The 43038-nt window shown below is 48.6% G+C and carries 42 protein-coding genes and 13 tRNA genes; 36 read left to right on the top strand and 19 right to left on the bottom strand.

The genetic code is table 11. The annotated features are described in order from the left end of the window. Positions 1–127 precede the first annotated feature (127 nt). From AB3N00_RS30795 to AB3N00_RS30685, 23 genes are all read left to right on the top strand, one after another. Positions 128–204, top strand: a tRNA-Met gene (locus AB3N00_RS30795). A gap of 9 nt (positions 205–213) precedes the next feature. Further along, a tRNA-Val gene (locus AB3N00_RS30790) sits at positions 214–289 on the top strand. Positions 290–294: 5 nt separating this feature from the next. After that, positions 295–370: transfer RNA gene (locus AB3N00_RS30785), tRNA-Thr, on the top strand. 9 nt (positions 371–379) lie between these two features. Then, a tRNA-Asp gene (locus tag AB3N00_RS30780) sits at positions 380–457 on the top strand. Between the two features lie 21 nt (positions 458–478). Next, positions 479–551, top strand: a tRNA-Phe gene (locus tag AB3N00_RS30775). Positions 552–563: 12 nt separating this feature from the next. After that, a tRNA-Tyr gene (locus AB3N00_RS30770) sits at positions 564–649 on the top strand. Positions 650–659: 10 nt separating this feature from the next. Next, positions 660–732 (top strand) — tRNA-Lys (locus AB3N00_RS30765). Positions 733–743: 11 nt separating this feature from the next. Continuing rightward, positions 744–824, top strand: a tRNA-Leu gene (locus tag AB3N00_RS30760). 10 nt (positions 825–834) lie between these two features. Continuing rightward, positions 835–909, top strand: a tRNA-Gly gene (locus tag AB3N00_RS30755). Between the two features lie 9 nt (positions 910–918). Then, positions 919–995 (top strand) — tRNA-Arg (locus AB3N00_RS30750). Positions 996–1010: 15 nt separating this feature from the next. Further along, positions 1011–1089 (top strand) — tRNA-Leu (locus tag AB3N00_RS30745). Between the two features lie 8 nt (positions 1090–1097). After that, positions 1098–1171: transfer RNA gene (locus tag AB3N00_RS30740), tRNA-Pro, on the top strand. Positions 1172–1183: 12 nt separating this feature from the next. Next, positions 1184–1254, top strand: a tRNA-Gly gene (locus AB3N00_RS30735). A gap of 313 nt (positions 1255–1567) precedes the next feature. Next, positions 1568–3433 carry a 3D-(3,5/4)-trihydroxycyclohexane-1,2-dione acylhydrolase (decyclizing) gene (gene iolD, locus AB3N00_RS30730; protein WP_413037822.1) on the top strand — a complete coding sequence of 622 codons (1866 nt, stop codon included), beginning with the start codon at positions 1568–1570 and terminating at the stop codon, positions 3431–3433. Positions 3434–3492: 59 nt separating this feature from the next. After that, positions 3493–4398 carry a myo-inosose-2 dehydratase gene (iolE, locus tag AB3N00_RS30725; RefSeq protein ID WP_413037821.1) on the top strand — a complete coding sequence of 302 codons (906 nt, stop codon included), beginning with the start codon at positions 3493–3495 and terminating at the stop codon, positions 4396–4398. 178 nt (positions 4399–4576) lie between these two features. Then, the gene (iolC, locus tag AB3N00_RS30720; protein WP_413037820.1) at positions 4577–5587 is read left to right on the top strand and encodes a 5-dehydro-2-deoxygluconokinase; all 1011 of its coding nucleotides are present in this window, start codon (positions 4577–4579) and stop codon (positions 5585–5587) included. Between the two features lie 49 nt (positions 5588–5636). Next, positions 5637–7112: a CoA-acylating methylmalonate-semialdehyde dehydrogenase gene (locus AB3N00_RS30715; RefSeq protein ID WP_413037819.1), complete on the top strand. Its 1476-nt coding sequence runs from the start codon at positions 5637–5639 to the stop codon at positions 7110–7112. Between the two features lie 67 nt (positions 7113–7179). Further along, positions 7180–8232, top strand: coding sequence for an inositol 2-dehydrogenase (gene iolG / locus AB3N00_RS30710; RefSeq protein ID WP_413037818.1), 1053 nt, complete (start codon positions 7180–7182; stop codon positions 8230–8232). A 101-nt stretch (positions 8233–8333) separates the two neighbouring features. Next, positions 8334–9140: a 5-deoxy-glucuronate isomerase gene (gene iolB / locus AB3N00_RS30705; RefSeq protein ID WP_413037817.1), complete on the top strand. Its 807-nt coding sequence runs from the start codon at positions 8334–8336 to the stop codon at positions 9138–9140. A gap of 124 nt (positions 9141–9264) precedes the next feature. After that, positions 9265–10272 carry a LacI family DNA-binding transcriptional regulator gene (locus AB3N00_RS30700; protein WP_413037816.1) on the top strand — a complete coding sequence of 336 codons (1008 nt, stop codon included), beginning with the start codon at positions 9265–9267 and terminating at the stop codon, positions 10270–10272. A 456-nt stretch (positions 10273–10728) separates the two neighbouring features. Then, complete coding sequence (locus tag AB3N00_RS30695) at positions 10729–11049, top strand: hypothetical protein (protein WP_413037815.1); 321 nt, start codon at positions 10729–10731, stop codon at positions 11047–11049. A 186-nt stretch (positions 11050–11235) separates the two neighbouring features. Further along, positions 11236–11733 carry a hypothetical protein gene (locus AB3N00_RS30690; RefSeq protein WP_413037814.1) on the top strand — a complete coding sequence of 166 codons (498 nt, stop codon included), beginning with the start codon at positions 11236–11238 and terminating at the stop codon, positions 11731–11733. Further along, entirely contained in the window at positions 11730–12230 is a 501-nt protein-coding gene (locus AB3N00_RS30685; RefSeq protein WP_413037813.1) for an N-acetyltransferase family protein, read from the top strand. Before AB3N00_RS30690 ends, AB3N00_RS30685 begins: the two co-directional genes overlap by 4 nt. 60 nt (positions 12231–12290) lie before the next feature. Here AB3N00_RS30685 and AB3N00_RS30680 read toward each other — a convergent pair whose 3' ends face one another. The 13 genes from AB3N00_RS30680 to AB3N00_RS30620 form a co-directional block, all read right to left on the bottom strand. Then, complete coding sequence (locus AB3N00_RS30680) at positions 12291–12584, bottom strand: hypothetical protein (RefSeq protein WP_413037812.1); 294 nt, start codon at positions 12582–12584, stop codon at positions 12291–12293. A 17-nt stretch (positions 12585–12601) separates the two neighbouring features. Next, positions 12602–13225, bottom strand: a complete 624-nt coding sequence (locus AB3N00_RS30675) for an FMN-binding negative transcriptional regulator (protein WP_413037811.1) — start codon at positions 13223–13225, stop codon at positions 12602–12604. Positions 13226–13241: 16 nt separating this feature from the next. Continuing rightward, positions 13242–14648, bottom strand: coding sequence for a M14 family zinc carboxypeptidase (locus tag AB3N00_RS30670; RefSeq protein WP_413037810.1), 1407 nt, complete (start codon positions 14646–14648; stop codon positions 13242–13244). A gap of 85 nt (positions 14649–14733) precedes the next feature. Beyond that, positions 14734–16341, bottom strand: coding sequence for an ABC transporter substrate-binding protein (locus tag AB3N00_RS30665; protein WP_413037809.1), 1608 nt, complete (start codon positions 16339–16341; stop codon positions 14734–14736). 22 nt (positions 16342–16363) lie between these two features. Beyond that, positions 16364–17416: an oligopeptide/dipeptide ABC transporter ATP-binding protein gene (locus AB3N00_RS30660; protein ID WP_413037808.1), complete on the bottom strand. Its 1053-nt coding sequence runs from the start codon at positions 17414–17416 to the stop codon at positions 16364–16366. After that, a complete protein-coding gene (locus AB3N00_RS30655) occupies positions 17406–18383 on the bottom strand; it encodes an ABC transporter ATP-binding protein (protein ID WP_413037807.1) in 978 nt (325 codons plus the stop codon). Before AB3N00_RS30655 ends, AB3N00_RS30660 begins: the two co-directional genes overlap by 11 nt. A 64-nt stretch (positions 18384–18447) precedes the next feature. Further along, positions 18448–19308, bottom strand: a complete 861-nt coding sequence (locus AB3N00_RS30650; RefSeq protein ID WP_413037806.1) for an ABC transporter permease — start codon at positions 19306–19308, stop codon at positions 18448–18450. A gap of 14 nt (positions 19309–19322) precedes the next feature. Next, positions 19323–20288: an ABC transporter permease gene (locus AB3N00_RS30645; RefSeq protein WP_413037805.1), complete on the bottom strand. Its 966-nt coding sequence runs from the start codon at positions 20286–20288 to the stop codon at positions 19323–19325. Positions 20289–20711: 423 nt separating this feature from the next. Continuing rightward, positions 20712–22349: a M20/M25/M40 family metallo-hydrolase gene (locus AB3N00_RS30640; RefSeq protein ID WP_413037804.1), complete on the bottom strand. Its 1638-nt coding sequence runs from the start codon at positions 22347–22349 to the stop codon at positions 20712–20714. 62 nt (positions 22350–22411) lie between these two features. Then, positions 22412–23608, bottom strand: a complete 1197-nt coding sequence (locus tag AB3N00_RS30635) for an ornithine--oxo-acid transaminase (protein ID WP_413037803.1) — start codon at positions 23606–23608, stop codon at positions 22412–22414. Positions 23609–23850: 242 nt separating this feature from the next. Beyond that, the gene (locus AB3N00_RS30630) at positions 23851–24585 is read right to left on the bottom strand and encodes an IclR family transcriptional regulator (RefSeq protein ID WP_413037802.1); all 735 of its coding nucleotides are present in this window, start codon (positions 24583–24585) and stop codon (positions 23851–23853) included. 212 nt (positions 24586–24797) lie between these two features. Next, entirely contained in the window at positions 24798–25598 is an 801-nt protein-coding gene (locus tag AB3N00_RS30625) for a DUF4261 domain-containing protein (RefSeq protein WP_413037801.1), read from the bottom strand. Positions 25599–25708: 110 nt separating this feature from the next. Further along, positions 25709–26065, bottom strand: a complete 357-nt coding sequence (locus AB3N00_RS30620; protein ID WP_413037800.1) for a DUF1304 domain-containing protein — start codon at positions 26063–26065, stop codon at positions 25709–25711. A gap of 242 nt (positions 26066–26307) precedes the next feature. On the opposite strand from AB3N00_RS30620, the gene AB3N00_RS30615 reads away from it, so the two are divergent. Further along, positions 26308–27510, top strand: coding sequence for an MFS transporter (locus tag AB3N00_RS30615; RefSeq protein WP_413037799.1), 1203 nt, complete (start codon positions 26308–26310; stop codon positions 27508–27510). A gap of 139 nt (positions 27511–27649) precedes the next feature. Continuing rightward, the gene (locus tag AB3N00_RS30610) at positions 27650–28165 is read left to right on the top strand and encodes an MOSC domain-containing protein (protein WP_413037798.1); all 516 of its coding nucleotides are present in this window, start codon (positions 27650–27652) and stop codon (positions 28163–28165) included. Here AB3N00_RS30610 and AB3N00_RS30605 read toward each other — a convergent pair. Both AB3N00_RS30605 and AB3N00_RS30600 read right to left on the bottom strand, forming a co-directional pair. After that, a complete protein-coding gene (locus AB3N00_RS30605) occupies positions 28149–28988 on the bottom strand; it encodes a DUF6597 domain-containing transcriptional factor (RefSeq protein WP_413037797.1) in 840 nt (279 codons plus the stop codon). The genes AB3N00_RS30610 and AB3N00_RS30605 overlap by 17 nt on opposite strands. Positions 28989–29068: 80 nt before the next feature. Then, a complete protein-coding gene (locus AB3N00_RS30600; RefSeq protein WP_413037796.1) occupies positions 29069–29806 on the bottom strand; it encodes a WecB/TagA/CpsF family glycosyltransferase in 738 nt (245 codons plus the stop codon). A 257-nt stretch (positions 29807–30063) separates the two neighbouring features. Between AB3N00_RS30600 and AB3N00_RS30595 the strand changes: the two genes are divergently transcribed. Then, the gene (locus AB3N00_RS30595; protein ID WP_413037795.1) at positions 30064–30513 is read left to right on the top strand and encodes an SRPBCC family protein; all 450 of its coding nucleotides are present in this window, start codon (positions 30064–30066) and stop codon (positions 30511–30513) included. 88 nt (positions 30514–30601) lie between these two features. Here the strand turns inward: AB3N00_RS30595 and pyk are convergent, their stop codons facing one another. Further along, positions 30602–32017, bottom strand: a complete 1416-nt coding sequence (gene pyk, locus AB3N00_RS30590) for a pyruvate kinase (RefSeq protein ID WP_175394475.1) — start codon at positions 32015–32017, stop codon at positions 30602–30604. 113 nt (positions 32018–32130) lie between these two features. Between pyk and AB3N00_RS30585 the strand changes: the two genes are divergently transcribed. Further along, the gene (locus AB3N00_RS30585) at positions 32131–32910 is read left to right on the top strand and encodes an AraC family transcriptional regulator (protein WP_413037794.1); all 780 of its coding nucleotides are present in this window, start codon (positions 32131–32133) and stop codon (positions 32908–32910) included. 133 nt (positions 32911–33043) lie between these two features. Here the strand turns inward: AB3N00_RS30585 and AB3N00_RS30580 are convergent, their stop codons facing one another. Next, positions 33044–33715 (bottom strand): phosphatase PAP2 family protein, encoded by a 672-nt coding sequence (locus AB3N00_RS30580; RefSeq protein WP_413037793.1) that lies wholly within the window; start codon positions 33713–33715, stop codon positions 33044–33046. 296 nt (positions 33716–34011) lie between these two features. Between AB3N00_RS30580 and AB3N00_RS30575 the strand changes: the two genes are divergently transcribed. From AB3N00_RS30575 to AB3N00_RS30560, 4 genes are all read left to right on the top strand, one after another. After that, on the top strand, positions 34012–34800 hold the full coding sequence (locus AB3N00_RS30575; RefSeq protein WP_413037792.1) for a CPBP family intramembrane glutamic endopeptidase: 789 nt from the start codon (positions 34012–34014) through the stop codon (positions 34798–34800). Positions 34801–34938: 138 nt separating this feature from the next. Further along, positions 34939–35175 (top strand): DUF6953 family protein, encoded by a 237-nt coding sequence (locus tag AB3N00_RS30570; RefSeq protein ID WP_175394479.1) that lies wholly within the window; start codon positions 34939–34941, stop codon positions 35173–35175. A gap of 390 nt (positions 35176–35565) precedes the next feature. Then, on the top strand, positions 35566–35766 hold the full coding sequence (locus tag AB3N00_RS30565; protein WP_024633772.1) for a cold-shock protein: 201 nt from the start codon (positions 35566–35568) through the stop codon (positions 35764–35766). Between the two features lie 190 nt (positions 35767–35956). Then, a complete protein-coding gene (locus AB3N00_RS30560) occupies positions 35957–36184 on the top strand; it encodes a cold-shock protein (RefSeq protein WP_056697134.1) in 228 nt (75 codons plus the stop codon). Positions 36185–36410: 226 nt separating this feature from the next. Here AB3N00_RS30560 and AB3N00_RS30555 read toward each other — a convergent pair whose 3' ends face one another. Then, positions 36411–36752 (bottom strand): hypothetical protein, encoded by a 342-nt coding sequence (locus AB3N00_RS30555; protein ID WP_413037791.1) that lies wholly within the window; start codon positions 36750–36752, stop codon positions 36411–36413. Between the two features lie 119 nt (positions 36753–36871). Between AB3N00_RS30555 and AB3N00_RS30550 the strand changes: the two genes are divergently transcribed. Beyond that, on the top strand, positions 36872–37651 hold the full coding sequence (locus AB3N00_RS30550; RefSeq protein WP_413037790.1) for a class I SAM-dependent methyltransferase: 780 nt from the start codon (positions 36872–36874) through the stop codon (positions 37649–37651). Between the two features lie 126 nt (positions 37652–37777). On the opposite strand, the gene AB3N00_RS30545 is transcribed toward AB3N00_RS30550, so the two are convergent. Beyond that, positions 37778–38422 carry a GntR family transcriptional regulator gene (locus AB3N00_RS30545; protein WP_413037789.1) on the bottom strand — a complete coding sequence of 215 codons (645 nt, stop codon included), beginning with the start codon at positions 38420–38422 and terminating at the stop codon, positions 37778–37780. Positions 38423–38747: 325 nt separating this feature from the next. Between AB3N00_RS30545 and AB3N00_RS30540 the strand changes: the two genes are divergently transcribed. From AB3N00_RS30540 to rocF, 4 genes are all read left to right on the top strand, one after another. Beyond that, positions 38748–39569 (top strand): ABC transporter substrate-binding protein, encoded by an 822-nt coding sequence (locus AB3N00_RS30540; protein ID WP_413037788.1) that lies wholly within the window; start codon positions 38748–38750, stop codon positions 39567–39569. A 23-nt stretch (positions 39570–39592) separates the two neighbouring features. Further along, complete coding sequence (locus AB3N00_RS30535) at positions 39593–40249, top strand: amino acid ABC transporter permease (protein ID WP_413037787.1); 657 nt, start codon at positions 39593–39595, stop codon at positions 40247–40249. Positions 40250–40386: 137 nt separating this feature from the next. After that, positions 40387–41580: an ornithine--oxo-acid transaminase gene (locus AB3N00_RS30530; protein WP_413037786.1), complete on the top strand. Its 1194-nt coding sequence runs from the start codon at positions 40387–40389 to the stop codon at positions 41578–41580. Positions 41581–41661: 81 nt separating this feature from the next. Beyond that, a complete protein-coding gene (rocF, locus tag AB3N00_RS30525) occupies positions 41662–42630 on the top strand; it encodes an arginase (protein ID WP_413037785.1) in 969 nt (322 codons plus the stop codon). The last annotated feature ends 408 nt before the right edge of the window (positions 42631–43038 follow it).

Raw genomic sequence — 43038 nt, 5'->3', positions numbered from 1 at the left:
AAGTGGCTATAAGGGGACCCTCTGCTAAGGGGTTAGACTGCGTAAGCGGTGCGAGGGTTCGAATCCCTCTCTCTCCGCCATCTTTACCTTGAGATGGACAAGCAATCAAGAAAATGTTTATTAATATGGCGGTGTAGCTCAGCTGGCTAGAGCGTACGGTTCATACCCGTGAGGTCGGGGGTTCGATCCCCTCCGCCGCTACCATATTACCCAGGAGGCTTAGCTCAGCTGGGAGAGCATCTGCCTTACAAGCAGAGGGTCGGGGGTTCGAGCCCCTCAGCCTCCACCATATACGCCGGTGTAGCTCAACTGGTAGAGCAACTGACTTGTAATCAGTAGGTTGGGGGTTCAAGTCCTCTCGCCGGCACCATTAATGCCTGGAACCGTGGTGTAGTTGGCCTAACATGCCTGCCTGTCACGCAGGAGATCGCGGGTTCGAATCCCGTCGGTTCCGCCATTAATCTAAAAAAATAAATAAGGCTCGGTAGCTCAGTCGGTAGAGCAGAGGACTGAAAATCCTCGTGTCGGCGGTTCGATTCCGTCCCGAGCCACCTTTCAATCCTGGAGGATTAGCGAAGTGGCCAAACGCATCAGACTGTAAATCTGCTCCCGTACGGGTTCGGTGGTTCGAATCCATCATCCTCCACCAGTTTTTTTATGAGTCATTAGCTCAGTTGGTAGAGCACCTGACTTTTAATCAGGGTGTCGAAGGTTCGAGCCCTTCATGACTCACTTTTATATATGCGCGTGTGGCGGAATTGGCAGACGCACTAGACTTAGGATCTAGCGTCTTTGACGTGGGGGTTCAAGTCCCTCCACGCGCATCCTTTATACGCGGACGTGGCTCAGCGGTAGAGCATCGCCTTGCCAAGGCGAGGGTCGCGGGTTCGATTCCCGTCGTCCGCTCCAATATGATATGCGCCCTTAGCTCAGCTGGATAGAGCGTTTGACTACGAATCAAAAGGCCGGGAGTTCGAATCTCTCAGGGCGCGCCATTTATAACTTCATATGCCGGCGTGGCGGAATGGCAGACGCGCTCGACTCAAAATCGAGTGGGAAACCGTGGAGGTTCGAGTCCTCTCGCCGGTATACTATAACGGGATGTAGCTCAGCTTGGTAGAGCACCTGGTTTGGGACCAGGGGGTCGCATGTTCAAATCGTGTCATCCCGATCTTATTCTTATGCGGGTGTAGTTCAATGGTAGAACTTTAGCCTTCCAAGCTAATAGCGTGGGTTCGATTCCCATCACCCGCTTAATATAGTGAAAAAAGAGATGGTATATTCCATCTCTTTTTTTGTGCTTTCATAGAGTTTCATCAAGATTAAATTCCAGACTACAGTCTACATATCTAAATGGACGATTTCTTCTGAGTGTGGTCAATGCAGTTTAGCAGCACACTGAATAAATCATGTTATTACATCTTTTATAAAACGCTTACAAAAATATCTTGCCTATTTCACCAGGTTATAATACCATATCAATTAAGCGCTTAACCTTTATGGGTAAGGCGCTTATCCTTAACAAAGATTAAGCGCTTTACCCATAAAGGGGAAGGAGACGAAATCCATGACAACGATTCGGCTGACAATGGCCCAGGCGCTGCTCCGCTATCTGGATCAGCAGTACATTTTCGTAGATGGGGTAGAAACCAAGTTTGTGAAGGGCGTCATCGGCATTTTCGGGCACGGCAATGTAACGGGAATTGGAGAAGCATTGGAACGCAGTTCGGGCAGCTTGACGTATATGCAGGGCAAAAATGAACAGGGCATGGTACATACGGCAGCGGCCTATGCCAAGCAGAATAACCGCAGACAGATCTACGCATGTACCACGTCTATTGGCCCAGGCGCATTAAACATGATTACTGCAGCGGCAACAGCAACGGTTAACCGGATTCCAGTACTGCTGCTTCCCGGTGATAACTTTGCCACGCGAGAACCGGACCCGGTACTACAACAACTTGAAGTGAGCAGTGATTATACAGTCTCGGCTACAGATCCATTTAAAGCGGTCAGCAAATATTGGGATCGCATTGTTCGTCCTGAACAGTTGATGATCGCTGTCACGCAGGCGATGCGTATCCTCACGGACCCGGCGGAGACAGGTGCGGTAACACTGGCGCTCCCGCAGGATGTACAGGCGGAGGCGTACGATTACCCGGAATCGTTCTTCGCCCGCAAAGTACATTACCTGGACCGCCGCCCCCCGGTTCATGCGGCCATTGAACGGGCAGTGGAACAGCTTGCCCGTGGCAGGAAGCCGCTGCTGATTGCAGGCGGCGGTGTGCTGTATTCCGAGGCCTCCACACAGCTTGCTGCGTTCGCCGAGGCGTTTGGTATTCCGGTGGCCGAGACACAGGCTGGCAAGAGTGCGTTGCCCTGGGATCACCCTCTCAATGTGGGGGCCATTGGGGTTACCGGCTCGTTAGCGGCCAACCGGCTCGCTAGAGAAGCAGATGTTGTGATCGGCGTCGGCACCCGGTTCTCGGATTTCACGACGGCCTCCCGGTCCGCTTTTCAGCATCCTGAGGTTGCATTTATCAACATTAACCTGAACGGCATGGACGCAGCCAAGCTGGGCGGGGAAGCGATTCTGGCAGATGCGCGGGAAGGTCTCCAGGCTTTGCAAACGGCATTGCAGGAACGGAAGTATCAGAGCGGATACAGCTCATCCGAAATGGCTGATCTGCGGGCCGAATGGAATCGTGAGGTAGATCGGCTGTATGAACTCCAGCACGAAGCGGGACTGGCGCAGACCACCGCTGTTGGAGTCATTAACCGGACAATTGATCCATCTTCCGTCATTGTATGTGCGGCGGGAAGCCTACCCGGAGACTTGCATCGCCTGTGGCGTGCGGCAGCACCGAAGACGTATCACATGGAATATGGCTTCTCCTGCATGGGATATGAGGTGAGTGGAGCGTTTGGGGCAGCGCTTGCTGAACCGAATCGTGAGGTATACGCCATGGTTGGCGATGGTAGCTACCTGATGCTGCATTCCGAGCTGGTAACCAGCTTACAGGAACAGAAGAAGTTCACCATTTTGCTATTCAACAACAACGGCTTCCAGTGTATTCATAATTTGCAGCGGGAACACGGCAGTGATGGGTTTGGCAACGAGTTTCGCTACCGTGAGTCGGAGACCGGGCAACTGAGTGGAGATTACATGCCAATGGATTTTGCAGCACATGCCCGTAGTCTGGGAGCAAAAGCGTATCAAGTGGAAACAGCAGAGCAGCTGGAGCAGGCGCTCAGAGATGCACGGAACGAAACGATAACCACACTGATCGAAATCTTGGTTGTGCCGGGGACGAACGCAGGAGGATATGAATCCTGGTGGAATGTAGGGGTGCCGGAAGTATCTACGGAAGAAAAGGTTATCAGTGCTCACCACGCAATGCAAGCCAGCCGTGCCAAAGCAAGGCCCATTTAATTCAGCACGGTGCATCTGAACGAGCATTACGCTGAACTCAAAAAAGGAGACGTGGAGCAATGAACAAGCTGCCATTTCAGCTCGGGATTCATCCGATCAACTGGGTCGGCGAGGATGTAAAGGAGCATGGAGACGACACCACGTGTGAGCAGATTTTGGACGACATTCAGCGACTTGGCCTGACAGGTACCGAGATGGGGCGCAAATATCCGACAGACCCAGCTGCATTGCGAGAGGAATTAGGGAAACGTAACATCCGCCTGGTTTCTCAGTGGAAATCGGTGCTGCTCTCTGATCCGGCTTATCGACAGTCTGAGCTGGACAGCTACCGCAGACATGCTGAATTTCTGCAATCGATGGGCAGCACGGTAATTAGCACAGCAGAGGTAGGGGGTTCCCTGCATTTTGATCCCCGGCGGACTCCACATGAAAAGGAAGTACTACGGCTCAGTGAATCTGAGTGGCATATCCTTTTCGAAGGATTGAACGAAGCAGGAGCTATAGCCCGCGAATATGGACTAAAGCTGACGTACCATCACCACGGCGGCACAGTGGTAGAACAACCGGATGAGATCGACCGTCTGATGGAATTGACCGATCCCTCTCTCGTGTATTTGCTCTATGACACGGGTCATGCCTACTACGGAGGAGCAGATCCACTCGCTTTGCTGCGAAAACATTATGACCGGATTGCCTATATCCACTTGAAGGATATTCGTCCGGATGTACTGGATGAAGCGCGGGCAGCACAATCAGATTTTGTGGGCTGTATTCGCCAAGGAGTGTTCACCGTACCTGGAGATGGATGTATTGATTTTGCTCCGATTCTACAGGAGTTGATCGACCGGGGATACGATGGCTGGGCGATGCTTGAAGGGGAGCAGGACCCCGCAATTCATAATCCATATGAGTATGCAAAACGATCCCTTTTGTATATGAATTCATTGATTGGTCAGCCCAGCTGATTCGGCATGGCGTCAACTTGAAGCCCATACGATGAGGTAACGAAGTGTTTTTCAAGCTCCATGTACACATAGCAGTTGTAGCCTGTAGGTGCAGTCCGAAAATCAGTCTGTTTAACATAAATCGATCTGCACCTTCCATCCGGATCACTATCCCATCACCGAAAGGGGTTCAGAACCAATGACTTACGTTTCCTTTCCTTCATCCAGGAAGATGGATTTCACCGCGATCGGCCGTCTGTGTATCGACTTGAATGCCAATGAGATCAACCGTCCGATGGAAGAGACGATGACGTTTACGAAATATGTGGGTGGTTCTCCGGCCAATATTACGATTGGCATGTCCAGGCTCGGAATGGAAACGGCCTTTATCGGCAAAATCGCCAATGACCAGATGGGCAGGTTCATCCAAGGTTATCTGGAACGCAACGGAATCGATATTTCGAATGTGGTAACGGACGACACAGGAGCGGTGACAGGTCTCGCTTTTACCGAAATCAAAAGTCCAACAGACTGCAGCATTCTGATGTACCGCGACCATGCAGCAGATCTGTTGTTGCAGGCACGTGAAGTGCAGGAGCAGCTGATCGCTGACTCCAAGGTGCTCCTGATCTCCGGCACGGCTCTGGCCCAGAGTCCATCCCGTGAAGCGGTATTCCAGGCATTAACCTATGCGAAAAAGCATGGAACCGTCATTATATTTGATCTTGATTATCGCCCCTACACATGGACATCAGCCGAAGAAACGGCAGTCTATTACAACCTCGCAGCTGAAAAATGCGACATCATTCTGGGCACCCGCGAAGAGTTCGACATGATGGAGACGTTTGACCATAATCCACAGCATAGTGATCAGGTGACTGCGCAAAAGTGGTTTGATTACTCAGCAAAAATCGTTGTAATTAAGCATGGCAAAGAAGGCTCCATTGCGTATACCCGTGAGGGGCTATCCCATCGAGCGGAAAGCTATCCTGCGCGTGTGGTGAAGACATTTGGAGCAGGCGATTCCTATGCAGCAGGATTCTTATACGGCATTATGCAGAACTGGACGATTGAACGAAGCATGGCGTTTGGCAGTGCGGCAGCCAGTATCGTCATCTCCAGTCACAGCTGTTCGGATGCGATGCCGACGGTGGAGCAGGTGAACGACTATATCGAACGCTGCAATCGGGGCGAGATTTCGATGTCTTGAAGTATCCAGGAGCAGTTTGGACCACATATAAGCGAAGGGAGACAGGGCTATGGGAAAAGGGATTTCAGAAGCGTCTGCAACAGTAACGATGGTACAAAACTGGATTGGGGGTGCCTGGGTGACCCCGGCGGCAACCCGTACCGAGCCGGTCGTGAATCCGGCTACGGAAGAGGTTATTGCACACGTGCCGCTGTCGGAACAAGCGGACGTAGATCTCGCCGTGCAGACGGCACGGGACGCATTCCCATCTTGGAGCGGCACACCGGTTCCCCGCCGTGCACGTGTTTTGTTCCGCTATCAGCAATTGCTGGTGGAGCACTGGGAAGAACTCGCACGGCTGGTCACACTGGAAAACGGAAAAAGCTACGCTGAAGCCTACGGGGAAGTTCAGCGCGGCATTGAATGTGTCGAATTCGCGGCAGGTGCCCCGAATCTGATGATGGGCAAGCAGCTGCCCGACATCGCCACCGGGCTGGAATCGGGCATGTATCGGTACCCAATCGGCGTAATCGGGGGAATTACCCCCTTTAACTTCCCGATGATGGTACCGTGCTGGATGTTCCCGCTGGCCATAGCGTGCGGGAATACCTTTGTCCTGAAGCCATCCGAGCGTACACCGCTGCTGGCAGGCCGCCTGGCTGAACTGTTCAAGGAAGCGGGGCTTCCGGACGGCGTGCTTAACATCGTTCACGGTGCACATGACGTCGTGAACGGACTGCTTGAACACAAGGATGTTCAAGCGATCTCTTTTGTCGGCTCACAGCCTGTGGCTGAATACGTCTATACCACCGCATCCGCGCATGGCAAACGGGTGCAGGCGCTCGCCGGTGCCAAAAACCACTCGATCGTGATGCCAGACGCCGACCTTGATCTGACGGTGAAAGAGATCACCAGTGCGGCCTTCGGCTCGGCAGGAGAACGCTGCATGGCCTGTTCGGTTGTTGTCGCTGTTGGCGATGTTGCTGACACGCTGGTACAAAAGCTGGTGGAAGCAGCGGATCGCATTACGATTGGTAATGGCATGGATGAGGGTGTATTCCTGGGCCCCGTGATTCGCGGACCACATAAAGAACGTACCTTCAGCTACATTGAATCTGGAGAACAGGAAGGTGCTGCCTTGCTTCGGGATGGTCGCAAGGACGAAGCGGCAGGCAAACCCGGTTATTTTGTTGGACCAACAGTATTCGATGAGGTGCAGAGCAGCATGAAAATCTGGAAGGATGAAATCTTTGCCCCGGTGCTCTCTGTGGCAAGAGTGGCTACGCTGGAGGAAGCGATTGAGCTGGCGAACCGTTCCGATTTTGCCAATGGAGCTTGTCTGTTTACCCGCAGCGGAGCGAGCATGCGGCAGTTCCGTGAAACAATTGATGCAGGCATGCTTGGTATTAACCTGGGTGTACCTGCGCCGATGGCGTTTTTCCCTTTTTCCGGTTGGAAGAAATCGTTCTACGGTGATCTACATGCCAATGGCACGGATGGCGTTGAATTTTATACTCGCAAAAAAATGGTGACTGCTCGCTGGTAATAACATAGGGTAATCCGGGCCAAGGGGGATCCCAGCCCATATGGACGTATACAGGGAGGATAACGGGATGGGCAAGGATAAAGTGAAAATTGGCATCATCGGTGCTGGGCGTATCGGCAAGATTCATGCAGATAATCTCATGCGCAACCCGCATGCCGAGATCGTGGGTATCAGTGATTTGTTTGCAGGGCCAGAACTGGAGGCTTGGGCATCCATACGGGGTATTCCTGTCGTTACGACAGATAGCAGCCAACTGATTGAAATGCCGGAAGTAGATGCGGTTCTGATCTGCTCTTCAACGGACACACATGTGCCACTGATTGAGCAGGCAGCCCGGGCAGGGAAACACATTTTCTGCGAAAAACCAGTCAGTATGAACTTGAGCCAGACCCAAGCCGCTGTTGCAGCCGTGCAGGAGGCCGGCGTGAAACTGCAGATCGGATTCAACCGCCGTTTCGATCACAACTTCAAGCGGGTGCGTGCCCATGTACAGGACGGAACAATTGGCGATCCGCATATTATCAAAATCACTTCACGCGACCCGAGTCCGCCGCCTGCAGAGTACATTCGGGTGTCTGGCGGGATTTTCATGGATATGATGATTCACGATTTTGATATGGCGCGTTATCTGTCGGGAAGTGAAGTGGAGGAAGTATACGCTCAGGGCAATGTGCTGATTCAGCCGGTTTTTGCAGAGCATGGAGATGTAGATACGGCGATTGTAACGATGAGTTTTGAAAATGGAGCCATTGGCGTCATTGATAACAGCCGCCAGGCTGTCTATGGATATGATCAGCGAGTTGAAGTATTTGGATCCCTGGGCAGTGCAACTGCCGCGAACGATCATCCCAATACGGCAGAGATCAGTACGGCGGCCGGACTCATGCGCGATAAGCCGCTGCACTTTTTTCTGGAAAGATACAATGAAGCATATGTGCAGGAGACAGCCCTTTTTATCGAAGCGATCCTGAATGATACACCCGTTACTGTGAACGGTCATGATGCGGTACAGGCCGAACGGATTGCACTTGCAGCACGGATGTCGATGGAACAGGGAAGACCTGTGAAGCTTCGGGAGGTACCCGGAGTAACGATGGAATCACAGACAACTGCTCCATAAATTAATTCATTCTAAGAACCTTAATTATTGCAGACGATGTGTTTCTGTTTGGCAGGAACATGGCTTGTTATGGATAGTTACAGAAAGGAGTGGGTAGCAGTATGTCAGAACGTATCGTGAAGCCGGTAGTGAATCCGGAGGGAGACGGCACACTTATAACGGTAACACCGGAATCTGCGGGCTGGGAATACGTAGGATTTCAGGTAGTACAGCTTGCGGAAGGACAGTCCTTTACCCGTGACAGCGGTGATCAGGAGCTCTGTATCGTACTTCTCAGTGGTTTGGCGAATGTGAGTACGCGGGAGCATACGTGGAAGAATATTGGGAAAAGAATGAGCATATTCGAAAAAACACCTCCCTATTCGGTCTATTTACCCAGCTTGGATCAGGTCGAGATCACAGCCATTTCCGCTTTGGAAATAGCCATATGTGCGGCACCAGGAAAGGGAACCCATCCAGCCCGTCTCATTACACCGGAAGAGGTCGGGGTAGAGACTCGTGGATACGGCAATCTGGAGCGCCAGATTCACAATATTTTACCGGAACAAAAGGAAGCAGACAGCTTGCTCGTCGTCGAAGTGTTCACGCCAGATGGGCATTGGTCCAGTTATCCGCCGCATAAACATGATCGGGATGCTTTGCCTGAAGAATCTTTGCTGGAAGAGACGTACTACTTCCGTGTGCAGCCAGAGCAGGGATTTGCCATTCAGCGCATTTATACGGATGATCGCTCCGTGGATGAGACGCTTGCAGTGAACAATGGTGAAGTGGTGCTTGTTCCTTGCGGATACCATCCAGTGGGCGCTCCACCAGGATATGAGGTGTACTACCTCAATGTGATGGCGGGTCCAACCCGAACCTGGAAGTTTCATAACGACCCTGACCATGATTGGCTGATGAAAAGGTAATACGGACCATTTACAACTTCTTCAATGGCTTAAGTTGCGTATGCGGACTTCCCCCTGCATAATGAGAAGAAAACGATTACCTATATATAAGGATCTTGTATATAGCACAGATGGGGAATTAACAATGAAAGCAACCATTTACGATATCGCACGGGAGGCGGGTGTATCCATTGCTACGGTCTCCCAGGTTATTAACGGCAAAGGGAAAATCAGTGAAAAGCGCCGCGCCGAAGTGATGGAGATCATGGAACGTCTTAACTATCAGCCCAGCGCGATTGCCGCTGCACTTACAGGTAAGCAAACGTATACGCTTGGGCTGCTTGTCCCGGATATATCCAATCCGTATTTTGCCGAGCTTGCCAGAGCGGTAGAGGATCGAAGCCGCCAGCTTGGGTATAGCGTCGTGATCTGCAGCACGGACAATAAGGACGAGCGGGTAGAGCGTTATCTGAACCTGCTTCAGCAGAAAAGAGTCGATGGCATGATGATCGGAACGGGCATTGATAATGCCGAGATCCTGTCACCACTTCTGCAGCAATCCATACCCGTTGCGCTGATTGCTCGCCATATGCCATCACTTTCGGTACATACCGTTGCGATTGACGATAGACTTGGCGGTGCACTGGCTGCGCAGCATCTGCTTGAAATGGGTCATACCCGCATTGCGGTGCTGTCAGAACCATTCAAGGTCAGCAGCAGTCAGGAACGCATACGCGGATTCCGTGAAGCGGTAGAGGAAGTGGGTCTTTCTCTAGAACCATGGCAGATCAGAGAGTCCGCTGCGGACCTGAACTCGGCTAAAAAAGAGATGCTTGTGCTGCTTGGTGAAGCCAATCGGCCAACCGGCATATTCTGTTGTAATGATATGCAGGCTATTGGCGCATTGCAGGCAGCCAAAGAGCTCGGCTTGCGAGTGCCTGAAGACGTATCCATCATTGGATTCGATAATACCATACTTGCATCCGTGACCAATCCGCCACTTACAACGGTTGCCCAGCCTATTGAGGATTTGGGGCGCCTTGCTGTGGATCTGTTAATAGATGAGCTAAAGGATGACCGTAAACCGCCACAGAAAGTCGTACTAAAACCTGAACTGGTTATTAGAGACTCAACAGGTGTTGCATCCGTTTAATCTTGAAATCAGCAAACCGGTATGACATCATTTCGACCCATGCAAAAATAAGCCGCGTTCTACCTCCGTAGGGATGAACGCGGCTTGCTGCGTTTGGATGACGAGATTAGACTGCAATTGAAAAGCATCACGTATTCTATCTGAGTTGTAGCAGGCTAAGCAGTGATTTTTAAGTCCAATATATGGTAACTTTAATAGTCTAAAAGTTGGATTGGATAGATGTATTGCTATAGAACAATATATGGATGAAATGGTATACTAAATCAATATACTTACTACCATTATTTATATTTTATTAGGGATAGAGGGATGGGTGGTTCTATTAAAAAGTGGGGATGGGTTGTATCCGTTTGTTTCGTTACGGCATTACTATCACTTGATTTTTCCCCTGTTCAAAAGGAATTCCATACAGAGTCGCCAAGTGGATCTTTTATAAGGGATACTTCACAGACTAACGTGATTAACTGGGAGATTACGATTTTATCGCATGAACAATTTCAAGAGAGATATACCGAAATCACGGGTGAGGATGCACCGAAGATAATCAACGATCAGGACAAAGAGAGTCAGGGGATTAATTTTGCGGAAGAACAGTTTTCGCCCGACATAATCGAAAGTTACGAGGCAGAGTATGCGGCCATTATAGACTTGGGTGAAGAGATTTTTGTGCAGGCGGGAGTTCTGGTGCAGGTCCAGGAGGTCAGGGATGGAGAAACGATACGCAAAGAGTTCCGCAAAGTGTATGAGAATACCGGCTATCTGTCAGCCCAGAATTAGTGGGTACGCTGCAACATAGCTCCCAATTACAGATCAGCTTCAATGGTTATACAGAACACAAAGTAAACGAAGGTGAATCGGAAGCCCAGCATCAGAAGGTAGAAGATCCAAAGCATTTTAGCGGGTCAGGGTTTATCCAACTATAGGTCTTTCCAGAAGCATATAGCTTAATGAGGGGGAGATTGTATGAATAACAGAAAGAGACTTATCGTTGGTATCGTCATTTTGGTTGCCATAGTAGCTTTCGCTATACCGATGTACATATCTCAACAACACACCACGTTTCGGGCAGAGGTTACGGATCATATGACCATGCTGGACAAATTTGACCGCTTGGAAATTACGAGATTCTCCAGTGCATCAGGTGACAGGGAAGAAGTGATCATCAAGGATACGGAGGAAATCCAGGATATTTTAAAGGACTATAAGGATGTTGAGTTGAAAAAAGTAAATCAAAGGAATACAGAGCGGGAGACTCCCTATTATTATGAATGGCGTCTTATGATTAACAAAGAGGGACGGGAAATCAATGATTTTGGAATTACCTTTTATAACAAACATTCAATGACCATTTATAACGGCAGCAGCACGAGCGATAAATCTCAGGAGTATGAGCTGAAGCAAGAAATGAATTGGTACAAGATGGAGCATCTCTTTGCTCAACCAAAGGAGGAGAACTCATGACGGGTTGCCAATTACGTCCCATAGAGACAGAGGATATTCCTTTCCTGTGGGAAATGTTATATGCTTCACTGTTTATGAAGGAGGGTGATGAACTTTTGGAACCCGATATCATACACAGCCCTGAACTGTCCAAATACGTGGAAGGATGGGGGAGAGAAGGGGACTTTGGTTTCATCGCTGTAGACGGACAAGGCAGCAGACTGGGTGCTGTCACATTGCGGTTCTATAGTGATCACAATGCAGGGTACGGTTACGTGAACGCTGCTACACCTGAATTGGGAATGGCGGTCATTGAGGAGGCCAGGGGCAGAGGAGTGGGCACCCTGTTGATACAAGCGGCATTGGAGGAAGCACGGAAACGGGGGATCGAGGCGGTGTCACTCAGTGTAGATCCAGACAATGCGGCCATCCGACTTTATCGACGTTTTGGATTTGAGGAGAGAGGGATGTGCGGCACATCGGTCACCTTGCTATGCCCGCTTCGTCCAACACCCTGACTATAAGCGAGCTCAACAGAGAATATATCAAAAAGGCGTTCCCCTAAGGGAACGCTCCTCTTATTTCAGCAAAAACGCCAATGCTTCATCATAGGTTTCCCATTGAAATTCTGTCTGATGTTCAGATTCCTTGGAAATCCGGTTCAGCTGCATTTTGGCAATCGCACTGCCGACCGCCACACTGGCACGTCTCATGCCCCATTGCGTGAGCAGCTTTTGGTGCTCCACAACAGCTATCGCAACAACAAAAGAGCCGCCCAGTCTGAAACGTTCTGAGACGGCTTCTGCACTTATGGATAATGGATATCCGAAAATAACAAGCTGACCCTGCACAATCTCGTATGCCTTGTTCATCCGATAGAATTACACATTTACACGTTGTCCGGATTAGCTGCCTTAATCGCCTCAGCAATTTTCAATGCATCAGGTTCCCCGGTCTTTTTTAAATGCCGAATGACATTATCGCGACGCTCGGGGGAGTGATCCTGGTGCAGTTTCCACTGAGCCTGCATGTCGGTGATTTTGATTTTGAATCCCATCACACCCTGGATCAGACGATGATAGATATGGTCAGGAATTTCTCCGTCCCAGGGATCATCCATACCGGATTCGAAATAGGTTATCGTCTGTTCCATAATGGTTCGGAGCCCCTCAGCATCGTCAACATGCATGAATTCACCATACACATGAACGGCCATATAATCCCAGGTAGGTACAAATCCTTTTTGCTCATACCAGGTGGGAGAGACGTAGGCGTGCGGTCCGGAAAAAACCGTCAGCACCTGGCTGTCAATGCTGCGCCACTGGGGGTTGGCCCTAGACATATGACTGACCAGATATAAGTCCCCATCTGCTCCGGTTTCGACCAGAAAGGGCAGGTGTGTGCCATGTGGCAGACCGTTTTGCTGCGAGAACAGTACACCAAAGCTATGCTTACGGATGAACTGGATCATCTGCTGTTGATCCTTCATTTGATATTCCGCTGGGACGTACATCCAGATCACGTTCCTTTCAGTTGTGGATCTCCTGCTGGCTCCGCTCATAGATACGTTTGGTGACAATCAGACCGCTTTCCGTTTGAATGCGAACCAGCTTCTGAATCGGAATAACCGAATAGTCCAGTCTGGATTCGAGCTCTTCACAGTGTTGGATCAGGAAATCACTTGCTGTGTGGCGCGCATGTTGCAGCAGGGACAAAGCCTCTTGGGAATCTGTGCCGTCATGTTCCAGTCGTTCGATCTCAAATTCAACTGCACGGAGGGACAAGGCGAGAGATAGTCCGTTATAGAATGCAGCGGTCTCCACATTATCGAACAATTGAGCAACCGTAGCCGCTTCTTGGAACTCTGGCAGGCTATCTGCCCAGTTTTTCTTCGCGGCACCACCTTGCTTCATGTGATCCAGCGACATATTTACCAGCTTGATGAACCGATTCTCCTCTGTAATGTATGGACGAACGGGCTGTAATAACTCATCCACTTTGGTGAGAAACAGAGTCGTGCGGTCCACGTTAGCATGGACAGCATCCCGTCGGCTGGTGTCGGATAGACGGAGATCCTGAACACGGGCATCGAAGAAATAAGGCAGCTCAGCCAGCAAGGTGACACAGCCCTCTGCATGCGCGGATGCGTAATCGCCACTGGATGTGCCACAGTTGAAACCGACTGGCGTTTCACCTGTATTTTGCTCTACATAATCGTATTCCTGTGCAATGCCCATCGTCTGGAATACAGCGGGTGAAAACTCTGTCAAAAATGGCGCTTCCGGCTCGCCCAGATTCAGAGCAACATCCTGCTTTTCGGCGGCAGCCCGCAGATCGTCATAGATTTCCGGCATATCCTCAGAGATGTACCAGTAGGCTCCGCCGAATCCTGCATTATGCAGGGAATAGAGAAAGGCAGGCTGTTTCTCCTGAATGAGCCGCATAACGGCCTGCGTTTCGGGAAGCGGATTATCGAAGTGCAATTCCTTATAATCAACCGGAAAGGTCCACTCCACCTGCTCATACCCGATCGGACGGTAAAAATGCCTCATATAGTTATAGATCGTGTAAGGGCCTTTGATCCAGCCTTCATTCAACCGGAATCCATCCGGGTCAATACACTTGATAATGTACCAGGTGAATCCGAGTTCTTCCCGAAGCCCTGCATTCTCCGCCAGCTCACGAGACAGAAACTCCATCGTCATTGCGCCAATTGGTTCATTGGGATGAGGACAAGCAAAACATACAGCGTTCAACGGACCGTTGCCCACTTTGATTCCGAGAATGGGATGCCCCTCACGTGAGGTACCCGCTTCAAAGACCGTCACCACATCAGGGTAATCCCATGCCAGCTTGCGTGTGCTTTCATCCATCTCGTCGATCGTCATGAACGTTTCATAATCGGGCACGCGGCCAATCACTTCTTCGATATTCACTGAACATACCTCCCGTTTTTGAATGTCTAACTCCATGATTGATCAAGGTTAGTTGCCCAAGCGCATTCGCACCCGGGCCTTTTGATCAGTTATCCAGCCATACATAGTTGTACTCGGAAAAGGATGTATACGGCAGTGCTTCAGCAGAAGAAGGATCACCCTTCACATATTGATGCACCGGATTGGTACCGACATATTCACTGATGGGAATGATGGGCAGATCTTCTGACAGAATGCGTTGAACTTCCGCATATTTCGGCTTGCGCTCGTCTTCCTTGACGAGTTTACCGCCCTCAGCCAGCAGCTGATCCAATTCTTTATTGCTGTAGCCCATGATGTTGGATGGACGGTCGGTGCCGATCCGGTTCGTAATCGCTCCTACATCGGGACCTTGATAGCCACCGAGAATGCTGAGCTGATATTTCCGTTCCTGCACGACCTGAGTATCCCATGCAGCATAATCACTCACGTTAATCGTCACATTAATGCCTACTTTGCCGAGTTGGTCCTTAATTACAGTAGCGATATCCTGGTACACATCATATTGGAAAATATCAAGGGTAACGTTCAGATAGTTTCCATTGCCGTCTGGTGTAAGTCCTGCCTGTTCTAGCAATGCTTTGGCTTTGGCAGCGTCCGGTTCAGGGACCTTATAGGTATCATCAATGGCCCAGTCATAGACAGGAGATATGAAAGTTTCCGCAACTTGACCCTGACCCTTCAGGGCTTTATCCAGAATTTCCTGATTGTTCATGGCATAAGCAACGGCTTGACGAACTTCAAGTTTATCGAATGGCTCCTGATCAAAATTGAACAGAAGATAGGTCCTGGATGGCCAAAGGCTGCTCTTCATAACCACTTCCGGTTTTTGCGTCATTGCCTGTAACTCGGAAGCTGGTGGATCACCGCCGAAGACATCCAGCTCACCGTTATAGAAGGATTGCAGCATGGTGTTGGGATCGGTAATGATGGAAAAGATCAGTTTATCGACATGGGGAACCTGCCCAAAATAATGTTCATTGCGTTCCAGTGACACGTTCACGCCAGTGGTGTATTCGGAAAATTTGAATGGCCCGCTTCCGATGGGCGTACCCGATGTACCTGTATTCCATTCAGCGGTGCTGTAGATATGTTCCGGCAAAATGAATGTTCCATACCAGGCCAGATAACCAAGGAAGGAGGCATCCGGTCCACTCAGCGTAATCACAACCGTATGCTCGTCGGGGGTTTCGATACCTGTAATGCCACTGATGCTTTCCACCGCAAGGCCACTGTTTTCCTTAATGGCTTCAAGCGTGTACTTAACATCGGCGGAGGTAACCGGCTCGCCGTCATGCCAAGTGGCCTCCGGATGAAGATGGAACGTATACGTTAATCCATCATCCGAGATCTCCCACTTTTCGGCCAGATCGGAGATGATCTGTTGATCGTTGTTGATTTTGACCAGGCGGCTGAACAAATTCTGTGCAACAGGGTATAGATAATCGTCGGAAGTTCCGTCAGGATTGAACGATAACGGATCACCGGTTAGGCCAACAAGTAGAGTGCCGCCTTCCTTTACGCCATTGTCCGTCGTATTGCCTGAAGGTTCAGTTGTTCCTTCCGAATTGTTTCCGCTTCCGCCCCCCGTACAGGCTGCGAGCAGACCCACCATTAGAATCAGTACCAAGAATAAGGCCAACCTTTTTTTCATGTCTCCACTCCCTTTGTCGTAGTTAAATTAACTGCGGATCCTGCTTTTGTCGCAGACTCGCTTCTGTGGGATCATCCTCTGTATATGGGCAGCTGACCCAATGACCGTTGCCCAAATCAACAGCTTCGGGATATTGGGTAAGGCATGAATCTCTCCTCTGATAACAACGGGAATAAAAGTAGCAGCCTGGACCGGTATGAATGGGAGTTGGAGGCTCACCTTGGATCCGAATCGTTTCCTGCGGCTGGCCAATGGACTCCAGTTTGGATGAACTGGCGATGAGTGCTTTGGTATATGGATGCTTCGGATGATGAAGCACTTCATCTGTGGGGCCAGTTTCCACGAAACGCCCCAGGTACATGACAGCAACCTGATCGGATACATAACGGGTGGATACAATGTCGTGGCTGATAAACACCATGGCCGTATTCTCTTCACGGCAGACGTGAGTCAGCATATTGATGATATCGGCCCGAACGGAAACGTCGAGCATGGATACAGGTTCATCCGCTACGATAAAAAGAGGATTGAGCAGCATCGAGCGCAGGATGGATATGCGCTGCAGTTGACCACCAGATAGCTGATGCGGGTAACGATACAGGAAGTCGGAAGCAGGACGCAGTCCGGCTTGCTCCATTCGTTCCGAGCATAGCGCGAGGCGATCGGCATCATTTTGACCTATTCGATGCAGTTTCAGGGTATCTGTCAGAATCTTGGCAATCGTGAAGCGAGGATCGAACGTATCAAACGGATTTTGAAAGATCATCTGGGCTGTACGGCGGAATTCGGACGGGCTCCGTTTGTACAACTCTTGGGAGGGAACACCTGCATAATTGATCTGTCCTGACGTAACCTCCTCCAGCTTGGTGAGCAGTCGGCCCAATGTGGATTTGCCGCAGCCACTCTCGCCAATGACGCCAAGAACCTGCCCCTGTTCCAAAGAAAAACTGACTCCATCGACCGATTTGACGTCCTGTTTGCGTGATACTTTGCCATTAATGACCATGCGTTTGCGTTGTGTGTAATACTTGACCAGATCCTGGGCTACAATCGCTTTGGGGGAATTAGTGGGCATGTGCGAGTTCACCTCCAACGAGATGACAGGCCACGCGATGCCCTTGCTGGAACACGGTTTCGTCCGGATTGACTTGGCGGCATAGCTCTACGGCGTGATCACAGCGGCTGGCGAAAATGCATCCGGTAGGCAAGAGCGCCAGATCCGGAATGGAACCCGGAATGCCACGAACATTTTCCTTTTCCCCCGTAAAAGACGGAATGGACCTTAATAATCCTTGCGTATAAGGATGAAGAGGGTGAGTCAGTACCTGTTTCACCAGTCCCGTTTCCACGATTCGCCCTGCATACATTACAGCTACCTTGTTGCAGGCAGAGGCCACAACCGACATATCATGAGTGATCATGATGCGGGTAATGCCTAGTTTACGTTCCAATTCAAGCATTTCGTTCAAAATCTGACCCTGGGTCACGACATCAAGAGCCGTTGTGGCCTCGTCAAGAATGAGCAGCTTGGGCTGGTGCATCAGACTGAGCGCGATCGCAACCCGCTGCATCATGCCGCCCGACAGTTCATGCGGATACAGGTCATATACACGTTCCGGAAGATTGACCATGCGCAGCAGCGCAACCATGCGGCTTCTTGCTTCGCGCTTGGAAACTTTGGTTTCGTGCATGCGGTAAATGTCGGACATTTGGGCACCTATGCGATGTACCGGGCTTAATGCACTCATTGACTTCTGAAACACGACAGCAAGTTCAGTCCAACGCAGACGAGCCAGCTCACTCTCATTAAGTGATAACAGGTCAGTTCCGTTAAACTGCACTTCACCTGTAACTTCGGCTGCCTGTTCGGGGAGCAATCGGAGAATAGCCATGGCCAGTGTGGATTTACCGGAACCTGATTCCCCAACGATGCCGATGGAATCACGCTCATCGATGGTTAACGACACCCGGTCCACGGCAGTGACATGTCTTTGTTTCGTTTTATAGGTGACGCTGAGATTATTCAATTCAACCATGGGCATGATGTTTGCCTCCTCTTGTGGGGATGGACTGCAGGGATGCCTAGTGGATTATAAGTAACGAACTCTAGTGATGGCCTCGCAGCTTGGGACTGAGTATGCGATTCAATCCGTCTCCGATCAGATAAAAGGCCAGCACGGTAATCACAATGGTCAAGCCGGAGAAGGTAGAGATCCACCAGCCGGAAGTCAGATAGGCACGGCCGTTAAAAACAATCTGTCCCCAGCTGACCACGTTGGGATCGCCCAATCCAAGGAAACTGAGGCCTGCCTCGGTTAGAATGGCACCGGAGATGTTCATGGTGGTGTTGGCGATAATCGGGAAAATGCCGTTGGGAATAATATGTTTGAATAAAATGCGTATGCGGCTCTCACCAATGGCTGTTGAGCTAAGTACGAAGGTTCGTTCACGCAGTGACATTGCCTGTGCGCGCATGAGCCTGGCATTACCCACCCAACTGGTTAAGCCGATAATGAGCATGACATTCAGCATGCTGCTGCCAAACAGGGCGATGACAAGAAGAATGAGGAAAAAGGTAGGCATGATGAGAAAAATATTGTTGACCTCGGTCAGCACTTTGTCCAATGGTCCACGATAAAATCCGGCGATACCGCCAAGCAGGGTGCCGATGACTCCCGAGATCAGAGCAGCTACTACGCCAATGAGCAGCGAAGTCCTTGCACCGTAGATAATCATGCTGAATACGTCACGCCCCAGTCCATCAGTACCAAGCAGATGCACAGACCCAGGGGGAGCAGTCAGTTCTTCACCAAGTGAATATGGATCATGCGTAGCTAGAAGTGGAGCCAAGATGGCAACCAGCACCAGCAAGGCCAGAATGCCGAGACCTAATTTTAGTGGGAGAATGCCATTGACTGTTTGAACCATCCGTTTGAAGGAGCTTTGTGTGGTTATTGTCGTTTCCATGGGACATGGCCTCCTTACTTGTACCTGATCCTTGGATCGATAAATGCATAGAGCAGATCAACGATAATCATGGTGACGGCAACCGAGATGGATAAGATGAGGTAGATGCCCATAAGCAGTGGGTAATCCCGGCTGCTGATTGCCTTGAGCATGAAGCTGCCCATGCCAGGCCAGCTGAAGACAATTTCGATAATGGCTACACCCGTGAAGATATAGGCTAGTGTAATCCCGAAGACAGTGATGGTAGGAAGTACAGCATTTTTGAAAACATATTTGCGGAATATCCGGCCCTCATTCATGCCGGTTGCCCGTAGTGTGGTTACAAAATCCTCTGACATGACTTGAAGTACGGAAGAGCGGGCAATTCTGAAAAAGTAGGGGGCGCTGATTAAGGTTAACGTCATTCCTGGCAGAATGAGATGTTTCATGACATCCATTACATGGGCGAATCCCGTATACCCGCCTCTCAGATCAATCATGCCTGCAGTGGGAAGGATATTTAGCCATGAAGCGAAAATCATGATGAGCATCATGCCAAGCCAAAACCCTGGCATGGCATCGAAGAGATAGGATATGCCGTTCATGGCAGTATCCAGTTTGGAGCCTGCGCGCCGGGCGCAGTAGATTCCCAGTGCTGTTCCGATAATAAGGGAGAGTATCGCCGTGGTGAGTGACAGCAGCAGGGTAGGTCCGATCCGTTCGCCAATCATCTCGGTGACGGGTCGATTATTGGAGATAGACTGTCCCAGATCTCCTTGAAGCAGGTTTTTGAAATACGTGAGCAGCTGCATGCCGACGGACTGGTCCAACCCGTACTTCTCACGCAGAGCCTGCTCCATTGCGGGCGAAGGATTATCCCGGCCTGACAAGATGCTGACGGGGTCTCCAGGCGCGAGATGGATAAGCAAAAAGCTAAACACTATGGCCACGATGACAGTCAGCGTTCCGGTGACCGCTCGCCTTGCGATATATCTGCCCACACGCTTCCCCTCCTGATTTACGGTCCGGAACGCCGTTTATGCGGGCATGCTCTGCGTGGAGAGTGAGCATTAGTGCGTTCCGTCTTCCGGTGAGATTTAGCTTGGAATGTTTCTTTCCGTAATACGGAAAACTTTTCCGAAAATATAACAAGCAATAAGTCGGGTCACTCTTGAACAGGGTTACCAAGTGATAGAGTGTGATCAGGCTGATATTTTTCTTACATCATAAAAGAGAAGTTAATCGGTGTCAATTAGAATAACATGCGAGTGACGTAAAATCTTTTATCCACCCTAAAACGTTCGGAAATTTACGATAAATTCACTTATCGTGTCATATTTATGAACATAAATAGCCGGGATAATGCATTTTTACCATGAATATTGTCAACATGAGTCGTATTATGAATTCAGTACGATATGAAACTAAACCGTTTGTGTAGAAGCTCCGGCTGCAAGCGCCTTGGTAATGCAGGTGGAGAGCAAATCAGGCATCGTAACAAAGGCATAATGCACATTCAGACGTTCAGTCCATTTGTGCGCATCCTTGCCGTAAGGACCCAAATTCATGACAGGTATGGCGAGCTGCTCCATTTCTTTCAGCGGAATGGAATAACCGTTGTTCCACAGCGGCATGTTGTCTGCCAGGCGGTCATGTGAAAGTGTGCCTGAAGTGGAGCCTACATAACTCAGATCGGTCATGGCGCTATGAAAGTTGGCATGATGAAGCTCGAAGTGATGGTGTGCCAGAGCATACTCGGACAGGCTGTTGCATATTTCAGACACCATCTGGGACTGGTACGAGCTGTTTGGCGGGTAGTAAGGCGGCGCAAAAAACAGCACGATCATGGGAGACAGAGCCTTGCACAGAAGAGACAGAGCATCAACAACGGCTGAGGTATTACCGCGGTCATCCGCTTCCGGGTTGCGATGGAGTGCCTCCTGGATGACGGCTGTTACCTGCTCTTCACCATAGGTTTGATGGGCATAACGGAGCAGCTCTTCATACGTCATCACCTTTACCTGAATGTTTGTCTCCTCTGAGGAATCACCAAGGTAGGCGGATGCGCGTGCATGGTATTTCTGTTCAATACGGGCAGCAGCGCGGCGCGCTACATCCAGCAGGGGTTCGATCAGCTGATCCACCGATTTTTCCAGCAGCAGAAGGTTGCTCATGGTCACAGCACGATAGGGGATCGTAACCGAATAGGCATTCATCAGGCTGTGTTGAATCAGGTTGGTTGGAGGCGGAGTGGATTGTCCTTCAACATGTTCGCAGAAGGCGGTGTCCATCTCCAGCTCGGCTGTAATTTCGGCAGCCATATAGTTACCGTTGAGACCTTTAAATGGGTAAACGACATGGGTTTCTTTGCCGTAACACAAAAAGCCGGGCAGCGCTTTGCCGATCGAGCCTTTCTCCAGATATCGTCCACTTTCATCACCATCCCCGAAATGGGATTCCGAATTAATCAGCAGTGCATATTCCAGGCCGTGGCGTTCGGCAAGTTCAAGCAATACGGGAATGGAAGCACGCATGCCAACAGAATTAACCTCCTCATCGGGGACTGCAAGCAGCAGCAGGTTGCCGTCGAATTCTCCGTGACAAGCCCGTTCGATCATAGACATCTGGAGGGCGAGACCGCACTTCATGTCCATTACACCACGTCCGAAGATCCAATCATCCGTCTCAATATCAGCCCGGACCTTCTCCGGAAGACGCTCCTTGTTGCTGTGGAAAAGTTCTGTCAGTTTCTCCACATCGAAGGCAAAAGGCTTCCAGTCCCCGTAACAATCCACCTCTACCACGTCGAAATGGCTGAGTACAATAATCGTTCGTGCAGTGGGTATTTGGCTTTTGACCAAAGCGGTTACGAGTGTGCGGCCATCTCCAGTGGGATGGGATTGAAGATATTCGGGATGCTGTCTGTAATAATCGAGCTCGCTTAGTTGTTGTGTGATAAAAAGAGGAAATTCAGCCTCGGCTTCCGATTCGCTGGTGCTTGGGATACGGATCAGATCGCTTAGCAATGCGGCGATTTGTTGTGGAGTAGACCATTTTTTCATAGGGAACACCTCTTCTTATGGAATGATGGTGCAGATGAGTGGCAGGAAAACGTGTGCTCTGGTTATAGACTGGCAAAAACGTCAATGATGGCATCTGCTGCCCAGTGCAGGTCTTCTTCGGAAATAATGAGTGGAGGTGCCAGGCGGATGACCCGCTCGTGTGTTTCCTTGCAGAGCAGTCCAGCGTGCTGCAGCTTCCCGCATACAGGTCTTGCCGGACCACTCAGCTCAATGGCGATGAATAATCCCCTTCCGCGGATGTCAATAATCATCGGATGGTCAATGGCCTTTAACCTGGACAGGATTTGCTCGCCTAACCGAAGAGAACGATCAGCCAGTTTTTCATCTTCAGTCACCTGAAGTGCGGCTATGGCTACGGCGCAAGCCAGCGGGTTGCCGCCAAAGGTGGAACCGTGGGAGCCGGGCTCGAACAGACCGAGAATACTGCGATCTGCAGCGACAGCAGACACAGGGAGCACACCGCCGCCCAATGCCTTGCCCATCAGGTACATATCAGGGACAACTGCATCCCAATCACAGGCAAAGGGTTTACCGGTTCGGCCAAATCCGGTTTGAATCTCGTCAGCAATGAGCAGTATATGATTCTGGCGACAGAGTGCCGCCGCTTGCTGCAGATACCCATCTGGCGGGATGACAATGCCGGCTTCCCCCTGGATCGGTTCAACGAGAAATGCAGCTGTGTTTGCTGTGATGGCCTGTTCCAAAGCCCGAATATCACCGTAAGGAATAATGATAAAGCCCGGTGTGAATGGACCAAAATCCTCCCGATAAGAAGGTTCGGAGGAGAATGACGTTACCGTAAGAGTCCTTCCGTGAAAATTGCCGGAACAGACGATAATCTCGGCCTGCCCTTGAGGAATTCCTTTCACCCGGTACCCCCAGCGCCGTGCCGCTTTGAGGGCGGTCTCTACAGCTTCGACACCTGTATTCATGGGCAAAATCATATTTTTGCCGGTGTACTGGGTCAGCTTCTCCAGCAATTCGGCTAATGGTTCATTGTAGAAGGCTCGCGAGGTGAGTGTGACCTTGGCGGATTGTTTATGCAGTGCTGCGATGATGTGGGGATGACGGTGCCCTTGATTCAAGGCGGAGTATCCGCTAAGCATATCCATATAACGCTTGCCGTCCGGATCCTCGACCCAGACGCCTTCTGCTTGGGCGATTACAATGGGGAGGGGGTGGTAATTGTGTGCTTCCAAGCGTTCTGTCTGTTCAATGGTGGTCTGTACGTTATTCATCGAATCCCTCTTTTCATGTCAGGTGGAATTTCCGTAATGCGGAAAGTGTTTCCGATTATAGTGACAGAGATGATGGACAATAAAGCTTCAGGAAGGCGGATCAGTGTGTGTAACTGGAGTGCTGGTTGAACTTCTTGAAGTAGGGTTGAGTGAAGTGGTCATGATGTTAAGGGGCTGAATCGTTGAGTGTGAAGAGACAGACGTCTTGAAAATGAGACCAGGTACAGGCCGGAACAGGCGGGCTATCCGCCAATCCGGTTGGATATTTCAAGCGCCGCATGGGTGACCAGCTTGCCAAGAAAGGCAACCCGTTCATCCGTGAGCTGGTAACTGACAACGCCAATGCCAATGGCTCCCTCTACTTTGCGGCCGAATCCCATAATGGGGGAGGAGATGGCCACAGTCCCTTCGGTAAGTTCCGCATAACTGACACAATAGCCGGCCTGTTTAATCGAGGGTAGTGTCTGCAACAGCTCATTGCGCTTGTTGGTATCATCGATGAGACGAATGAGAATGGCCTCAGCTTCTCTGGGGTCCATGCTGGCAAGCATAGCCTTGTTGGGTGCACCGATATGCATGGCGATGCGCTCGCCCAGGTTTTCTACCACGCGAAGCTTGGTTTGGCTCTCTACTTTGTCCACGCCCATGGAGTAGAGTCCGTAAGGCATGCTCAGAAATACAGTTTCTTTGGCTTCATCGGCCAATTGTTCCATGATGGGTCTTGCAGCAAGGCGCATATCGGATTCCTCCAACTGCTGCAGGCCGACTTCCATCCAGCGTGACCCGGTTTTGTAGCGCTTGGTATCCGGAATCTGCGTGACAAGTCCGTGTTCCATCATGGAGCTGATGAGCCGGTGGGTGGTGCTTAGAGGCAAGCCCACACGTTCTGAGATGTCTGATATGGCCCAGCCGGAGCGGGTGTTTCCGGATAACAGAAGCTGAACAATATGCATTGCGCGATCAATGGATTGAACCAACGAAATCCCTCATTTGGTAAGCTGCTAACAGGTAGAAGCTGGTGTTTTTTTAGATTATAGGGGGAGGGGATATGCTTGTCAACAAACATATCCCCTCATGTGTTAATATATATGCCATTGAAATTACAATGAGTACTTGATTTTTTATTGAAAATGTTAACTTCCCATTTCATAAATGCTGCATTTTGCATCAAGTAATTCAAACTGCTCAACTAAAATCCAATCTTCAGACTGGTTCCTTCTGTAGCTATTCCCTTGGACCGGGTGATCGGCAGCTTATGCTCAGCTGTAAACCCGAGAGTCTCTCCGTCGTGCAAAGTGATATCATTTTCAACCACGTAAGTCATGGTCATGAACATCATTTCAAAAACATCGCTTAACGGGTTGGATGAATGTATGATCTCGATCTCTTCTTTTCCGAAGTTTCGCAAACCATGCGTATAGGCTGAAGCGCCTTCAGGACTCTGGTACATACCGATAAAAATCCAAAGGGAAACAGGCAGATCATCCTGCTTGAGACTGTGACTTGTCTCTACATATTGACGTGCCTCGACAACGAGCGGCGCCAAATATATGGCGATTGCGTGGTCAAGCTGCAACAGGGCGCTCGCTGTCTTGGTAAACAGGATATGTCCCTGGATGGCATCCGCTGCATTCAGAACAGAAACGATAATCTGTGACTGATGCCTGGAAGTAACTTGCTCCGCTTCACGCCACAATATATTTAATTTGGCATTCTCCTCCACTTCGCGGTTGGGTACAGGGGCCCCGATATGAGCGCATACCACCTGCATTCCATCTACCTCGAAGAAAAGATTGCCCTCTTCCGCATTCTCATCGATATGAATATCCCAATCCTTCTTCATCGTTTGGATGAAGCGATCAAAATCACAGTCATCCTGTTCCAATAGTACAAAACCAACAATGGTTTCACTATGCGAAGAAGGTTCCACGGCTCCGCCTGCGGGTACAGGTTCCTTTTTGCGACGCCGAAGCTTGTCAAACAGTCCCATGAGACGTTCTCCTTTCCAGATCAATGGCATGACTTGTTGCCACTATTACCTTACCATACCATGCTTGGTTTGTAATGAATCAGGGCGGCGAGCTGCCAAGCATGCGGTGATTAAAGGAAAAGGACCAAGAGCAGTGCGATAATCGCAGGCAATCCCTGTTTGACGATAATAGACCGCGAAGCTGTCGCCCCTCCATATAGGGCTGCAATGATTACGCAAGCCAGGAAGAAGATCTGAATGTGCTGACTAACAACGGGGTCGGGGTACAACAGCCCCCAGATTAGCCCCGCCGCGAGAAATCCATTGTACAGCCCCTGATTGGCAGCCAGAGACTTGGTCGATTCTGCGAATTCAGGAGTGAGACCGAAGGTTTTCATTGTGCGTGGGCGGGTCCACATAAACATTTCCATGACCAGGATATAGATGTGTTCAATGGCTACGAGAGCTACGAAAATTGCACCAATCAATGGGAACACCTTGCTTTCTTTTATGTAATTTAGTTCATTGCCTATTCAGTATAAATGTTCGTAACGAGAACTAAAAGTGTGAATTTAATTTTGCACAAATTAATTGTGTAATTAAATATATTCAAAGTGGACAATCAAATAAACTTGTTGCTTATAGACAAACATTATTATATATTGTCTATAAATAAACAAACAAAATGTAATTTAATTATGTTTGGTGAAATTCGAAGGAGGAGTTAAAGTTGTTTCGTAATCCGTATGTGCGAACGATTGTCGTTTCGCGAATTCTTTTGCAATTGGGGATTTGGATACGCAATTTTGCCATTCTGTTGTATGTGACGGATCTGACCAACAATGACCCGCAGGCCGTATCTTGGATCTCCGTAGCGGAGTATGCACCGATTTTTGTGTTTGCCATCATCGGAGGAACGTTTGCGGATCGCTGGAGGCCCAAGCGTACCATGGTGTGGTGTGATGTGCTCTCCTCATTGTCTGCGGTGGCTGTGTTGGTTGCATTAATGTTTGGTCCATGGTATTCGGTATTGCTGGGTACCTTGGTGTCGGCTGTTTTTTCCCAGTTCTCTCAGCCTTCGGCAATGAAGCTGTTCAAGCAGCACGTGCCGGGTGAGGAACTGCAGGGAGTAATGGCTATGTTCCAAACAATGGTAGCCGTCTTTATGGTGGTTGGCCCCATGATCGGAACGGTCATCTATCAGAACTACGGGATTGAAGTATCTCTTGTCGTTACAGCGGTGATGTTCCTCGTTTCGGGTTTTGTCCTTTCGCGGTTACCTAAGGATGAAATGACGTCTGTAGGTGCAGTCATTCAGGGGTCTTTTCGTCAAGAGCTGGCTGAAGGATTTCGATATGTGTATGCGAATTCGGCCTTGCGGACACTGGTTATGACCTTTGCTGTATCCGGTCTTGCAGCAGGATTGATTCAGCCGTTAATGCTTTTTGTTGCCGTAGATAATCTGGGCCAAGACAAAACCTTTCTTCAGTGGTTGCTCATGGTTAATGGAGCGGCCATGCTGATTGGAGGCGGGGTTATCATGAGTGCAGCCAAAAAACTTCAGCCGCAGGTCCTGCTCGCTGTAGGGCTGCTAATCAGTGCATTGGGAACGGTCATGATGGGGTGGTCCGAGAGCATTCTGCTTACCATGGCGGCACAGATGATCAATGGATTCTTTTACCCTTGGATTCATGTAGGGATTCAGACGATGATCATGCGTAATACGGATACAGCCTTTATTGGCCGTGTGGGGGGAGCGGTTACCCCAGTATTTATGGGCATGATGGTGATTAGCATGTCGCTCGCAGGTTATTTAATGGATCAGTTAAGCCTAGTAACGGTATTTACCATGAGTGGTGTGTTGTTTCTTGCAGGGGCGTCCATTTTGGGGCCGATGCTACCGAAGGGAAGGAAGTCAGCAGATTTTACATGACGAATGATGCTCAGCGCGAGTCAGGTCTCAAGATCAACATATGCCGATTGCTGAAATATTCCCATTGGGTAATAATGTATATCATAGAAAATGAAAAGCTCATGGAAAAGAGGGGATTGGCATAGGGACCGTTCAATTTGTGCTGCTTGCGGATGATCCGTCGACATTTATTACACGGGTAGTACCCTTTATTGATATTGAGCTCGCCGGTATTCCGGGAGACCGCCATTATGGTCTGCTGCGTCCAGCAGACTCCAGACAGAAAATATATAAGCGAGGCACACCGATTGCCAATCGTCGGCAGATCAGTATTGTTTCGGAAGAGGAATGTGCTCTTATTGCTGAGAAAATGAATATTCCTGAAGTGCGTCCGGAATGGCTTGGGGCCAATATGCTGGTCCGAGGCATTGATCAATTGACTGAGCTGCCTGCCGGAACGCGGCTTCTGTTTCCTGACGGAACGGGTTTGATATGCGAAGGGGAGAATCTTCCCTGTGTACATCCGGGGAAAGTCATTGAGCAAGTGTATGAACAGGAAGGTTTGCGCAAAAAATTCGTGCCAGCCGCCCGCAAAAAACGCGGTATCGTCTGTTCGGTTGAACGGGAAGGTGTAATCCATACGGGTGATACCATTGAAGTTATCCGCCTGTCCTGATATTTGGGGGCAGGTTTTTTCGTGAGTTGACGTATTCTTCGGGCGTACTCCCGATAATCGATTTGAAGTCTTTGATGAAATGGGACTGATCATGATATCCGAGCTCCTGAGATAGCTTAACCAAATCGCAGTGAAGACCGCGGTCAATCAGATCGGCGGCGTTTTGCAGACGATACAGCTTGATTACGGTTTTGGGGCCGATCCCCACATACTGATTAAACAGACGTTGGAGTTTTCTGGTGTGAATGTTACAAGAAGATGCCAGGTCATCCACTCGCAACATCTCGCGATCCAACTCAATCTGCTGCACAATATTGTGAACCAGCCTAGCTTGAGCATCCTCAGCTGGAAGGTGAGCGCATAAAAGCTGATCCATATAACGGGCTTTATCCGCATCACAGCCATCTCCAAGCAGTCGTTCTTCCAATGATTCGGCGCTGACGTCAAGAACATCGGAAACCTCCATGGGTTGTCCGTACAGTGATGAGACAGGAACCCGAATGAATGGATAGAATCCACCCGGTTTGAACTTCACACCAAACACACTGCCCCTTCCGCTGATCAAATAGGAGAATTTGCGTCCGGAAGGTCCGAAGAAGAAGGTATTGCTCCGCTCTATGACCAGATTGACACAGGGATTCGGCACCACATGTTGGGGATAAGGTTCAAGCCCTGTGAGATCCCACGATACCACCCAGAAATGTTTAACAAAAGGGCTGAGCGCTTCGGAAGGAGTATGCCGTGTCAGCTGATATCTTTTATCACCTTCATCCAGATTCAACAGTCCCATGCTGGGCCTGCTGAAACGAGTTGTAGAGTCCATTCTGTTCATCCCCTCTGCATTTGGTGCGGCTGTCCCTTCCTGTTCCTGTGTAGATGTAGAAACGTGTAGGTGTTATCCAGTCACTTCTGCTCTCTGAACAGCAGCGCTCGAACAGCAAAACGAGGCAAAATAAGCTGTCTGCGCCATCTCGAAGGCTGGCTGAGCAGTCGATACAACCATTCCAGGTTAAGTTTCTGCCACAGGACTGGAGCGCGTTTGGTTTTGCCTGCGACGATATCCAGACTTCCGCCGACGCCTATAGCTATACGAGCGTTCAGCTGGTGACGGTATTTATCGATCCATTGCTCTGCATTGGGTGCCCCAAGCGCCACGATGAGAAAGTCAGGATTTGCATCGCAAATCTCCTCCACAATCTGTTGCTCCTCATCGGTTGAGAAGTAACCATGGTGTCTGCCGCTAACCACCACGTTCGGATAATTCTGATCAATGACTTCCACTGCCCGTTCACTGACATGTTCCTCTGCTCCGAGCATATAAAAGGACCACTGTTTCCGGTTTCCTTCTTCCAGTAAACGAAATAAAAGATCACAGCCGGTTACCCGCTCGGTTAATTGTCCACCTCGAAAACGTGAGACCATCACGATCCCTGCCCCGTCGGCAGTCACCAATCCAGCTTGGTCCACCACCGCGCGAAGGGTGTGGTCCTTTTGACAGGACATGACGATTTCCGGGTTTCCCGTGATCACATGGAAGAGTTTTGTACTGCGCTGTTCAACAACATGGCTAAGGATCGCAACGGTTTGATCCATCGTTACGTTGGGAAAAGGGATGCCCATGATATTTGTGGTTTGGCTCATGTCTCGTTTCCTTTCTGATTACGCTCTATCAAAAAATAAGGAACAATCTGTTATTTCATTCCATTTTAGTATATCTGATCTTCTGGGAAAGCACTATACAGGGATATAATCCTTGCATATGGATGGGACAGTCACCACTCGAAAATGAATTTTGTTTTTCCGTTGTCGTGTTTTTACAATACGAAGTTAAGGGTATAACGGTAGGATAGGTATGCGAGTTGGTAGATCGCACATCCAATGCATAGGGGAGTGAGTTCATGGAATTGAAATATGAATTTTATATCAATGCCGGGCTGGAAGACGTGTGGAATGCCCTGATTTCTCCTGACGGCACACGAAGCAGTTTCTTTGGCAGTGAACTTCGTTCCAATTTTCAACCGGGTCAGCCGTTTGCTTATGTAGGGCCTGGCAATGATGGAGCTGAGACAGTCCATGTGTACGGTGATATTTTGGAATTTGAACCGTTGTCCAGACTCAGTTATCGCGAGCATCCCGGACCATCGTACCATGCGAATCATACCGATCTTGAATCCAGGGTGGTCTTCCAGCTCGAGACCGTGGGTGAATGCACGAAGCTGACCTTGATCAATGATCAATTTACAGACAACCACCCTTCCTTTGCGAATGCGCAGAGCAGCTGGTGGATGGTTTTGAGCAGTATCAAATCCTGGGCGGAAACAGGAAAGACATTGAACTTTGGCTGGTAGAACATAACATAAACCATAGTCTGCATATAAAAAATCCACCGGATGGCATTTCGAGCCTCGGTGGATTTTATTTGTTTATTTTAATGAATTAGACTTGTTGAACCTTGATCAGGTTTGTATTACCGGATTGACCGATAGGTACACCTGCAGACAATACAATGATGTCACCTTTTTCGATATAGCCCGTTTTGATTGCGTTACGTGTAGCGGACTCGAACATCTCGTCCGTTGTCGTTACTTTATCGCCCATAACCGGAATGACACCGGAGAGCAGGCAGATTTTAGCGAGTACTTCTTCATGCTGAGTAACAGCAATGATTGGCGCCTTTGGACGGTATTTGGAGATCATGCGCGCCGTGAAGCCACTCTCTGTTGAGGTAATAATCGCTTTGGCATTCAGTACGAGGGAAGAGCTTACAGCTCCCTGGCTGATTACTTCTGTAATGTCCGCTACTTGTTGAGCTGACTTTTGTCCAAATTGTTCTTTGTAATCAATCATCGTTTCTGCACGGCGGGCAACAGCAGCCATCGTGCGAACCGATTGTACAGGGTATTTACCTGCGGCCGATTCACCGGACAACATGACAACGTCTGCGCCTTGGAGCACTGCGTTTGCAACGTCACTGACCTCGGAGCGTGTTGGACGCGGGTTAACCTGCATGGATTCCAGCATGTGCGTAGCAACGATTACCGGTTTACCGACACGGTTACATTTGTCGATCATTTCTTTTTGCATCATAGGTACGTCTTCAATCGGTACTTCAACCCCGAGATCACCACGAGCTACCATGATACCGTCAGATGCTTCGATGATGTCGTTCAGGTTGGTCATACCTTCCTGATTTTCGATTTTGGAGATGATTTGTACGTGCTCAGCACCGCGTTCTTTCAAAATGCTGCGAATTTCACGGATGTCATCGCCTTTACGGACAAAAGAAGCTGCGATAATTTCGATATCGTTTTCGATTCCGAATCCGATGTGCATGACGTCACGCTCGGTTACACCCGGCAGTGTCGTTTTGATCCCTGGCAGGTTTACACCTTTACGTGGTTTCAGGATGCCTCCGCTGATGATTTTGCAGTGAATATCCGAACCTTCTACAGAGAGTACAGTCAGATCTACCAGACCATCGTCAATCAGGATGCGATCGCCAGGTTTCACAACGAGATTCAGTTCTGGATAGTTTACCGAGATGCGTTCTGCGTCACCAAGAATCTCTTCTGTTGTCAGGATCAGTTCTTTGCCAGCCTGCAGGTGGCAGGATGCTTCTTTCAGTTTGCCGATACGTACTTCCGGTCCTTTGATATCCATCATAATGGGTATATATTTGTTCAGTTCGGAAGCTGCTTTGCGAATATTGTTGATCCGGGTAACGTGATCTTCCAGCTCGCCGTGAGCCATATTCAGACGGGCAACCGTCATTCCTTCCTGAATCATTACCTTCAATGTTTCGATCGAGTCACAAGCAGGTCCCATAGTACAAATAATCTTTGTTTTCAACATGCTGATTTCCTCCTCATATGTTTTGCTTATGTGTGTATTGTAGCGTTTTCTGTCGAATCAGGGTATGAACTATAGTACAATGATTGGAGTATAGTCCAGTAATGAGGTGTGTTATGATCACTCCGTTAGAAGTCCGGCACATTAATGGTGTCGGTTGGTACGAAGAAGCAGTGCAATCCGAAGGGATATGGCGACTGAGCTTGGTTACTTATGGAAAATGTGTATATTGGGTGAACGGTGAGAAACAGATCATGGAGAAGGGTGAATTGCTCTTGATTCCTGGTGGTGTCTCCTATTATGGCAAAAGCATTCCCACGGTGACGCATACGCAAATTGTTGTCCACTTGCAAGGAGATCAGGCAGATGCATTGCCTGCATTGGAACGAACGGAAGTTGTGCGCCATAAACCGGGATGTTACGAGCTAATCCATGAACGAATGAAGGCGATTCACCAGCAGTGGCAGGAACGTCCGTCTTATTATGTCATGATGAGCCAGGCCTTATTGATGGAAGTGTTGATTTATGTGAATCGTGAACTGGATCGGGGAGTCATTCCACCAGAGAAGCATACGCATGCAGAGCGGATGAAACGATATATCGAGCGGCATTACCGGGAGAAACTGACGAAGGAAGACCTCGGAGATGAGATTGGCAAGACACCCAACTACGCAGCAGCGTTGTTCAAAAGCATGACGAACCAAACGATCAGCCAGTATGTACATGACCAGCGGATGAAACGGGCGTTATACCTGCTCACCGAGTCGCAGCTCTCCATACAGGAAATTGCTGAATTTCTTGGTTATCGTGATTTGTCATACTTTTACCGAATATTCAAACGCATAACTGGAACCCATCCATCCGACTGGCTCCATGAGCGTCCACCGGTCATATAACATTTGAAAGAATGCATCACGGAATTTGGGCCACAGTTTATCGTTTCTTCTATATATACTAATGTAAAAAAAAGAGGGCCTTGGCCCTCTTTTGATTTCATGCAGCATGTTTCATGACTGCCTATGAAAATGGTTAGGCGTTGCTGCTTGTGTTGGTGGCACCAACGCGCTGCTTTGTTTTTTTGCGGGCAAGGCCGCCGCGAACTAGGAAAATATGAACAACCCAATACGCTGCTTCCGCAAACAGAATTCCGCCAGCCACATCCAGCAGGGAATGCTGCTTCACAAACACCGTTGAAGCGATGATCAGCCAGAGCCACACAGACCAGGAGATTCGCGCCAGTGGTCTGAAATTCAAGTGCCGATTGATGACGATGAACAGCAGATAACTTGTGAGACAGTGAATGCTTGGGAAACAGTTGAACGGAGCATCATTGGCATAAATAAACTGTACAAGCGTGCTGCTCAGGTCTGTTCCGCCAACCAAGGGACGCGGTACGTGCGTTGGAAAGACTGCGAAACAGATGTTGGCTGCGATCACCCCGACATTATATGTGAGCAGTGTGCGCCAAAATAACGTTTTATTCGTCAGTCCCAAATAGATGAATCCAAGATACAGAATCGGCATCCAACTGATGTATGGGAAAATAAATTCTTTGATAAATGGAATTTGTGTATCGATCCAGGCGTAATTGTAGAAGACATCGTTCCCCGTATTGCTGCCAAGAATTACATATATGGTGCCTTGAAGCGGTATACACAGTATAGCCAGCAGATGCCCCCAGCGCAGAAATAGTTCTTTCATAGTGACCCCCTGATTTGTTATGCATCGTGCATGTTCGTTATTTTCTCTCTATATAAGACGTTGCGGAGTTGAGGTAACCCTGCAGCCGCTAACTTGCGTACTACTATGATGACAGTTTGGAACACAAGCCATACCTGATTTTAGGGGAAAAGAAGTTGGAGAAAGTCTCTATTTTGTTACTTTTATAATTTTATCCAAATAAGGATATTCGAAATTCCGTTGATGTGATACAACTAAATGATCATATCATTTCGTATGACAACGACAAATGAAGATGAAATGAGGCTGATCCAACCATGACATCCCCGCAAACCGGTAGAAATCCGTCCTTTTCCGAGCGCAAACCGGTGTTGACCGTAATCATCATTGAACTGCTGCTCTTGCTCGCTGTATTCTCAGCAGGAGCTGTAGCGACAGTGAAGCAGCTGGACTACACTTCGCCTGTACTGATTTCTTTTACTCCGATGGCTGTTGTACTCATAATTTATCTAACTGTGCGGCGTAAGTGGGGGGAGACCGGTTTTCGTTCGCTTCGGACGATTCCGGTTCAGCATGCAAGGTATTATATTCCGTTACTCCTTGTACTGGGTACAATCGCCCTGAAAGGTTTTACAGAACTGACTTTGACGAAAGTGATCTTTTTTGTCTTTTTCACCCTGCTTGTCGCTTTTGTGGAAGAAACCGTCTACCGTGGACTCATATTCAAGACATTACTTCGCAGGAGTGCAATGGCAGCGGTAGTGACCTCAAGCATCTTGTTTTCCGTTACCCATATGTTGAATGCACTCTCGGGACAAAGCGTGGCTGATACGATGCTGCAGCTGGTCTATGCACTGCTGCTCGGAGCCGTACTGGCACTGCTAATGCTCAAAAATGGGAACATCATCCCCTTGATTCTGTTTCATTTCATACATAATCTGATTCAATTTCTGAGCGATGATCTCCAGGATACCCATACTCTTTCGTATGATCTTTTTTTATTAGTTGTTCTTGTTGCTTATTGTATATGGTTAACATTGAGTTTCCGGATAACGAAACGATCCTCTTCTGATTCCGGAACTACTGGACATGAGGTTATTCAGTAAGTGCTACGCTAGTGTGGCTTGCCAGCTCCATTTACCGCCGGAGGTGTACTCGTGGTATACTTCAGTCTGGCGGTAAGGTTGGCTGGAATTGTTGTAGTCATTCTTTTCGCACAATGGGATAGACGGCAGGTGATAAGAATGGAAAAAACAGCACAGGATGTAGCTGAGTGGATGGTTCAGGAGATTAAGTTTACTGGAACACTCCGCCAAGAAGCTGCAATTGAATATGTGAAGACTCATTTTGGCGATGAATTTGTTTTTGTAAATGAGAATGGCAATGCTTCTTTATCGAAAGAGGTAAAGAAAGCATTCCGGAAGCTTCATGGCGGGCAAATTGCCTGGGATCGGGATGCCTTCATGTGGGCCTGGACGTAGGTCTTGATGTACTAGAACGGGTGATTCCAGTTGAAATGGATATGCATGCCAAAATCTTTTATAAAAAATGTATAAGTTGGTTCGGATCTGCATATCCTTTCATAAGACCGCACAACAGCGGCAGGGCTTTTGAACAAGACTTGTCCAAGAACCCTTCAATAACATGTATTTCCAAAGCTGTTTGAAAAGAAAATACAAAGATTTGCTTTTTGGCAGAAATGGAGTTATAATAAGAGCAAGTTGTAGAGAGAGTGGAAAACCTAATTCACATATTGTAAAGGGCGATCACTTATAGGTTATGACTGGTACCTTTTTCAATGTGTGAATTTTTATTTGCTTGCTGCAAAGAACAAAGGAACATGTTAATCTTTATTTGGAGGTGTAATTCACATGCAAAACGGAACAGTAAAATGGTTCAACGCTGATAAAGGCTTCGGTTTCATCGAAGTTGAAGGCGGAGAAGATGTATTCGTACACTTCAGCGCTATTACAGGCGAAGGCTTCAAAACGCTGGACGAAGGTCAACGCGTGCAATTTAAAATTGTACAAGGAAACCGTGGTCCTCAAGCAGAAGAAGTTGTAAAACTGTAATTAAAGCATAGCTGCCTTTAACATGTTATAATGGTAAAGGCAGCTTCTTTTTTTTGAGCAGATAGATGAAAGTCGGCCCATTAAGTTGTCGAGGCAGTAGCCCAGGCGGGATGCAAGACTTCCGCTAAGTATAGGCTTCTGTGAAATAACGTCGGTTAGATGTTTTTCCATAACAAAGGGGGTAGAAGTCATGTATAATCGCAAAAAGCCATTGGAAGAGATTCCACAAGCGGATGCGGCAATCTGGGAGTGTACGAGTGATACGTGCAAAGGATGGATGCGGGACAATTTTGCGTTTGATAGCGTGCCTACTTGTCCGATATGTGCTTCTGAGATGGTTAGCACGACTAGGATGCTGCCATTGCTTGAAAATTCGAATAGCAACCTGAAAACGATGTCTAAAGGAAATCGGATTTAACATAGCTTACCCGCCTCTTACGAGGTGTTTTTTTTTAACTAAGACCTGACATCTTGTGCAAAGGTAAGGGTTTGAAATATGAAGTTCCCGGCATTCGTTATGGCGAATGCCTTTTTTTATTTTGCAGAGGATTATAATAACAGGAAAAATCCCCCTAATTGTAGCAGCGCAATAAGGGGGATTTTTCCTGTTATCTAGGCATTAAAGGTGAAAGGGGTTTATTGATTTAGATGAAAAGGAATGGAAGCAGCAGTAATGTGCTTACCAGAGCAAGTTCATATCCAGCTCCATAGCCATAACCTCCGCCGTATCCGTAACCGTAAGGACCGAAAGCCGAAGACTTCACTTTTTTGGCAGCTGCGTTGCTTTTCCCTTTTCTGCGGAGCTGCTGTTTGGATTTGACAGAGCATAGACGCGGTCCTTCGAAACTTCCGCTTACATAAATCTTGCCATCCCGGCATCCCCCAAGGGTGCCGTATATGTGCTTGCCGTCTTTCATAATCATACAAACAGGGCGTCCTACGTGCGGAGACACCGTCTCTTCACATACCGGATGAATTCTGTGCATGCATATCCCCCTCAGATTTTGCGGTTTGCCGCTTGAAATCAACGGTTTGTATATCATAGTAAAAAGAAAGCGAAATGGTATGGACGAGTACCCGGAAAATGCATAGGGATGTGCCGCTTTTGAAGTTGCTCCATACACTGAAGGGAGGAAGGGAGCTGGAGCTTGTGGATTATCATGACTTATTGGCAAGACTCGGTGAAGGAAGCGCGCATCCTGGTGGATTTACAGCAACAGTTCAACTTATTGATTCCTTGTCTCTCCCGGTGCATGGGCAAGTGCTGGAAGTAGGATGTGGTACAGGGAGAACGGCTTGTTATCTCGCACGAAATGGTTATCGGGTGACAGCGGTTGATCTACACCGCCAGATGCTGGAGAAAGCAGTAAGGCGAGCAAGACGAGAACGCCTGGATATTCGTTTTATTCAGGCTGATGTCACTGCATTACCCTTTCCGGATCACCGCTTCGATGTGGTGTTTGTAGAGTCGGTTACAATATTTACACGTTGGCGCGCTGCACTTGCCGAATATAGGCGTGTTTTGAAACCGGGTGGACGTTTAATTGATCGGGAGATGATATTGTGTGGACGGAAGACCGATCTGATGCGACGCCGGTTGAAGCAGTTTTACGGTATGAGGACACTGGCTACGATGACGGAATGGAAGAAGCGTCTCAAACAGAGCGGATTTGCCGATGTGTCGGTTCATGAGCATTCGCGTTCCATAGGAAAATGGGGTGTGGATCATGATCCGCACCGGGAGCTGGATCTGGCGCTGTTCGAGGATGAACAGGTCCGGCGAATGAGCCAAACCAATGATCGATTGCTCGCAAGGTACGGTAAAAGGTTGGGATACGCTGTGTTTGAAGCAAGAGCACCGCTTAACGAGACAGAGAAGGGATAGGATGAGTTTCGAGCGTAATAAACGTTGTCGGTGCATGGGAAAACGCAAAAGAAAAGGCAACCCACGACGTGAGTTGCCTTATTTGCGCTGGATTTGGCTGATGGGCTGAAAAGGCCGACGAAGGTTTTACAGCATGTCGTTGTCGATAATGCGCCAGTGGTGTTTGAGAAGGGACTCCAATTGTGGTTTGTCTTTGGTGCGAAAAGCGTCTAGAATCTGGCGATGCTCTTCGTTAACTTCCTGAAGCACACTGGATAACTTCGGTTTATTATCGCTAACATACGACTGGCGAATAAAGCTGTTTTTCAGCGTGTTTAACATCTCGATCACCGTTGCGTTCCCGCAGCGCTGGATGTACAAGTTGTGGAATTGATATTGGTCTTTGCTGTAGGCGGTGAGATCGAGTTGGGCAATGTCCTCGTCCATTCTCGCAACGAGTGCTTCCATCTCCAGTAGGTCAGATGTTCTCAGATTATCTGCTGCAAGCGTGGCAGCAAGTGCCTCCAGTACCCCGATGGCCTGGGAGAATTCGAGTTTCTTGCCAGAATCAAAAGGTGCAACGATGAATCCCCGGCGCGGAATGTAATGCAGCAAATTGTCTGATGCAAGTTGGAACAATGCCTCTCTTGTAGGGGTGCGGCTGATGTCCAGCTTTTTGCATATCTCCGCTTCATTGATTTTTTGATTGGGGAGCAGCGTTCCATCCTGAATCTTCTGGGCAATGTAATCGTAAACGTGATCTTTCAAGGACCGGTATTTAGGTACTTCCATACCGAATCCCCCCTTCTTTATATAGTGATGATAGGATGTGCGGGGCATAAGCCCAGTGTAATGCGCCGTTCAGGTGTAACAAGTTTTTATCATCTTAACACCGAGGGGGAAGTTGGGCAAGCAAACTTAAATACCTATTTTGCGTCAAGTCTATGTAAGGAATAGAGATGAATTTGGAATATAAGTCCATAAATGTGTAAAAACCATTGCCGAAAAATCAAATGTTTGTTAGTATAACTTACATAAAAGCCCTTATATTGTGTTATGTATATTGTATACAAATTTAAAATGCTTATCATCCAAAAAAAGAATAGGGGTATGATCTGTGAAAAGAGTGCTTTTGCCAGTGATACTGATGTTAATGGTTGTAATCATGTCGGCTTGTGGACAAGAACAAACAACAGGCAGCGCTTCGGAACCTGCTTCCTCCGCTGAAGGAGATGGCAAAGAGAAGGAAGTGATTGTACTTGGTACCAGTGCAGATTACGCACCCTATGAATTTCACAAGAGTATGGATGGCAAAGACACCATTGTAGGTTTCGATATCGAGATAGCCAAGGCCATTGCAGCCGATCTGGGAGCTGAATTGAAGATTGAAGACATGGATTTTGACGGTCTGCTAATGGCGCTCGATACGGGAAAGGTTGATTTTGTGATTTCGGGTTTGACTCCTACAGAGGAGCGGAAGAAGAATGTTGATTTCACGGACATCTATTACTATGCAGAGCAGGCCGTGCTTGTCAGGGAAGGTGAAGGTGATGCATTAAACTCACTGGATGATCTGTCTGGCAAACTGGTCGGTGTACAGAAAAGTTCCATTCAAGAAGGGATTGCTCAAGCAGTAGAAGGTGCCAAGCTTACATCTCTAGCCAAAATCCCTGAGTTGATCCTGGAATTGCAGACTGGTCGTGTGGATGCCCTTATTCTGGAGAAACCGGTCGCGGAACAATATGTGAAAAATCAGCAAGGGCTAGCCTTGTCGGATGTGAAGATAGAACAAGCTGAAGATGAAGCCGGGTCGGCGATCGCTGTGAAAAAAGGGAATCAGGAGTTGGTTGATCAGATCAACAGCACACTGGCAAAGCTCAAAAGTAATGGTGATATCGAACGCTTCGTTGTTGAAGCGAATGAGTTGGTCGGTGACTAAACCGGGCGAGTGAGGGATATGCCGTGAATTTAGATTTTTCTTTTCTTTCAGAGCATTGGCAGGGTTACGCGCGAAGTGCTTGGGTGACGCTGGAATTGTCCTTTTTTGGTGTCCTGCTGGGGACGATCCTTGGCGTTATTGTTGCACTGATGCGTATATCACGCATATGGCCAATCAAATTTGTGGCGTCAGCTTATATCGAGCTCATTCGGGGCACGCCGATGCTGGTGCAAATTCTTATCATTCATTATGGTCTGACTGTTATCGGTGTGAATCTGCCTGCATTTATGTCCGGGGTTGTAGCTCTGACCATGAATAGTTCTGCTTATATGGCCGAAGTGTTCCGGGCTGGAATCCAGGCGATCGATAAAGGGCAGACGGAAGCTTCCCGCTCACTTGGTTTGACTCATGGCATGACGCTTCGCTACATTATACTACCACAAGCATTCCGCAATATGCTGCCGGCAATCGGCAATGAATTCATTATTATCATTAAAGACTCCTCTCTTGTTTCCATGATTGGGATTGCTGAAATTATCTACACGGCCAGGGCTGTTCAAGGTGTCACTTTCCAACCGCTTGCTCCACTCCTCGTTGCCGCTGCTCTCTATTTTGTGATCACATTTACACTGGCAAATTTGCTCGCCTGGGTGGAACGCAAAATTTCCACCTCCCGTTAAACAGGGGCTATGGTGTATGAATATGTGGGACCACCGGGCTGTTGTGGAAATAGCTGTAATGGGGTCGTAAATGGGGATGGCAGAGCATACATTGATATTGTATTTTGTATACAAATCGGCAGGAGGTGCTGGGGGTTATGTCAGACTCGCAAAAATGGTTAGAATGGTCGGAACATTATGCTGCGCCTAACTATCATCCGCTCCCCATTGTCATTGAAAAGGCCGAGGGAGTTTGGGTTGAAGATCCTGAGGGCCTTCGGTATATGGATATGTTAAGTGCCTATTCGGCGTTGAATCATGGACACAGACATCCAGTCATTATTCAGGCACTGAAGGATCAGGCTGACCGGGTTACGTTGACATCGCGGGCATTTCACAGCAGTGCAGCCTCTCTTTTTTATCAAAAACTTTCGCAATTTACAGGCAAATCGAAGATTCTTGCTATGAACACGGGAGCTGAAGCGGTGGAAACCGCGGTTAAGGCAGTGCGCAGATGGGCTTATCGTTGCAAAGGAGTGCCTGAGAACCGAGCTGAGATTATCGTATGCTCTGGTAACTTTCACGGAAGAACGTTGACTGTCACGTCTTTCTCATCTTCCCCGGAGTACAAAAAAGACTTTGGTCCATTCACGCCCGGGTTTCGGATTATTCCTTATGGAGATGTCGAGGCGTTGAGGCAAGCGATCTCTCCTTACACTGCGGCATTCCTTGTGGAGCCGATTCAGGGGGAGGCTGGCATAATCATCCCTCCGGATGGCTATCTTGCGGAAGCCTTTGCTCTATGCAGGGAGATGCAGGTATTGACGATAGCGGATGAAATCCAGACCGGGTTCGGAAGAACGGGACGTCGCTTTGCCTCTGACTGGGAGGGGGCTGTGCCTGATCTCTGGATCATGGGTAAAGCGCTTGGCGGAGGGATCATGCCGATCTCGGCTGTGGCAGCGGATGCTGAGATCCTTAATTTGTTCGAGCCGGGTTCCCATGGTTCCACGTTTGGTGGCAATCCGCTTGCTTGTGCAGTGGCGGTTGCGTCGCTGCAGGTTTTTGAAGATGAGCGGCTGGCGGAGCGATCAGAGCGTCTTGGGAGTTATTTCATGAAGCGACTTGAGGGGATTAAGAGCACGGCTGTAAAAGTGATACGAGGAAGAGGGTTGTTTATTGGTGTTGAGCTTCATGTACCTGCCCGTCCGTATTGCGAGCAACTGATGTCGGCAGGATTGCTGTGCAAGGAAACGCATGAAACAACAATTCGTTTTGCACCACCACTTACCATTACAGAGGATGAAATCAATTGGGCCGTAGAGAGGATTGAACAGGTATTAAGAGACTGAGGTCTAGGTTAGGCGGTATCGATTCGGTTCTTATTATTAAATTCATTACTTCTTAATTAAGCAGTGAAGGAGCTGACCTCAATGGGGAATCATAAGACGGAAGCTGCAGACACCCTGAATACTTCTAATGAAACGAGTCTGTTATCTATGGAGCAGCGCCAGGTAGCCATTATCAAAGTCCCATTTGGTCTTGGTGGTGCAAGAGGTGGTGCTGAATTAGGCCCTGATGAGCTAATTACAGCTGGACTGAAGCGGGAGATTGCGAGGTTGGGATTGGTTCTCTCAGAGGAAGTGCGAGTGGAATGTCCTTTGGTATCCGATGCTCCGATTGAGCGTAACCGTGTAAAGTATTTGCATGAAGTGCGGCAAGTCAGTGAGCGGGTATGCACTGAAGTATCGCGTGCGGTGGCAGAAGGCTCTTTTCCACTTGTTCTCGGCGGGGATCACAGTGTGGCGATCGGTACTCTTGCCGGGCTCACGTCCCATTATTCCAACCTGGGTGTAATCTGGTTTGATGCACATGCAGATCTGAATACCGAAGAACGCAGCCTGTCTGGTAACATGCACGGGATGAGTTTGGCAGCAGCGCTTGGGCATTCCGCATTTAATTTGTCTCATATTCCTGGAGTGGGTCCGTTCATTAATCCTTCCAATCTGGTATACGTTGGTCTGCGTGATCTGGATGAGTATGAGAAAGAGCAGATTAGAGCAAATGGGATCAAAAGCTTCACGATGCATGATATAGACCGAATGGGAATCCAGTGGGTTGTTGAACAAGCATTGGCCGTAGCTGGAAAAGGAAGTGATGGGATTCATCTTAGCTTTGATATGGATTGCCTTGATCCTCGTGAAGCTCCGGGCGTCGGTACGCCGGTGCCTGGCGGATTGAATTACCGGGAAGCTCATTTTGCTCTGGAGTTATTGGCTTCGACAAACCGAATAACATCCATGGAGCTTGTAGAGGTAAATCCGCTGTTTGACCACAATAGACATACCGCAAGATTAGGTGTAGAACTGATTGCTTCGCTGCTGGGCAAACGCATCTTATAATGGTCTCTCGATGGAGTGCTTATATCACATGAATTCGAAATATGTCTTATATAGAAGAAAAGAGTTTTATAAAAAGCCAGATACGAGTCTCAACTGTATCTTCCTGATGGAGGAGGATGGGGCTTGTCTGGCTTTTGATAGTGTTTGTATAAGCGATATGGTGCTATATATAGAAGATAAGCAAAACAAGGGAGTGAAGAATCGAGATTGAAGATTTTTTTAAAAAAGTACTTGCATAAAAAATCTGTACATGGTATATTCTAATTCCGGCCAAGAAAACACGAGAAACATGGTGCGGTAAGCAAACCAAATAAGCTTCGAAAGAAACTTAAAAAAAGTGCTTGCTAAATTGGTTCGGATGTGATAAGATATAAAAGTTGCTGAAGAGAACAACACTCGGATGCAAAC

Source organism: Paenibacillus xylanilyticus (assembly GCF_047246825.1).
Classification (GTDB): Bacteria; Bacillota; Bacilli; order Paenibacillales; family Paenibacillaceae; genus Paenibacillus; species Paenibacillus xylanilyticus_B.
The sequence above is the reverse complement of the archived record's forward strand: the minus strand, read 5'-3'. Positions and strand labels throughout refer to the sequence as shown.

What these genes read in the sequence shown, in the direction of transcription:
- iolD (WP_413037822.1), top strand. Translation starts at nt 1,568, where the DNA reads ATGACAACGATTCGGCTGACAATGGCCCAGGCGCTGCTCCGCTATCTG.
- iolE (WP_413037821.1), top strand. Translation starts at nt 3,493, where the DNA reads ATGAACAAGCTGCCATTTCAGCTCGGGATTCATCCGATCAACTGGGTC.
- iolC (WP_413037820.1), top strand. Translation starts at nt 4,577, where the DNA reads ATGACTTACGTTTCCTTTCCTTCATCCAGGAAGATGGATTTCACCGCG.
- AB3N00_RS30715 (WP_413037819.1), top strand. Translation starts at nt 5,637, where the DNA reads ATGGGAAAAGGGATTTCAGAAGCGTCTGCAACAGTAACGATGGTACAA.
- iolG (WP_413037818.1), top strand. Translation starts at nt 7,180, where the DNA reads ATGGGCAAGGATAAAGTGAAAATTGGCATCATCGGTGCTGGGCGTATC.
- iolB (WP_413037817.1), top strand. Translation starts at nt 8,334, where the DNA reads ATGTCAGAACGTATCGTGAAGCCGGTAGTGAATCCGGAGGGAGACGGC.
- AB3N00_RS30700 (WP_413037816.1), top strand. Translation starts at nt 9,265, where the DNA reads ATGAAAGCAACCATTTACGATATCGCACGGGAGGCGGGTGTATCCATT.
- AB3N00_RS30690 (WP_413037814.1), top strand. Translation starts at nt 11,236, where the DNA reads ATGAATAACAGAAAGAGACTTATCGTTGGTATCGTCATTTTGGTTGCC.
- AB3N00_RS30685 (WP_413037813.1), top strand. Translation starts at nt 11,730, where the DNA reads ATGACGGGTTGCCAATTACGTCCCATAGAGACAGAGGATATTCCTTTC.
- AB3N00_RS30680 (WP_413037812.1), bottom strand. Translation starts at nt 12,584, where the DNA reads ATGAACAAGGCATACGAGATTGTGCAGGGTCAGCTTGTTATTTTCGGA.
- AB3N00_RS30675 (WP_413037811.1), bottom strand. Translation starts at nt 13,225, where the DNA reads ATGTACGTCCCAGCGGAATATCAAATGAAGGATCAACAGCAGATGATC.
- AB3N00_RS30665 (WP_413037809.1), bottom strand. Translation starts at nt 16,341, where the DNA reads ATGAAAAAAAGGTTGGCCTTATTCTTGGTACTGATTCTAATGGTGGGT.
- AB3N00_RS30660 (WP_413037808.1), bottom strand. Translation starts at nt 17,416, where the DNA reads ATGCCCACTAATTCCCCCAAAGCGATTGTAGCCCAGGATCTGGTCAAG.
- AB3N00_RS30655 (WP_413037807.1), bottom strand. Translation starts at nt 18,383, where the DNA reads ATGCCCATGGTTGAATTGAATAATCTCAGCGTCACCTATAAAACGAAA.
- AB3N00_RS30650 (WP_413037806.1), bottom strand. Translation starts at nt 19,308, where the DNA reads ATGGAAACGACAATAACCACACAAAGCTCCTTCAAACGGATGGTTCAA.
- AB3N00_RS30640 (WP_413037804.1), bottom strand. Translation starts at nt 22,349, where the DNA reads ATGAAAAAATGGTCTACTCCACAACAAATCGCCGCATTGCTAAGCGAT.
- AB3N00_RS30635 (WP_413037803.1), bottom strand. Translation starts at nt 23,608, where the DNA reads ATGAATAACGTACAGACCACCATTGAACAGACAGAACGCTTGGAAGCA.
- AB3N00_RS30625 (WP_413037801.1), bottom strand. Translation starts at nt 25,598, where the DNA reads ATGGGACTGTTTGACAAGCTTCGGCGTCGCAAAAAGGAACCTGTACCC.
- AB3N00_RS30605 (WP_413037797.1), bottom strand. Translation starts at nt 28,988, where the DNA reads ATGGACTCTACAACTCGTTTCAGCAGGCCCAGCATGGGACTGTTGAAT.
- AB3N00_RS30600 (WP_413037796.1), bottom strand. Translation starts at nt 29,806, where the DNA reads ATGAGCCAAACCACAAATATCATGGGCATCCCTTTTCCCAACGTAACG.
- AB3N00_RS30595 (WP_413037795.1), top strand. Translation starts at nt 30,064, where the DNA reads ATGGAATTGAAATATGAATTTTATATCAATGCCGGGCTGGAAGACGTG.
- pyk (WP_175394475.1), bottom strand. Translation starts at nt 32,017, where the DNA reads ATGTTGAAAACAAAGATTATTTGTACTATGGGACCTGCTTGTGACTCG.
- AB3N00_RS30585 (WP_413037794.1), top strand. Translation starts at nt 32,131, where the DNA reads ATGATCACTCCGTTAGAAGTCCGGCACATTAATGGTGTCGGTTGGTAC.
- AB3N00_RS30580 (WP_413037793.1), bottom strand. Translation starts at nt 33,715, where the DNA reads ATGAAAGAACTATTTCTGCGCTGGGGGCATCTGCTGGCTATACTGTGT.
- AB3N00_RS30575 (WP_413037792.1), top strand. Translation starts at nt 34,012, where the DNA reads ATGACATCCCCGCAAACCGGTAGAAATCCGTCCTTTTCCGAGCGCAAA.
- AB3N00_RS30570 (WP_175394479.1), top strand. Translation starts at nt 34,939, where the DNA reads ATGGAAAAAACAGCACAGGATGTAGCTGAGTGGATGGTTCAGGAGATT.
- AB3N00_RS30565 (WP_024633772.1), top strand. Translation starts at nt 35,566, where the DNA reads ATGCAAAACGGAACAGTAAAATGGTTCAACGCTGATAAAGGCTTCGGT.
- AB3N00_RS30560 (WP_056697134.1), top strand. Translation starts at nt 35,957, where the DNA reads ATGTATAATCGCAAAAAGCCATTGGAAGAGATTCCACAAGCGGATGCG.
- AB3N00_RS30555 (WP_413037791.1), bottom strand. Translation starts at nt 36,752, where the DNA reads ATGCACAGAATTCATCCGGTATGTGAAGAGACGGTGTCTCCGCACGTA.
- AB3N00_RS30545 (WP_413037789.1), bottom strand. Translation starts at nt 38,422, where the DNA reads ATGGAAGTACCTAAATACCGGTCCTTGAAAGATCACGTTTACGATTAC.
- AB3N00_RS30530 (WP_413037786.1), top strand. Translation starts at nt 40,387, where the DNA reads ATGTCAGACTCGCAAAAATGGTTAGAATGGTCGGAACATTATGCTGCG.
- rocF (WP_413037785.1), top strand. Translation starts at nt 41,662, where the DNA reads ATGGGGAATCATAAGACGGAAGCTGCAGACACCCTGAATACTTCTAAT.